40 protein-coding genes are annotated in these 45,047 nt (G+C 68.5%); 26 read left to right on the forward strand and 14 right to left on the reverse strand.

Annotated elements, in window-relative coordinates:
* Positions 1-54: 54 nt before the first annotated feature.
* Entirely contained in the window at positions 55-1,020 is a 966-nt protein-coding gene (locus tag ACFUC1_RS06785) for a DUF1996 domain-containing protein (RefSeq protein ID WP_379117956.1), read from the reverse strand.
* 1 nt (position 1,021) lies between these two features.
* On the opposite strand from ACFUC1_RS06785, the gene ACFUC1_RS06790 reads away from it, so the two are divergent.
* On the forward strand, positions 1,022-1,471 hold the full coding sequence (locus ACFUC1_RS06790) for a hypothetical protein (RefSeq protein ID WP_379117958.1): 450 nt from the start codon (positions 1,022-1,024) through the stop codon (positions 1,469-1,471).
* A 41-nt stretch (positions 1,472-1,512) separates the two neighbouring features.
* On the opposite strand, the gene ACFUC1_RS06795 is transcribed toward ACFUC1_RS06790, so the two are convergent.
* Positions 1,513-2,547, reverse strand: a complete 1,035-nt coding sequence (locus ACFUC1_RS06795; protein ID WP_379117960.1) for a hemolysin family protein — start codon at positions 2,545-2,547, stop codon at positions 1,513-1,515.
* Positions 2,544-3,908, reverse strand: a complete 1,365-nt coding sequence (locus ACFUC1_RS06800; protein WP_379117962.1) for a hemolysin family protein — start codon at positions 3,906-3,908, stop codon at positions 2,544-2,546. The genes ACFUC1_RS06795 and ACFUC1_RS06800 overlap by 4 nt, the downstream gene beginning before the upstream one ends.
* A 122-nt stretch (positions 3,909-4,030) precedes the next feature.
* Between ACFUC1_RS06800 and ACFUC1_RS06805 the strand changes: the two genes are divergently transcribed.
* The 5 genes from ACFUC1_RS06805 to ACFUC1_RS06825 all read left to right on the forward strand — a co-directional run bounded on the left by ACFUC1_RS06805 (position 4,031) and on the right by ACFUC1_RS06825 (position 11,138).
* Positions 4,031-5,014 carry an ABC transporter ATP-binding protein gene (locus tag ACFUC1_RS06805; protein WP_379117964.1) on the forward strand — a complete coding sequence of 328 codons (984 nt, stop codon included), beginning with the start codon at positions 4,031-4,033 and terminating at the stop codon, positions 5,012-5,014.
* Positions 5,011-5,820: an ABC transporter permease gene (locus ACFUC1_RS06810; protein ID WP_379117966.1), complete on the forward strand. Its 810-nt coding sequence runs from the start codon at positions 5,011-5,013 to the stop codon at positions 5,818-5,820. Before ACFUC1_RS06805 ends, ACFUC1_RS06810 begins: the two co-directional genes overlap by 4 nt.
* A gap of 287 nt (positions 5,821-6,107) precedes the next feature.
* Positions 6,108-10,070 (forward strand): multifunctional oxoglutarate decarboxylase/oxoglutarate dehydrogenase thiamine pyrophosphate-binding subunit/dihydrolipoyllysine-residue succinyltransferase subunit, encoded by a 3,963-nt coding sequence (locus tag ACFUC1_RS06815; RefSeq protein ID WP_379117968.1) that lies wholly within the window; start codon positions 6,108-6,110, stop codon positions 10,068-10,070.
* 237 nt (positions 10,071-10,307) lie between these two features.
* Positions 10,308-10,484 (forward strand): DUF6104 family protein, encoded by a 177-nt coding sequence (locus tag ACFUC1_RS06820; RefSeq protein WP_310154928.1) that lies wholly within the window; start codon positions 10,308-10,310, stop codon positions 10,482-10,484.
* A gap of 3 nt (positions 10,485-10,487) precedes the next feature.
* The gene (locus ACFUC1_RS06825) at positions 10,488-11,138 is read left to right on the forward strand and encodes a GDSL-type esterase/lipase family protein (RefSeq protein ID WP_379117971.1); all 651 of its coding nucleotides are present in this window, start codon (positions 10,488-10,490) and stop codon (positions 11,136-11,138) included.
* Positions 11,139-11,187: 49 nt separating this feature from the next.
* Here ACFUC1_RS06825 and ACFUC1_RS06830 read toward each other — a convergent pair whose 3' ends face one another.
* Positions 11,188-11,349 carry a hypothetical protein gene (locus ACFUC1_RS06830; protein WP_379117973.1) on the reverse strand — a complete coding sequence of 54 codons (162 nt, stop codon included), beginning with the start codon at positions 11,347-11,349 and terminating at the stop codon, positions 11,188-11,190.
* 167 nt (positions 11,350-11,516) lie between these two features.
* A complete protein-coding gene (locus ACFUC1_RS06835; RefSeq protein WP_379117975.1) occupies positions 11,517-12,488 on the reverse strand; it encodes a zinc-binding dehydrogenase in 972 nt (323 codons plus the stop codon).
* Positions 12,489-12,547: 59 nt separating this feature from the next.
* Here ACFUC1_RS06835 and ACFUC1_RS06840 point away from each other — a divergent pair, with 59 nt between their 5' ends.
* Positions 12,548-13,477 carry a nucleotidyltransferase family protein gene (locus ACFUC1_RS06840; protein WP_379117977.1) on the forward strand — a complete coding sequence of 310 codons (930 nt, stop codon included), beginning with the start codon at positions 12,548-12,550 and terminating at the stop codon, positions 13,475-13,477.
* A 169-nt stretch (positions 13,478-13,646) separates the two neighbouring features.
* Here the strand turns inward: ACFUC1_RS06840 and ACFUC1_RS06845 are convergent, their stop codons facing one another.
* From ACFUC1_RS06845 to rfbB, 3 genes are read right to left on the reverse strand one after another with little or no spacing between them, the layout of a single operon-like run.
* The gene (locus ACFUC1_RS06845; RefSeq protein ID WP_379117979.1) at positions 13,647-15,128 is read right to left on the reverse strand and encodes a DUF222 domain-containing protein; all 1,482 of its coding nucleotides are present in this window, start codon (positions 15,126-15,128) and stop codon (positions 13,647-13,649) included.
* A gap of 56 nt (positions 15,129-15,184) precedes the next feature.
* Positions 15,185-16,051, reverse strand: coding sequence for a dTDP-4-dehydrorhamnose reductase (rfbD, locus tag ACFUC1_RS06850; RefSeq protein ID WP_379117981.1), 867 nt, complete (start codon positions 16,049-16,051; stop codon positions 15,185-15,187).
* On the reverse strand, positions 16,052-17,047 hold the full coding sequence (rfbB, locus tag ACFUC1_RS06855; RefSeq protein ID WP_379117983.1) for a dTDP-glucose 4,6-dehydratase: 996 nt from the start codon (positions 17,045-17,047) through the stop codon (positions 16,052-16,054).
* Between the two features lie 42 nt (positions 17,048-17,089).
* Here rfbB and rfbA point away from each other — a divergent pair, with 42 nt between their 5' ends.
* The 10 genes from rfbA to ACFUC1_RS06905 all read left to right on the forward strand — a co-directional run bounded on the left by rfbA (position 17,090) and on the right by ACFUC1_RS06905 (position 27,591).
* Positions 17,090-17,974 carry a glucose-1-phosphate thymidylyltransferase RfbA gene (gene rfbA, locus ACFUC1_RS06860; RefSeq protein ID WP_379117985.1) on the forward strand — a complete coding sequence of 295 codons (885 nt, stop codon included), beginning with the start codon at positions 17,090-17,092 and terminating at the stop codon, positions 17,972-17,974.
* Complete coding sequence (locus ACFUC1_RS06865; protein WP_379117987.1) at positions 17,974-18,600, forward strand: dTDP-4-dehydrorhamnose 3,5-epimerase family protein; 627 nt, start codon at positions 17,974-17,976, stop codon at positions 18,598-18,600. Before rfbA ends, ACFUC1_RS06865 begins: the two co-directional genes overlap by 1 nt.
* Before the next feature lie 227 nt (positions 18,601-18,827).
* Positions 18,828-20,561 carry a polysaccharide biosynthesis protein gene (locus ACFUC1_RS06870; protein ID WP_379117989.1) on the forward strand — a complete coding sequence of 578 codons (1,734 nt, stop codon included), beginning with the start codon at positions 18,828-18,830 and terminating at the stop codon, positions 20,559-20,561.
* Positions 20,562-20,764: 203 nt separating this feature from the next.
* Positions 20,765-21,538 (forward strand): hypothetical protein, encoded by a 774-nt coding sequence (locus ACFUC1_RS06875; protein ID WP_379118030.1) that lies wholly within the window; start codon positions 20,765-20,767, stop codon positions 21,536-21,538.
* On the forward strand, positions 21,535-22,776 hold the full coding sequence (locus ACFUC1_RS06880) for a glycosyltransferase family 4 protein (RefSeq protein ID WP_379117991.1): 1,242 nt from the start codon (positions 21,535-21,537) through the stop codon (positions 22,774-22,776). Before ACFUC1_RS06875 ends, ACFUC1_RS06880 begins: the two co-directional genes overlap by 4 nt.
* 20 nt (positions 22,777-22,796) lie before the next feature.
* Positions 22,797-23,729: an NAD-dependent epimerase/dehydratase family protein gene (locus ACFUC1_RS06885; protein ID WP_379118032.1), complete on the forward strand. Its 933-nt coding sequence runs from the start codon at positions 22,797-22,799 to the stop codon at positions 23,727-23,729.
* A gap of 5 nt (positions 23,730-23,734) precedes the next feature.
* On the forward strand, positions 23,735-24,754 hold the full coding sequence (locus ACFUC1_RS06890; protein ID WP_379118034.1) for a polysaccharide biosynthesis protein: 1,020 nt from the start codon (positions 23,735-23,737) through the stop codon (positions 24,752-24,754).
* Entirely contained in the window at positions 24,751-25,857 is a 1,107-nt protein-coding gene (locus ACFUC1_RS06895) for an NAD-dependent epimerase/dehydratase family protein (RefSeq protein ID WP_379117993.1), read from the forward strand. The genes ACFUC1_RS06890 and ACFUC1_RS06895 overlap by 4 nt, the downstream gene beginning before the upstream one ends.
* Positions 25,854-26,969, forward strand: coding sequence for a non-hydrolyzing UDP-N-acetylglucosamine 2-epimerase (gene wecB, locus ACFUC1_RS06900; RefSeq protein ID WP_379117995.1), 1,116 nt, complete (start codon positions 25,854-25,856; stop codon positions 26,967-26,969). The genes ACFUC1_RS06895 and wecB overlap by 4 nt, the downstream gene beginning before the upstream one ends.
* A gap of 100 nt (positions 26,970-27,069) precedes the next feature.
* On the forward strand, positions 27,070-27,591 hold the full coding sequence (locus ACFUC1_RS06905; protein WP_379117997.1) for an acyltransferase: 522 nt from the start codon (positions 27,070-27,072) through the stop codon (positions 27,589-27,591).
* Between the two features lie 32 nt (positions 27,592-27,623).
* On the opposite strand, the gene ACFUC1_RS06910 is transcribed toward ACFUC1_RS06905, so the two are convergent.
* Positions 27,624-28,781, reverse strand: coding sequence for a glycosyltransferase family 4 protein (locus ACFUC1_RS06910; protein ID WP_379117999.1), 1,158 nt, complete (start codon positions 28,779-28,781; stop codon positions 27,624-27,626).
* Positions 28,782-28,850: 69 nt separating this feature from the next.
* Here ACFUC1_RS06910 and ACFUC1_RS06915 point away from each other — a divergent pair, with 69 nt between their 5' ends.
* Positions 28,851-29,537 (forward strand): class I SAM-dependent methyltransferase, encoded by a 687-nt coding sequence (locus ACFUC1_RS06915; protein WP_379118002.1) that lies wholly within the window; start codon positions 28,851-28,853, stop codon positions 29,535-29,537.
* A 76-nt stretch (positions 29,538-29,613) separates the two neighbouring features.
* Here the strand turns inward: ACFUC1_RS06915 and ACFUC1_RS06920 are convergent, their stop codons facing one another.
* The 5 genes from ACFUC1_RS06920 to ACFUC1_RS06940 all read right to left on the reverse strand — a co-directional run bounded on the left by ACFUC1_RS06920 (position 29,614) and on the right by ACFUC1_RS06940 (position 37,324).
* Positions 29,614-30,813, reverse strand: coding sequence for a hypothetical protein (locus tag ACFUC1_RS06920; protein ID WP_379118004.1), 1,200 nt, complete (start codon positions 30,811-30,813; stop codon positions 29,614-29,616).
* Between the two features lie 1,069 nt (positions 30,814-31,882).
* On the reverse strand, positions 31,883-32,704 hold the full coding sequence (locus ACFUC1_RS06925; protein ID WP_379118006.1) for a lipopolysaccharide biosynthesis protein: 822 nt from the start codon (positions 32,702-32,704) through the stop codon (positions 31,883-31,885).
* A 431-nt stretch (positions 32,705-33,135) separates the two neighbouring features.
* Positions 33,136-34,494 (reverse strand): glycosyltransferase family 4 protein, encoded by a 1,359-nt coding sequence (locus tag ACFUC1_RS06930; RefSeq protein ID WP_379118008.1) that lies wholly within the window; start codon positions 34,492-34,494, stop codon positions 33,136-33,138.
* Positions 34,424-35,509 carry a glycosyltransferase family 4 protein gene (locus ACFUC1_RS06935; RefSeq protein ID WP_379118010.1) on the reverse strand — a complete coding sequence of 362 codons (1,086 nt, stop codon included), beginning with the start codon at positions 35,507-35,509 and terminating at the stop codon, positions 34,424-34,426. The genes ACFUC1_RS06930 and ACFUC1_RS06935 overlap by 71 nt, the downstream gene beginning before the upstream one ends.
* 651 nt (positions 35,510-36,160) lie before the next feature.
* The gene (locus ACFUC1_RS06940; RefSeq protein WP_379118012.1) at positions 36,161-37,324 is read right to left on the reverse strand and encodes an NADP-dependent malic enzyme; all 1,164 of its coding nucleotides are present in this window, start codon (positions 37,322-37,324) and stop codon (positions 36,161-36,163) included.
* A 423-nt stretch (positions 37,325-37,747) separates the two neighbouring features.
* On the opposite strand from ACFUC1_RS06940, the gene ACFUC1_RS06945 reads away from it, so the two are divergent.
* The 8 genes from ACFUC1_RS06945 to mctP all read left to right on the forward strand — a co-directional run bounded on the left by ACFUC1_RS06945 (position 37,748) and on the right by mctP (position 45,006).
* Positions 37,748-38,686 carry an ABC transporter substrate-binding protein gene (locus ACFUC1_RS06945; RefSeq protein WP_379118014.1) on the forward strand — a complete coding sequence of 313 codons (939 nt, stop codon included), beginning with the start codon at positions 37,748-37,750 and terminating at the stop codon, positions 38,684-38,686.
* Between the two features lie 20 nt (positions 38,687-38,706).
* Positions 38,707-39,687, forward strand: coding sequence for an amino acid ABC transporter permease (locus ACFUC1_RS06950; RefSeq protein WP_379118016.1), 981 nt, complete (start codon positions 38,707-38,709; stop codon positions 39,685-39,687).
* An 11-nt stretch (positions 39,688-39,698) separates the two neighbouring features.
* Complete coding sequence (locus ACFUC1_RS06955; protein ID WP_379118018.1) at positions 39,699-40,523, forward strand: amino acid ABC transporter ATP-binding protein; 825 nt, start codon at positions 39,699-39,701, stop codon at positions 40,521-40,523.
* Complete coding sequence (locus ACFUC1_RS06960) at positions 40,523-40,909, forward strand: S24/S26 family peptidase (RefSeq protein ID WP_379118020.1); 387 nt, start codon at positions 40,523-40,525, stop codon at positions 40,907-40,909. Before ACFUC1_RS06955 ends, ACFUC1_RS06960 begins: the two co-directional genes overlap by 1 nt.
* 43 nt (positions 40,910-40,952) lie before the next feature.
* Positions 40,953-41,351, forward strand: coding sequence for a superoxide dismutase, Ni (gene sodN / locus ACFUC1_RS06965; protein ID WP_379118022.1), 399 nt, complete (start codon positions 40,953-40,955; stop codon positions 41,349-41,351).
* A 344-nt stretch (positions 41,352-41,695) separates the two neighbouring features.
* On the forward strand, positions 41,696-42,640 hold the full coding sequence (locus ACFUC1_RS06970) for a hypothetical protein (RefSeq protein ID WP_379118024.1): 945 nt from the start codon (positions 41,696-41,698) through the stop codon (positions 42,638-42,640).
* A gap of 402 nt (positions 42,641-43,042) precedes the next feature.
* Positions 43,043-43,336 (forward strand): DUF3311 domain-containing protein, encoded by a 294-nt coding sequence (locus ACFUC1_RS06975; protein WP_379118026.1) that lies wholly within the window; start codon positions 43,043-43,045, stop codon positions 43,334-43,336.
* Positions 43,333-45,006, forward strand: a complete 1,674-nt coding sequence (mctP, locus tag ACFUC1_RS06980; protein ID WP_379118028.1) for a monocarboxylate uptake permease MctP — start codon at positions 43,333-43,335, stop codon at positions 45,004-45,006. Before ACFUC1_RS06975 ends, mctP begins: the two co-directional genes overlap by 4 nt.
* Positions 45,007-45,047 lie beyond the last annotated feature (41 nt).

Consider the following 45,047-nt stretch of genomic DNA (forward strand, 5'->3'; position numbering starts at 1 on the left):
GTGGCCGGGAGCGGCAGGGCCGTCCCCGCGCCGGGGGGTGCCGGTCCCCCGGCGTCAGTGCCCCATCCCCGACATCACCATCGTCGTCGAAGACGACGTCGGGGTGGGCTGCTGGAGGTTGCTGCCGTCCCACGGCGAGGTGGTGGGGTACTTCGTCATGTCGATCGTGATGGGCTCCGGGTCGTATTCCGGCCGGAACAGGGTCGTGCCGTCACGGTTCATGTCGCCGCACTCGTGCGGGTTGTTGAGGCAGGCCGAGACGAGCGCGTTCTGAACCTGGTTGTCCCAGTCGGCGAAGAAGTCGCCGTGCAGCGAGTAGATGCCGCCGCTGGCCAGGGACCAGTCCGATCCACCGTAGACACCCGGGAAGTCGACCTCGAAGGTGATCTCGGGCAGCGACACGGGGTGGTCGGCCGGGCACGTGCCGTCCGCCGCGGCATACGCCATGTGCGACTTGTGGTCCGCACTGTCGAGGTGCACGCCGTCCCAACAGCTCGGGAAGACCAGCGACGCGTGGATCTCGTGCGAGGGGTCGGCCGGGCACTGGTACATGTGCGGGCTCTCGAGCCCGCCGCTCCCGCAGTCCCACTGGACGATCGACAGCGACTGGTCCGAGGTGGCCTTGGCGTTGCCCGCGACCATCCGCAGGCCCTTCGGGAACGGCAGGACTCCCGGGCCGCGACCGCCACCGGCGCGGCGGTAGTATACGACGTTGACCTGGTCTCCCTGGTACACGGAGGTCGTGCCGTCGGCGTTCTTCCTCATGAGGGACGGCACCCAGTACGCAGAGAGGTCGCTGGTGCCCATTCCCCGGCCACAGCTCGACGGCGAGCTCGCGGAGAGGCTGGCGAGGGTGGTGTACGCGTTCGTGGACCGGTTCGCGTAGAAGGTGTGCATGTGTGAGGCGCCCGGCGCGCCGGGGAAGACGATCGGGTCGTCCTTGGCGAAGTGGTCGGCGGTGCACAGCACGTTCCACTGGGCGATGTGGTCGGAGTACACGACGCCGGTCGGGGTCGGCATCGTGCCGACCGGTGTCGTGGTCGACGACGTCGTCGACGTGGTGGTCGAGCTCGTCGACGACGTCGAGGTGGGTAAGGTGCTCGAGGACGTCGAGCTGGTGCTCGAGGTCGACGAGCTCGAGCTCGTCGACGAGGTCGTGCTCGACGTCGACGAGGTGGTGGTGGTCGGGTGGTGGTGCCTGCGCGGCGGTGGCGTGGTCCGGCGCGCGTGCGCCGCGGACCGGTCCTTCGGGTGGGCGACCGCCGCCGCGACGCCGAGGGTGGGTACGGTCAGCGCCGCGATGACGCCGAGCACGATGCCGTACCTGGGGACAGAAACTGTTCTCATGGAGAAGCCTCACGATCTCCCTGCGCGTCGGAGGCTAGCCCCTCGACCGGGCCGGCGGGCCGAAGAGGCGAGAGATTCCCCGACGTTGGGGGAGGTTCGTCCCGAGTTGTCCTCCGCCAGGTGATGGTGCCGCCCACGATGCGGACCTGCTAGCAACGGGTGCGGTCAGCGCTGGGAGGCGTCGGCGACCTCGCCGACGAGCTCCTCGATGACGTCCTCGAGGAACACGACGCCCACGTCCGAGCCCTCCGGGTCGACGACCCTGGCCAGGTGCGCCCCGGTGCGCTGCATCGTGCGCAGCACCTCCTCGACCTCGTCCGACTCCTGCACCGTCGCGAGCTTGCGCACGCGCTTGACCGGCACGGCGATGTCGCGCTCGGACTCGTCGGCATACAGGACGTCCTTGAGGTGGAGGTAACCCGCGAGCGCACCGGCCCGGTTGACGAGCGGGTACCGCGAGAAGCCCCGCTTGGCCACGAGCCGCTCGACGTCGTCCGGCGTCGCGGTCAGCGGCAGGGTGACGAGCTCGGAGAGCGGCACCGCCACGTCGACGGCGTCCTTGTCGCTGAACTCGAGGGCCGCGCCGACGAGGAACTGCTGCCCCTCCTCGATCAGCCCCTCGTGGTGGCTCTCGGCGAGGATGCTCTCGACCTCCTCGACGGTGAACGTGGAGGCGATCTCGTCCTTGGGCTCGACCCGGAAGAGCCGGACCAGCGACTTGGCGATCCGTTCCATGACGGTGATGACCGGTCGCAGGACCCGGGTGACCGACATGAGCACGGGCACGAGCAGGAGTGCCGCCCGCTCGGGGCCGGCGATGGCGAGGTTCTTGGGGATCATCTCGCCGACGACGACGTGCAGGTAGACGACGACGAGCAGGGCGAGGGCCAGGGCGAGCCCGTCCGCGACACCGGTGGGCAGGCCGAGGAGCCTGACGACCGGCTCGAGGGCGTGGTGGAGCGCGGCCTCGGAGATCGCACCGAGCAGCACCGAGCAGACGGTGATGCCGAGCTGGGCGCACGCGAGCATGGAGCCCATCTGCTCCAGCGCGTCGAGGCAGGTCCGCGCCCGCCGCGAGCCCGCCGCCGCGAGCGGCTCGAGCTGCGAGCGCCGGGCCGCCATCGCCGCGAACTCGGCGCCCACGAAGAAGGCGTTGAGCAGCAGGAGGAGCACCGTGACGACCACGGCCCAGGCGCTCATCGCCCCTCCCCCTGCCGGGTGGTGTCACCGGCAGCGGCGGCGTCGCCGTCGACGGCCGGCTCGTCCCCGCGCACCGGCACGAAGCGCAGCCGGTCGGCGCGCATGCCGTCCATCGCCACGACCGAGACCTCCCACCCGGGGATGGACACGGTGTCGCCCACCACCGGGATGCGGCCCAGCTCCGCCATGACGAAGCCGCCCGTGGTCTCGTATGCCGGCCCGTCCGGGACGTCCGCCCCGAGCCGCTCGCGGACCTCGTCCGGGCGCCACAGGCCGGGGACCGTCCAGGACCCGTCGGTGAGCTCGCGGCCGGTGGTGCGGAAGACGTCGTGCTCGTCGGACACCTCGCCGACGATCTCCTCGACGACGTCCTCGAGCGTCACGATGCCCGCGGTCCCGCCGTACTCGTCCACGACGATGGCCAGCTGCAGCCCCTGCCCGCGCAGCATGAGCAGGAGCGGGTCCAGGCGGATCGTCTCGGGGACCAGCAGCGGGGGCACCATGAGCGCCGACACCGGCACGTCGGGGCGGCGCTCGTGCGGGACGGCGATGGCCTTCTTCACGTGGACCACGCCGTCGATGTCGTCCCAGTCCTCGCCGGTGACGGGGAAGCGCGAGTGCCCGGTGCGCCGCGCGAGCCGGACGACGTCCTCGGCGGTGGCCGTGCGCTCGATCGAGGTGGCGCGGGCGCGGGGGCTCATCACGTCCGCGGCGGTCTGCTCGCCGAAGCCGAGGGACTTGGTCACGAGGCGCGCGGTGCCGGCGTCGAGGGTGCCCGCCTCGGCGGAGTGCCGGACGAGCGAGGCCAGCTCCTGCGGGGTGCGCGCCCCGGAGAGCTCCTCCTGCGGGGTGACGCCGAGGGAGCGCAGGAACAGGTTCGCCGAGCCGTTGAGCACCGCGATGAGGGGCCGGGCCACGACGGCGAACACCCGCACCGGGCCGGCGACGACCTTGGCGGTGGGCAGCGGCGCGGAGATGCCGAGGAACTGCGGCAGGAGCTCGCCGAACACCATCGAGAACAGGGTGGCGACGGTGAGGGCCAGGACCGCGGCGACGGAGTCGAGGGTGCTGCCCCGCAGCCCGAGGGCTCGCAGCGGCGTCTCCAGCAGCACGCCCAGCGACGGGGTGGCGATGAAGCCGAGGACCAGAGTCGTCAGGGTGATCCCGACCTGCGCCGCGGACAGCTGCGTCGACAGCCGCCGCAGCGAGCCCAGCACCACCGTCGCGCGCGCGTCCCCGGCGTCCGACGCCTTCTGCACCGCGGGCCGGTCGAGGGCGACGAGGCTGAACTCGGTGGCCACGAAGACCGCCGTGCCCACGGTCAGCCCGACCCCGGCGAGGACCCCCAACCACTCGGTCATAGTGCGGCCATCCTAGGGTCGCCGGCCCGGCCCGGTCGCGCCACGCCGGGGCCACAACCGGGTTGACCCTCCCCCTGCGTGAGTTGGGAGGATGCCGGCATGGCATCTGGACCGGGGGACACATGACGACCACGACGACCACGACGAGCACGGGGACCGGCGCACGCATCGACGTGCAGGACCTGACCAAGCGGTTCGGCGACTTCACCGCCGTCGACCACCTCTCCTTCTCCGTGGAGCCCGGGCGGATCACCGGCTTCCTCGGACCGAACGGCGCGGGCAAGACCACGACCCTGCGCATGCTGCTGGGCCTGATCCGCCCGTCCGGCGGCTCCGCGACCATCGACGGGCACCGCTACCAGGACATCGAGACGCCGATGTCCGTCGTCGGCTCGGCGCTGGAGGCGACGAACTTCCACCCCGGCCGCACCGGTCGCGACCACCTGCGGGTCCTGGCCGACACCGCGGGCGTCAGCACTGCGCGCGTCGACGAGATGCTCGAGCTGGTCGGCATACCGGCCGCCGCCCGCAAGCGCGCCGGCGGCTACTCGATGGGCATGCGCCAGCGCCTCGGCCTGGCCGCCGCCCTCCTCGGCGACCCCCGGGTGCTCATCCTCGACGAGCCCGCGAACGGCCTCGACCCCGAGGGCATCCGCTGGCTGCGCGGCTTCCTGCGACACCTCGCCGGCCAGGGCAAGACGATCCTGATCTCCAGCCACATGCTGCAGGAGGTCGAGCAGACCGTCGACGACGTCGTCATCATCAGCAACGGCCGCCTGGTCAAGCAGGGGGCCATGGCCGACCTGCACGGTGACAGCCAGGTCGTCGTGCGCACCTCGGACAACGACGCCCTCGCCGGTGCCCTGCGCGTCGCCGACGTCACGACCCACGTCGAGGACGGCGCCCTCATGGCCGCCACCGACGACATGCGGCTCATCGGCGACGTCGCCCTGCGCGCCGGCCTGCCGCTGTACGAGCTGCGCCAGGCCCACACCGACCTCGAGGCGCTGTTCTTCCAGCTGACCGAGGGCACCAACCGCAACCTCGGATCGGCGGCCGCTCCCGAGCGGGGCGCCCTCGCCGGGCAGGAAGGAGGCACCGAGTGAGCGCCGCCATCCGCTCGGAGTTCCGCAAGTTCTTCACGACCCGCATGTGGTGGGGCATGGCCATCGCCATGTTCGTCGCCGGCGCGGGCCTCGCCGTGGCCTTCGGCTTCCTGCTGACCACCAAGGGCGCGACCGGGGGCGGTCCCGGCGGGGGTGCGCCGACCGGCAACCCGGTGCAGGTCGCCAACAGCGTCTACACCGGCTACCTCAGCATCGGCTACCTGCTCACCCTGGTCATCGGCGTCATGCAGATCGGCTCGGAGTACCGGCACAAGACCATCACGAGCACCTTCCTCGGCACGCCCCGGCGCGGTCGGGTCATGGGCGCCAAGGTGGTCGCGCTGCTCGGCATCGGCGCCCTCTATGGGCTGCTCTCGCTCGTGGGCTCCGTCGTCGCGGGTGCGATCGTGCTCAACGCCCGCGGGGCCGACGCGTTCCCGGGCACCGAGATCCTGCGCTCGCTGGCCCTGAGCCTGCTGGTCCTCGGGCTCTGGGCCCTCATCGGCCTCGGCGCCGGGATCCTCATCCCCAACCAGGTGGCTGCGCTGCTCATCTCGGTGGGCGTGGCGTGGATCCTCGAGCCGATCGCCGGCGTGCTGCTGGGCCTGTGGCAGTTCGGGCGCGAGCACATCGTCCCGTACCTGCCGACCCAGGCCACGAACGCGATCGTCAGCGGCGTCACGCAGACGGGCGCGAACGCGGTGAAGCCGCTGTCCTGGTGGGTGGCCGCCCTCGTCCTCGCCGCGTATGCCGTGGTGCTGGCCGGCTTCGGCTCGTGGCGGACCGCGCGCAGCGACATCAGCTGAGCCTGGGTCACCCCTCTTCGGCGCCTCTTCGGCCGCACTTCGGGCCACTCGGCCCCCGTCCCACACCAGGGATCGGGGGCTCGGTGGCCCGAAGTCGTGTCCCACGGCAGGCGCGACGTCGTGTCCCCCCGGCAGACCCGTCGTGAGCCCTGGGCACACCCGGACGAACGTGTCCGACGCCGCACGAAACGGGTCCATCCCACCGCAGCGGTGAGCAGGCGGCAGGGCTAGGCTGGGACGTATCCATGTGAGCGTCCGTGCCTACCCGTGAAAGAGGCGTATCCGCCGTGCCCGACCAGTCCCCGACCAACGACCCCCTGGCGGCCTTCGGGCCGAACGAGTGGCTCGTGGACGAGCTGTATGAGCAGTACAAGCAGGACCGCAACCAGGTCGACAAGGCGTGGTGGTCCTTCTTCGAGGGCTACGAGCCGGGTTCGGGCAGCGAGGGGAACGGCGCGGGGTCCAACGGCTCCGCCAACGGCCGGTCCGCCGGCACCTCCGCTCCCGCGGCCGCCACCCCGGCCCAGCCGGCAGCTGCCGCGCCGGCCGCTCCCGCACCTGCAGCCGCACCCGCTGCCCAGCCGGCCGCGGCGCCCCGGTCCGCACCCGCCGCCGCGCAGCCCGCCCCCGCCGCGCAGCCCGCCGCCAGGGAGGCCGCCGTGAGCAGCACCGGCCTGCGCCCCGCCAGCCTCGCCCCGGCGTCCGACAAGCCCGCCGCCGACCAGGCAGCTGCCGACAAGGCTCCTGCCGCCCGCAGCGAGGAGAAGGGCGAGGCCCCGGTCAAGGAGACGCCCAAGCCGCGCGACCCCGAGCGCCCCAAGGAGACCGGCACCGTCCACCAGGACGAGGTCAAGCCGCTGCGCGGCGCCAGCGCCCGGGTCGTCACCAACATGGAGACCTCGCTGAGCGTCCCGACGGCCACGAGCGTGCGCGCCGTCCCGGCCAAGCTGCTCATCGACAACCGCGTCGTCATCAACAACCACCTCGCCCGCTCGCGCGGCGGCAAGGTGTCGTTCACGCACATCATCGGCTACGCCCTGGTCAAGGCACTGGGCCACATGCCCGAGATGAACAACGGGTACACCGAGGAGAACGGCAAGCCCGCGCTCGTCGTCCCGGGCCACGTCAACCTCGGCCTCGCGATCGACCTCGCCAAGCCGGACGGCACCCGCCAGCTGCTCGTGCCGAGCATCAAGGCCGCCGAGACGATGGACTTCGCCCACTTCTGGTCGGCCTACGAGGACGTCGTCCGCAAGGCCCGCAGCGGCAAGCTCACGGTCGAGGACTTCCAGGGCACGACCATCTCGCTGACCAACCCCGGCACCATCGGCACCGTGCACTCCGTGCCGCGGCTCATGTCCGGCCAGGGCGCGATCATCGGCGTCGGCGCGCTGGAGTACCCCGCCGAGTGGCAGGGCGCGAGCCAGGAGACGATCAACCGCAACGCCGTCAGCAAGATCCTCACGCTGACGAGCACCTACGACCACCGCATCATCCAGGGCGCGCAGTCCGGCGACTTCCTGCGGATCGTGCACCAGCTGCTGCTCGGCGAGAACGGCTTCTACGACGAGATCTTCGAGTCGCTGCGCCTGCCGTACGAGCCGGTCCGCTGGGTCCAGGACATCTCGGCCCACCACGACGACGACGTCAACAAGACGGCGCGCGTGCAGGAGCTGATCCACGCCTACCGCGTGCGCGGCCACCTCATGGCCGACACCGACCCGCTGGAGTACCGCCAGCGCCGCCACCCCGACCTCGACGTCACCAGCCACGGGCTGACCCTGTGGGACCTCGAGCGCGACTTCGCGACCGGGGGCTTCGGCGGTGCGCCGATGCTGCGGCTGCGCAAGATCCTCGGCATCCTGCGCGACTCCTACTGCCGCACCATCGGCACCGAGTACATGCACATCCAAGACCCGGAGCAGCGCCGCTGGCTCCAGTCCAAGATCGAGGTCGGCTACGCCAAGCCCGGCCCCGACGAGCAGCTGCGGATCCTGCGCCGCCTCAACGCCGCCGAGGCGTTCGAGACCTTCCTGCAGACCAAGTTCGTGGGACAGAAGCGGTTCAGCCTCGAGGGCGGCGAGTCCGTCATCGCGCTGCTCGACCGCATCCTGTGCCGCGCGGCCGCGGACCGCATGGACGAGGTCTGCATCGGCATGCCGCACCGCGGTCGGCTCAACGTGCTGGCCAACATCGCGGGCAAGTCCTATGGGCAGATCTTCCGTGAGTTCGAGGGTCGGCAGGACCCCAAGTCGGTCCAGGGCTCCGGTGACGTCAAGTACCACCTCGGCACCGAGGGCGAGTTCGTCGCGGAGGACGGCAGCAAGACCAAGGTCTACCTCGCCGCGAACCCCTCCCACCTCGAGGCCGTCAACCCGGTGCTCGAGGGGATCGCCCGGGCCAAGCAGGACCGGCTCGACCTCGCGGGCGAGGACTTCACCGTGCTGCCGCTGCTGCTGCACGGTGACGCGGCGTTCGCCGGGCAGGGTGTCGTCGCCGAGACCCTGAACCTGTCGCAGCTGCGCGGCTACCGCACCGGCGGGACGATCCACATCGTCATCAACAACCAGGTCGGGTTCACGACCTCGCCGTCGGCCTCGCGGTCCTCGACCTACTCCACCGATGTCGCCCGGATGATCCAGGCGCCGATCTTCCACGTGAACGGCGACGACCCCGAGGCCTGCGTCCGGGTCGCCGAGCTCGCGTACGAGTTCCGGCAGGAGTTCAACAAGGACGTCGTCATCGACATGGTGTGCTACCGCCGTCGTGGCCACAACGAGGGCGACGACCCGTCGATGACCCAGCCGCTCATGTACAACCTCATCGAGGCCAAGCGCTCGGTCCGCAAGCTGTACACCGAGGCCCTCATCGGCCGCGGCGACATCAGCCAGGAGGACGCCGAGGCGGCGCTGCGCGACTACCAGCAGCAGCTCGAGCGGGTGTTCGTCGAGACCAAGGAGGCGCTCAAGGCGCCGGCCGAGCCCGCGCAGGACGCGACGAAGGCCGGCACCGACGCCGAGGGCCACTCGGGCCTCGAGCCGCCGAGCGCGCAGTCGGCCGACACCACCACCCGGTCCGCGACCGACACCGCCATCCCGGTCGACCAGCTCCAGCACATCGGTGACGCGTTCGTGAACCCGCCGGCCGGCTTCACGATCCACCCGAAGCTGGCGCAGGCCATGGAGAAGCGCGCCGAGTCGGTCCGCAAGGGCGGCATCGACTGGGCGACCGGTGAGCTCCTGGCCTTCGGCTCGCTGCTCATGGAGGGCACCCCGGTCCGCCTCGCCGGCCAGGACAGCCGCCGCGGCACGTTCGTCCAGCGCCACGCCGTGCTCATCGACAAGACCACGGCCGAGGAGTGGACGCCGCTGCTCTACCTCGGCGAGGGCCAGGCCCGGTTCTGGGTCTACGACTCGCTGCTGTCCGAGTTCGCGGCCATGGGCTTCGAGTACGGCTACTCGGTCGAGCGGCCCGACGCCCTCGTGCTGTGGGAGGCGCAGTTCGGCGACTTCTTCAACGGCGCCCAGACGATCGTCGACGAGTTCGTGTCGTCCTCGGAGCAGAAGTGGGGCCAGCGCTCGTCCGTCGTCCTGCTGCTCCCCCACGGCTACGAGGGCCAGGGCCCGGACCACTCCTCCGCGCGCATCGAGCGGTTCCTGCAGATGTTCGCCGAGGACAACATGACAATCGCCTACCCGTCGACGCCGGCGAGCTACTTCCACCTGCTGCGTCGCCAGGCGTACGCCCGCCCGCGCCGCCCGCTCATCGTCTTCACCCCGAAGTCGATGCTGCGGCTCAAGGCCGCTGCGAGCATGCCGGAGGACTTCACCTCGGGGACGTTCCGCCCGGTCCTGCCCGACCGTGCGCAGCTCGACGCGTCGGCCGTGACCCGGGTTCTGCTCGCCAGTGGCAAGGTGGTCTACGACCTCGAGGCCGCCCGCGACAAGGCCGGCGACACCGCCACGGCGATCGTCCGGGTGGAGCAGCTCGCCCCGCTGCCGGCCGCCGAGATCGCCGCCGAGCTCGCGAAGTACCCGAACGCCGAGATCGTCTGGGTGCAGGACGAGCCGCGCAACCAGGGTGCGTGGCCGTTCATGGCGCTCAACCTGCCGCAGGCCCTCGCCGAGCTCGGCGAGACCCGCCCGCTCAGCGTGGTGTCGCGCAAGGCCTCGGCCTCGCCGGCGACCGGCTCGAGCAAGCGGCACGCCGAGCAGCAGGCCGAGCTCGTGGCGGCGGCCTTCGCCCGCTGACCCGAGGCTCCTCACGGAGGGAGGCGACCCGGTCCGCCGGCGTCGCCTCCCTGCGCAAAACGGCAGTTGCTGACGTGAAACGGCGGGTTGTCTCCCCCGTTTCACGCCAGCAACTGCCGTTTTGCGTTTCGGGTGGGTGGGCGCGTGGCCGCAGGGACCGCGACGCCGCGCACAGCGTGGGCGGTATGCCGCGTGCCTGACGCAAGTGCGCAGGTCACCTCCCGTAGCCTTGCAGCCGTGTACTTCACCGACCGTGGCATCGAGGAGCTGGCTGCTCGCCGTGGCGAGGAGGAGGTCACCTTCGAGTGGCTCGCCGACCAGCTGCGCACGTTCGTGGACCTCAACCCCGAATTCGAGACCCCCGTCGAGCGGCTGGCCACCTGGCTGGCCCGACTCGACGACGACGAGGACTGACGCGTGAGCGAACCGACCTTCACCCCGAGCGCCGAGTTCCAGGTGTCCACCGAGGGGCAGCGCGACGTCGCCCTGGTGTTCCTCGGCGCATCCATGGTGGCGGGGGTCGGCGACCCCAAGGGCCAGGGCTGGGTGACCAGGGTCGTCGGGCGCACGCAGCACCCGGACCTGGCCCTCACGGCATACAACCTCGGGGTCCGTGGTGACACCACGGCGGACCTGCTCGGGCGCTGGAAGGCCGAGTGCGCACCGCGCTGGGCCGGCCGGTCCGAGAAGCGGCTGGTCGTCTCGATCGGCGGCAACGACGCGGCAGCCGGCGTCTCGCTGGCCCGGCACCGCCTCAACCTGGCCAACATCCTCGACGACGCGGCGAGCGCGGGCATCGGGACCTTCGTGGTCAGCCCGGCACCCACCGACGACGCGGAGGTCAACGAGAAGCTCGACGTCCTGGTCGAGGCGCAGGGCGACGTGTGCTCGCGGCGGGGGGTGCCGTTCGTCGACTGCTTCAGCCCGCTCCTGGGGCACGAGCAGTGGCAGAGCGACCTCGCGGCCAGCTCCGTGCCGCACCACCCGGGGCAGGCCGGATACGGCCTCATCGCGTGGCTCGTGCTGCACAACGGCTGGTACGACTGGCTGCAGATCAGCCCCCGCTGAGGGCGTTGTACGGCTCAGAGGGGTCGTCCGGTCAGAGCGCGTCGTCCGGTCAGAGCGCGTCGTCGGCGAGGTCCTTGAGTGCCTTGAGGGTCTCGCGGGTGGTGCGCTGCCCGTCCTCCCACGGCTCGATGATGGCGCGCATCTCGTCGCCGAGGTGGGGGTGGCGCCCGGCGCCGGACGTGGAGGCAGGCGTCGCCGGTTTGGTCCGCATCAAGCGAGTCCACCGGGGGTCGATCACCTCGTCCGGTGAGTGTGGCTGGTGCGGGTGCTCGCTCATGCTCCCTTGATACGCCGGATTCCTGAACGGCGCCTGAACGATTCGGGGGTCGACCCGGGGCAGATCGGACCAAACCGGCGCGCGCGGACGCGCACCTGCGGTCACGAGACGGTGAAGACGACCTTGCCGAAGACGTCGCCGCGCGCCATCCGCTCGAACCCGGTGCGCGCGTCGGCGAGCGGCAGGACGCAGTCGACGACCGGCTCGATCCCCCGCTGCACCACGAACCGCGCCAGCCGCTCCAGCTCGAGCCGGGTGCCCATGGTGGAGCCGACGACCCGCAGCTGCCTGAAGAAGATCTTGGTCAGCTCCGCCTTGGGCGGGGCGTCACCTGAGGTCGCCCCGGAGATGACGATCGTGCCCCCGGGGTTCAGGGAGTTGACCGAGTGCGACCAGGTCGCCGCCCCGACGGTCTCCATGACGGCGTCGACCCGCTCGGGCAGCCGCTCGCCGTTCCCGAACGCCCGGTCCGCGCCGATCTCGAGCGCGCGCTGCCCCTTGGACTCGTCGCGCGAGGTGACCCACATGCGGTAGCCGGCAGCCGCGCCCAGCTGCACCAGGGCGGTGGCCACCCCGCCGCCGGCACCCTGCACGAGGACGGTGGCGCCCGGGGTGAGCCCGGCGTTGGTGAAGAGCATCCGGTATGCCGTGAGCCAGGCCGTGGAGAGGCAGGCGGCGTGCTCCCAGGACAGGCCCTCGGGCTTGGGCACCAGGTTGTGCCGCGGCAGCGCCACCTTCTCGGCCAGGGTCCCGTCGTGCAGCTCGGACAGCAGCGTGCGCCGGGGGTCGAGGGTCTCGTCGCCCTGCCAGCCGTCGCTGGGCACGACGGCGTGGACGATGACCTCGTTGCCGTCCTCGTCGACCCCGGCGCCGTCACAGCCCAGGACCATCGGCAGCCGGTCGGCCGGGAGGCCCACGCCCTTGAGCGACCAGACGTCGTGGTGGTTCAGGCCCGCGGTCCGCAGCGTGACCGTGGTCCATCCCTCCCGCGGCGTGGGGTCGGGACGCTCCCCCACCTCCAGGCCGGACAGCGGGTCGTCGGGTGACTGGGACTTCGCGTAGACGGCGAGCATGGGTCGACCCTAGTGCGACCGGGCACTTGCGCACCGTGGCCGGTGTCATACTCGCGCGGGTGACGCAGGGTGACCTGGAGCAGCACACGGAGCTCCACACGGACGAGGCCGTGCTGCTCGCCCACGCCCTCGTCGCGCGGCTTGCCGAGAAGGCGGCCGCCCGGGCTCTCTTCATCAAGGGACCCACTGCCGTCGCCCTCGGTGTCCGGCCGGCACGCCCCTCAGGTGACGTCGACGTGCTGGTCGAGCCCGCCTCGTTCGAGGCCGTGTGCCGGGCGATGGAGTCGGCCGGCTGGCAGCTCCGATCGTGGCTCGGAGCCCTCCGGTATGCCGGCGAGTTCGCCTTCGACCACTCCGCGCACTACATCCACCCCGAGTGGCCGTGCGACGTCGACGTCCACTACAACTTCCCCGGCTTCCTCGCCGACCCGGCAGCGGTGTTCGACGCCCTGTGGTCGCGCCGCATTGAGGTCGAGATCGCGGGCCGGCAGGTGCAGTCACCGGATCACCTGGGCCAGGCGCTCGTCGTGGCGCTGCACGCCCTCCGCGACCCCGAGAGGCCCCAGAGCAGGGCGGACCTGGCCCACATCGCAGCCGCTGCGGACGACTGGCCTCCGACGGCGTCGAGCGAACTGGCCGACCTCGCGGCAGCGACCGGAGCGGCGGGCTCGGCCGCACCGCTGCTCGCGGCCCTGGGCACGGCGGCCGCCGACGACCCGTCGCTGGCGCCACGGCTGGCCGACTGGCATGCCCGGCAACGTGGCTTCGGCCGCTCGACCATGTGGCTCGTCGAGCTTCGCCGCACGCCGTGGAAGGACAGGCCGGCGACCCTTCGTCGAGCCCTGGTGCCGCCGCCCGAGTACCTCGTCAGCTCGCATGAGGCACGAACCCTCACGCGGAGCCGGCTGTGGTCCCTGCACGCGCGGCGCTGGGCCCGGGGTCTGGTCTCCCTGCCGCGGGCGCTCGCACGTTTCGCCGGACTCCGCTGACCACTGAACGCCTGCCACCCGCCACCCGAGAGCGCCTCACCTGGACGCCGCGGACGCTGGCACGCGTCCTCCGACTCCCCTCACCCCTGACGTTCCGCCCACTCTCGCGCCGCCAGGCGAACCGCGGACATGCCGAGATCCCCACCGTCCGGGGGGGTCCAAGGCGGGGTCATGGTCGGGGCGGCGTCCCGTCGCTCTTGCGGCCCGCGCGGAACTCCTCGAGGTGCGCGTCGTAGGAGTCAGGCCTGAGGTCCCACACCACCCGTGGGCCGTGCGGGCCTGCCTCGACCCGACCGCCGAGGCGTTCCCGGTGGACGACCGTGTGGTGGGCGCGGCACAGCAGCGCGGCGTTGTCGACGTCGCTCGGCCCGTCGTCCGCCCAGTGGATGAGGTGGTGACCGTCCGCCCAGGCTGGCGGCTTCGAGCAGCCAGGAAAGGTGCATCGCTTGTCTCGTTGCCACAGGTGGCGGAGCTGCGGCCGGGTGAACAACCGCACCGCCTGGCCCTGCTCGAGCACCTCACCGTGGCTGCCCAGCACCGCAGGGACGACGTGGGCGTCACAGGCCAGTCGCCTCACCGTGTCGACCGTGACGTGCGAGCCGTCCGGCAGGACACCGGCGCCTCGACATCGCCTCTGGAGGACCTCCAACGGCACGGTGACGGTCAGCATCGTCTTGGGCTGCTTGGGCTGGCCGTCCGGCGCGGAGACAGCGCGTCGGACGAGGTCGACCAGGGCGTCGGCCCGCCGGGCGGCCGGCGTGCGCGGGTCGTGCTCCCCTGTGTCGGCGTCAGGCTTGGGCTTGGCCAGGACGTCCACTGCCGCGTCGACGACCGCGGCCGCTTCCTCGTCGAGCAGCAGGGTGTACCTGGAGAGCCCGCACGGACCCTTGCTCTTCACCAGGGACTGATGGGCCCGACGCACGTCTGCCTCGTGCTCGACGAGCCGGTCGGGGCGCAGAAGGTCCGCGGTGCGCCGGACGGCGATGCCGACGTCCTTCTCCGACAGGCCGTGCGGCCCGCACGAGTCCTGCAGCAGGAGCCGGGTGGCGCCTTCGAGCTGGGCCGGGTCGGCGAGCCCGCGCACCCCCGTGTTGAAGCGAACGAGCTGCGCGGCCTTGCCCACGGGAAGGACCGCGTCAGAGCCCCAACATGCCGCCTCACCCTCTTCGCGATCACGCGACGTGGCATCCGCGCCAGAGCCGTCAGTGCCCGAGCCGTCGATGCACGAGCCGCCCACGGCCGCGCCGTCCTCGCCCGGGTCGTCGGGCCGCGCCCCTGCACGCACCGCCTCGACCACTGCCTCCAGCCGCAGGTCGCCCACCGCGCTCGCCACGGCGTGCGCGTCCAGCAACGTGCGCGTCGGCAGCATCGGCGCGTGCGCACGCGCCCAGTCGAGCAGGTCCCACCCCTGGCTGGACCCCAGGCTGCGTTGCCTGGCCTCGGCCAGCACGGTGACGAGGAGGGCCGAGGTCGCCGTGGCCAGGTCGGCCAGGCTGGTCAGCGAGTCGCAGACCTCCTCGTCGGACAGCGCCCAGATGCGCTCCGGCACCGATCCACGCACCGCCGCGAGTCCAGCCCGCACGCCGCCCAGCACGGGCCGACCCGCCGGGGCCAGCTCCCGGTGCGGGAGGACGTGCGGGGTGATCGCCATGAACCAACGCTACGGCCGACCACTGACAGTCCTGGCCGCGTGCGGAGGGCTGCTGCTCACGCCTCCGGAGCCACCACCTCGGGCAGCGCCCTGACGAGGCTCTCGCGCCAGGGGGGCAGCAGCGGCAGCCGCGCCATCCGCCACGCGTCGTGGCCGAGCACTGAGTAGGCCGGACGCGGCGCCGGGAGGGGGTAGCCGGCGGTGCTGATGGGCAGCACCCGGTCCGGGTCGTGCCCCAGCCCCTCGAAGACCGCCCGCGCGAACCCGCACCACGTCGTCTCCCCCTGGCTGGTGGCGTGCCACACGCCGCGCGGCGCCCCCTCGGCCACCAGCCTCAGGATGGCCTCGGCGACGTCCATGGTCCAGGTGGGCTGGCCACGCTGGTCGTCGACGACCGAGACGGTCTGGCGCTCGCCTGCCAACCGGGCCATGGTCTTGACGAAGTTGGGGCCGCCGCCTCCGTAGAGCCACGCGGTCCGCACGATCCAGGACTGGGGGTCGTGCGCCTGGACGGCCCACTCCCCGGCAGCCTTGGTACGGCCGTAGGCCGACCTGGGGGCGAGCGGCGCGTCCTCGGCATAGGGCTCCTGGGCGTCACCGGCGAACACGTAGTCGGTCGACACGTGCACCAGCTTCGCGCCGACGTCCCGGCAGGCGATCGCCACGTTGGCCGCGCCGATGGCGTTGACGGCGAAGGCGTCAGCCTCGTGCGTCTCGGCGGCGTCGACCTTCGTGTACGCCGCGCAGTTGACGACGACGTCGTGCCCGCGGAGCGCCTCGCGCACCGCGTCGCGGTCGGTGACGTCGAGGGCATCGCGGGTGAGCGCGGTGACGGACTTGTCGTCGACGCCGGACAGCGCGAGCGCGACCTGCAGGTCCAGTCCGAGCTGCCCACCCGCGCCGGTGACGGCCCAGCGGGTCATCTAGCGCCCCAGCTTCTGGTACCGGGTCTCCGCCACGACCTTGGCTGTACGCCACCAGTCCTCGTTGGCCTCGTACCAGGCGATCGTGTCGGCCAACCCGGACCGGACGTCGGGGTGGGCCGGGCGCCAGTCCGTCTCCGCGCGCAGCTTGCTGGAGTCGATGGCGTAGCGCAGGTCGTGGCCCGGGCGGTCGGGCACGTGCTCGAACCAGTCGGCCGGCTTGCCCATGAGCTCGAGGATGAGGGCGACGACGTCCCGGTTGTTCATCTCGCCGTCGGCCCCGATGAGGTAGGTCTCCCCCACCCGGCCCTGCTCGACGATCGCGATCACCGCGTCGTTGTGGTCGTCGACGTGGATCCAGTCCCGCACGTTGAGCCCCTCGCCGTAGAGCTTCGGCTTCATGCCGTCGATGATCCCGGTGACCTGGCGCGGGATGAGCTTCTCGGGGTGCTGCCGGGGACCGTAGTTGTTCGAGCAGTTGGACAGGGTCGCCTTGAGCCCGAACGAGCGGATCCATGCCCGCACCAGCAGGTCGGCGCTGGCCTTGCTCGCCGAGTACGGGCTCGACGGGTTGAGCGGGGTCGACTCGGTGAACCGCGCCGGGTCGTCGAGCTCCAGCTCCCCGTAGACCTCGTCGGTGGAGACGTGGTGGATCCGCTTGTCGTGCCGGCGCACCGCCTGGATGAGCTGGTACGTGCCGATGATGTTCGTGTCGATGAAGGGCCAGGGGTCGTCGAGGCTGTTGTCGTTGTGCGAGTCGGCCGCGAAGTGCACCACCAGGTCGTGGGCAGCGACGAGCTCGTCGACGAGGTCGGGGTCGGTCACGGAACCCTTGACCACGCGGACCTCCTCGGCGACCGGGTCGAGCGAGGCGGGGTTCGCGGCATACGTCATCGCGTCGAGGACGGTGAGCTCCCAGTCGGGGCGCACCCCGCGGGCGCGGATGACGAAGTTGGAGCCGATGAACCCGGCGCCCCCGGTGACCAGAACCTTCATGCGATGAGGTTATCGGAGGCTGTTGTCGGTACCGTGCGTCCCATGAAGGGCATCATCCTCGCCGGCGGCACGGGCAGTCGCCTGCACCCCATCACCCTCGGCATCAGCAAGCAGCTCATGCCGATCTACGACAAGCCGATGGTGTACTACCCGCTGTCGACGCTGATGATGGCGGGGATCCGCGAAGTCCTGGTGATCACCACGCCCGAGGACGCGGCCCAGTTCGAGCGCCTCCTGGGCGACGGCTCACAGTGGGGGATCGAGCTCTCGTATGCCGTGCAGCCGCGCCCCGAGGGCCTCGCCCAGGCCTTCGTCATCGGGGCCGACTTCATCGGGGCCGACTCGGTGGCCCTGGTGCTGGGCGACAACATCTTCTACGGCGCCGGGCTCGGCACTTCCCTCCGGGCCAACACCGACGTGTCGGGCGGCCACATCTTCGCCTACCACGTCCAGGAGCCGTCGGCCTACGGCGTCGTCGAGTTCGCAGCCGACGGGCGCGTGCTCTCGATCGAGGAGAAGCCCGCCGAGCCGAAGAGCTCCTACGCGGTGCCGGGCCTGTACTTCTACGACAACGACGTCGTGCAGATCGCCCGGGAACTCGAGCCCAGCCCCCGGGGCGAGCTCGAGATCACCAGCGTGAACAACGCCTACCTGGAGCGCGGCACCCTGCGAGTCACGGTGCTCGAGCGGGGCACCGCGTGGCTCGACACGGGCACGTTCGAGGGGCTGATGGACGCCTCGCAGTTCGTGAGCGTCGTCCAGCAGCGTCAGGGCCACAAGATCGGCTGCGTCGAGGAGATCGCCTGGCGCAACGGCTGGCTGGGCGACGACGAGCTCGAGCACCTCGGGGACGCGCTGGCAAAGAGCGGCTACGGCAGTTATCTGCACGGCGTTTTGGCCGAGGGACGTTTCCGGGTCACGGCCTGATGCAGATCCGCCCCCTCGCCGTCGCGGACGCCTACGAGGTGACCCCGCGCCAGATCGCCGACGACCGCGGGCGGTTCCTGGAGTCCTTCCGCGGGGACCTGCTGGCAGAGCACATCGGCCACGTCCCCGACATCGTGCAGACCAACATCTCGGTCTCCTCACGGGGCACCGTGCGCGGCGTCCACTTCGCCGACGTCCCCCCGTCCCAGGCCAAGTACGTCACCGCCCTCACTGGGTCAATCATCGACTTCGTCGTCGACATCCGGGTCGGCTCCCCCACCTTCGGCCAGTGGGACTCGGTGCTGCTCGACACCCGCGACCGCCGCGCGGTCTACCTGCCCGAAGGCATGGGCCACGCGTTCGTGGCCCTCGAGGACCACACCACGGCCATGTACCTCGTCACCGCGCCCTACAACCCGGGCCGCGAGCACGGCATCCACCCGCTCGACCCCGAGGTCGGGCTCACCCTGCCCGAGGGCATGGAGTCGCCGCTGCTCTCCCCCAAGGACGCCTCCGCCCCGACGTTGGCTGAGGCCCTGGAGGCCGGCCTGCTGCCTTCGTATGCCGCGTGCCAGGACTGGTACCGCGAGCTGGCCCTTAGGTGGACACGCCCGGGTGACCTCTGATCGGGGGGGTCTCGCAGGTCAGCAGCGGCGGGAAATCTGAAGACGACCCGAACGGACCACCCGAGATGCACGGGTGTGCCGCGTTTCACCTGTAAACTTCCGACGGTTTTGCCGGGGAGACAGAGGGAGGTCGAGCGATGCCGCCAAGCAGACGTCAGCATCGCGAGCGCCTGACCCGTTGGACCTGGGCTCTCATCGACTCCGCCGGCTGGGCAGTGGCGGTCTTCTTGGCCGCATGGTTCCGGTTCGACCTCCGACTGGAGCAGACGATCAACCCGGCCATGCTGTGGTTCGCGGCCGCCGCGATCGTGGCCCAGATCGTCTTCGGCACGCTCTTCGGTCCGTACGCAGTGGGGCACGAGCGTGGTTCGTTCGAGGAGACCTACGACGTGGGCCGCACTGTCGCGCTGACCACGCTGGTGCTGTTGACGCTCGTCTTCGCCCTACACGTGGGTCCCATTCCCCGCAGCGTCCCCTTCACAGCGCCGGCGTTCGCGATGCTCGGCATGTTCGCTGCGCGCTTCATCATCCGGTCGTGGCGCGCGCGGCGGGCGCTCCTCGGCAAGGAGGAGCAGCGCGCCGTCATCTTCGGGGCGGGCGAAGCGGGCCGCCGCCTCACTCGGAGCCTCATCCGCGACGAGGGCAGCGGCTACGCCCCGGTCGCCCTGCTCGACGACGACCGCGCCAAGGCGCGTCTGCGGTTCGAGGGCGTCCGGGTCCGCGGCACCCGCAACGACATGGCGAAGGTGGCTGCGAAGTACGACGCCCAGGTGCTCATCATCGCCCTCCCGCTCGCGTCGGCTCCCACGATCCGCGAGCTGACCCAGCTCGGCGAGGACGCCGGCCTGCAGGTCCTCACGCTGCCGCCCATCAAGGACATCATCGGGGGGCGGCCCACCGCGGGCGACCTGCGCAACGTCGACGTCGCCGACCTCCTTGGCCGTCGTCCGGTCGACCTGGACACCGCTGTCATCGCCGACCAGATCGCACGCAAGAGCATCCTCGTGACCGGCGCGGGCGGCTCGATCGGCTCGGAGCTCTGCCGCCAGATCGCTGCCTTCGGTCCGGGGCGGCTGTACATGCTCGACCGCGACGAGTCGGGCCTGCAATCCACGCAGTTGAGCCTCGACGGCCATGGCTTGCTCAACACCGACAACGTCGTCCTCGCCGACATCCGCGACGTCGCCCGGATGCGCGAGGTCTTCACCCAGACCCGCCCCGACATCGTCTTCCATGCAGCCGCCCTCAAGCATCTGCCGCTGCTCGAGGCCAACCCGATGGAGGCGTGGAAGAGCAATGTCATCGGGACCCACAACGTTCTCCAGGCGGCCGCCGAGGTCGGCGTCGGCACGTTCGTCAACATCTCAACCGACAAGGCCGCCAACCCGACCTGCGTCCTGGGCTACAGCAAGCGCGTGGCCGAGCGGCTCACCGCCGACTTCGCCCGGCGTGAGCCCGGCCGCTACGTCTCGGTGCGGTTCGGCAACGTGCTTGGCTCCCGCGGCTCGGTGGTGCATGCCTTCACTGCGCAGATCGAGCGCGGCGGCCCCATCACCGTCACGCACCCGGACGTCGAGCGTTACTTCATGCTCATCCCCGAGGCCTGCCAGCTCGTGCTCGAGGCAGCGTCCATCGGATCCGACGGCGAGGTCATGGTCCTCGACATGGGCGAGCAGGTGAAGATCGTCGAGGTTGCCCAGACCCTCATCCGGATGAGTGGCCGCCGCGACATCGAGATCACCTACACGGGTCTGCGCCCTGGGGAGAAGCTGGGCGAGGAGCTCTTCTCCCCCCACGAGGCGCGGCGCGGCACCGCCCACCCCCTCGTCAGCAGCGTCGACGTCCCCGCCATCGACGCCGCCCAGGTGGCCCTGACCACCCACGCAGAGCCGGCGCACGCCGCCCAGTGGATGCGACGCGAGGCCACGAGCGCCGCAGCCCTTGGCGCGACCAGCCGATGAGCCGAGGCGACTGAACTGTGCTCGAGCTGATCACAGGCCTGCTGGTGACGGCGGCCTTGGTTCCCCTTGTCCGGGCGCAGGTCGTGCATCACGGCATCCTTGACATCCCCAACCACCGCTCCTCGCACGCGGAGCCCACCCCCAGGGCAGGCGGCGTCGCCTGCCTCGTCGGCGTCCTTGCCGCTGCGGGAGTGGGACAGCTCGTGGGACACGACCCGTCGTGGTGGTCGATAGTCGGTGCCTGTGTCCTGGCGGTCGTCGGCTTGGCCGACGACCGGGCAAGTCTCCCGGCGGTAGCCCGGCTGGGTGCACAGGTCGCGGTGGGGACCGTGGCGGGCTTTGCCCTCGGCGGGTTCTGGGCGGCCGCCGCCGGCATGCTCCTCGTGCCCGCGGTGGTCAACGCAGTCAACTTCATGGACGGCATCAACGGGATCACGTCACTGACCATGACCGTCTGGGGCGTCTCAGCCCTGGCTGTGGGCGTCGCCTCCGGAGTGGGCAGCCTGATCGTGATCGGCGCAGCGGCTGCCGGGGGATCGCTGGGGTTTCTCCCGTACAACGCACCACGCGCGCGCATGTTCCTCGGAGACGTCGGGAGCTACCTGTTCGGTGGGCTGGCGGCAACGGGGGTCCTTCTCGCCGGCACCCGCACCACCTCCGTTGCGGTGGTGCTTGCGCCTCTCGCGCTGTATGCCGCGGACACCGGTTTCGCTCTCGTGCGGCGGGCGGTCCGGAGGGAGAGCCTGACCCAGGCCCATCGTGAGCACGTCTACCAGCAGCTCACCAGCGGTCTTGGTTTTGCTCATCTGCCCGTGGCGGCCGCAGTCGCATTCCTGTCCGCCTTCATCACGGTCGTGGCGTGGGCGCTGCCATCGACGGCCGGCGCGGCGGTAATCGCCCTGCTGCTGGTCCTCTACCTGCTCAGTCCTACGATGCTGCGAGCCAAGTCCGCGAGAGTCCGAGGGTCCAAGTCGTGAGAATCGGCATGGTGTCGCAGTGGTACGACCCCGAGGGGTCCTCCGCCGCCCTTCCCGGAGTCATTTCGCGCGCTCTCGCTGCGCGGGGACACGAGGTCCACGTTCTCACCGGCTTTCCCAATTACCCGACGGGCCGTCTGGCCGAGGGGTACAGAGTGCGGCCATACCTGCGCGAGGACATCCGCGGGGTCACTGTTCACCGGGCGCCGCTCTACCCCAGCCACGACTCTCGAGCTGCCAGGCGCGCTCTCAACTACCTGAGCTTCGCCACCGCTGCCGCAGGAGTGGGCGTTGCTCGCCTGCCCCGGCTTGACGCCGTCCTCGTCCACGGCACCCCGGCCACGGCAGCTGTTCCCGCGCTGGCACTCAAGTCACTTCGCGGGACACCCTTCGTCTTCCACGTCCAGGACCTCTGGCCACACACTGTGCTCAACTCGGGCTTCCTGGAGGGTGGATCGTCACGGCTCGAGAGAGCACTCCATGCCTACTGCGACAGTGTGTACCGCGCTGCGTCGACCGTGGCGGTGATCTCGCCCGGCATGATGGCGAGCATCGCCGAGCGCGGGGTTCCGGCGGACAAGATCGAGCTCCTGCCCAACTGGGCCGACGAAAGCGCATTCCGCCCTGCTCCGCGGCGGCCGGACCTTGCCGCGGCGTTCGGGCTCACCCGTCCCTTCACGGTCATGTACGCCGGCATCTTCGGCCGGTACCAACAGCTGGGCGTGCTGCTGGACGCTGCGCAGCGTCTCAGGCACCGTCAGGACATCGGCTTTGCGCTGGTGGGCGGCGGCGTCGACGAGGCAGAGCTCCGGCGGCAGGCGGATCGCCACGGTCTCGACAACGTCTCCTTCGTGCCGCTCCAACCCTTCGGCGCCATGGCTGACGTGCTTGCGTTGGGCGACCTCCAGCTCATCAGCCTCCAAGATCTCCCGCTCTTCCGCGCCACGCTGCCGAGCAAGGTGCAGGCGACCCTGGCGGCCGGGCGACCCATCCTCGGAGCGGTCGTCGGGGATGCTGCCCAGGTTGTGAGGCAGTCCGGCGCCGGCGTCGTCATCACTCCTGGTTCCGGGGCGGAGATGGCGGACGCCATCGTCCGCATGGCCGACACCTCGAAGGAGGAGCGCGAGGCGATGGGACTGCGTGGACGCGACTACTACCTCCGAGAGTTCAGCCAATCGGTCGTGAGCGGCAAGCTCGAGACGCTGCTCGCTTTTGCGGCTGGAGGCCGGTCCCGGTGACGAGCGCACGCAGGATCGCTGTGGTCGGGGCGTCCGGCTTCGTAGGGAGCGCCGTCGTCGACGCTCTGAGGTCAGCTGGTCACGAGGTGGTGGCACTCAAGGCACCCAGACTGCCTTCCGCAGCGAGCAGGGAGTCCGCCCGCGAGTTCTCCGCGCCGTTGGTGGCGGAACTGCAGCGGGCGATCGAAGGGTGCGATGCGGTGGTCAACGCCGCGGGAAACCCGGACGCATCCTTGACTGATGAGGCCGCATTGGCCGCCGCAAACGGCGTGCTCGTCGGACTTCTTGCCACCGTGGCTCGCATGACAGAGGGTTGCAGGTTCGTCCACGTGAGCAGCGCTGTGGTGCAAGGACGTGCACGCGTCCTGGACGACGCCCCAGCCGAGGACGGGTTCTCCGCCTACGCGCGGTCCAAGGTCCTCGGAGAGGAGCTTGCCCTCGAACTCGGTCCGTCGGAGACCGTCGCGTACCGCCCACCCAGCGTGCACGCCCCCGATCGCCGGGTGACCCGGATGATCGCCCGGATCGCCCGCTCGCCCTTGTCTCTGGTGGCCGCTCCAGGCACGCAACCCACTCCTCAAGCTCTCATCGAGAACGTGGCCTCCGCGATCGCGTTCCTCGCGACCGTGGATCAACCGCCTCCCCGCATTGTCAGCCATCCCTCTGAGGACCTGACCACCGCCGGCCTGCTGGAACTGCTCGGTGACAGGCAGCCTCGAAGGTTGCCAGCACATCTGGCGCGGATGGGCACCGGCACGCTTGCTGTGCTGGGGCGGTTCCTCCCTCCACTAGCCGCCAACGCCAGGCGAGTGGAGATGATCTTGTTCGGTCAGGAACAGGCACGGAGTTGGCTCAGCGACGCTGGCTGGGAACGACCTGCTGGCGTCGAGGGGTGGCGCGCCCTCGCTGCCGCTCTTCAGACACGACCCGAAGGACGAGGAACTAGGACGTGAGCACGATGAACGGCGCCACGGTCGCCATCACGGGAGGGACCGGCTCCTTCGGTTCCACGATGGCCGCGCACCTGCTCGACCAGGGCGTGGAGACTATTCACATCCTTAGTCGAGACGAGGCGAAGCAGGACGAGATGCGTAAGCGCTTCTCGGACTCCCGGCTGCGCTTCTTCCTGGGCGACGTGCGCGACTACGAGAGCGTCCGGTCCGCCTTCGTCGACACCGACTTCGTGTTTCACGCTGCGGCCCTCAAACAGGTGCCCTCCTGTGAGTTCTTCCCCGAGCAGGCGGTGAAGACCAACGTCACCGGCAGCCACAACGTCATCGAGGCGGCGGCTCGCGTCGGCGTGCGCTCGGTCGTGTGCCTGAGCACGGACAAGGCGGTCTACCCGGTCAACGCCATGGGCATGAGCAAGGCGCTCATGGAGAAGACCGCGCAGGCGTTCGCCCGCAACAACCCGCACTCCAAGACGACGGTCTCGGTGACGCGGTACGGGAACGTCATGTACTCGCGCGGCTCCGTCATCCCGCTCTTCGTGCAGCAGATCCAGCAGGGCAAGCCGCTGACGATCACCGAGCGCACCATGACCCGCTTCCTCATGTCGCTGCAGGAGTCGGTCGACCTCGTGGAGCACGCCTTCACCCACGCGGAGCCCGGCGACCTGTTCGTCCGCAAGGCCCCCGCCTCCACAGTCGACGTGCTTGCGCGCGCTGTGGCGTCGCTGCTGGGCGTCGACGACCCGGAGATCCGCGTCATCGGCACCCGGCACGGCGAGAAGCTGCACGAGACGCTCCTCAGCCGCGAGGAGATGCTCAAGTCCAGCGACCAGGGCGACTACTACCGCGTCCCGCTCGACGCGCGTTCGCTCGAGTACGAGCTGTACTTCGAGGAAGGCGAGCGCGACGCCGTGGCCGTCGAGGACTACACCTCCGAGAACACCGAGCGGATGGACGTCGAGCAGACCAAGCAGCTGCTGCTCAAGCTGCCCGAGATCCAGACCCTGCTCGCCGGGGTCCGCTCGTGAAGGTCCTCGTCACGGGCGCCGGCGGCTTCCTCGGCTGGCACACCATGGCCCGCCTGCGCGCCCTCACGGACCACGAGGTCCTCCCAGTGACCAGGGACAGCTGGGGGTCGTTGGCGGACCAGGTGCGTTCCGCCGAGGCCGTTATCCACATCGCCGGCGTCAACCGCGCGGACGACCCCGAGCAGGTCCGGCTGGGCAACGTCCGGCTCGCCGAGGACCTGGCGACCGCCCTTCGCGGAGCCGGCCGACCCGTGCAGGTCGTCAACGCCGACTCCATCCAGAGCGGCAACGGCACCCCGTACGGCAGCGGCAAGGAGCAGGCTTCCGAAGTCCTGGCCGCGGCCTGCGCCGACACCGGCAGCACGTTCGTCGACGTGATGCTGCCCAATCTCTTCGGCGAGCACGGCCGCCCTTCCTACAACTCGTTCGTCGCGACCTTCGTCCAGGCGGCCATCGACGGGAACGAGCCGTCCATCCAGGACCGGCCTGTCGACCTCCTGCACGCCCAGCGGGCCGCAGAGTCGCTGATCGACGGCCTCACCGCGCCGGCCGGCCGGATAGAGCCGCAGGGCACGCCCACCAGCGTCCTCGAGGTCTGGGAGCTCCTGCGCGAGTTCCACAGCCTGTATGCCACAGGTGACATCCCCGCGCTCGACAACGCCCTGCGGGTGGACCTGTTCAACACCTACCGCGCCGCGCTCTTCCCCGGGCACTACCCCATCGCCCTCACCGCGCACTCGGACAACCGCGGACGCCTCGTGGAGACCGTTCGTGCGCATGGCGGGCAGGGGCAGACCTTCGTCTCTACGACGAAGCCCGGCATCACGCGCGGCGAGCACTTCCACCTCGGGAAGGTCGAGCGCTTCGTCGTCCTCAGCGGCCAGGCACGCATCTCCCTGCGCCGTGTGTGCACGGACGAGGTCGTGTCCTTCGACGTCAGCGGCGAGAGCCCGGCGGTGGTCGACATGCCGACCATGTGGGTGCACAACATCACCAACACCGGCGACACCGAGCTCACGACCCTGTTCTGGACGCACTCGCTCTTCGATCCTGATAACCCGGACACGTTCTGGGAGCCTGTAGCCGTGGAGGCCACCGCATGACCAAGGTGATGACCATCGTCGGGACGCGACCGGAGATCATCCGGCTCTCCCGGGTGATGTCCCGACTCGACGAGACCGTCGACCATGTGCTCGTCCACACCGGGCAGAACTACGACTACGAGCTCAACGGCATCTTCTTCGACGAGCTGGGCATCCGGAAGCCCGACCACTTTCTCGAGGTCGACACCAGCAGCCTCGGGCGCGTCCTCGGCGAGACGCTCATCAAGGCGGAGGAGGTCCTGCTGGCTGAGCAGCCGGACGCCGTGCTCGTCCTGGGGGACACGAACAGCTGCATCGCGGCCGTCATGGCCAAGCGGATGCGGATCCCCGTGTACCACATGGAGGCCGGCAACCGGTGCTACGACGAGAACGTCCCGGAGGAGACGAACCGTCGCCTCGTCGACCACGTCGCCGACTTCAACCTGGTGTACACCGAGCACGCGCGTCGCAACCTGCTCGCCGAGGGCCTACACCCGCGCCGGATCCTGCTGACGGGTTCGCCAATGAAGGAGGTGCTGCTGCACCACCTCGACCAGTTCGATGGCAGCACGGTGCTCGACACGCTGGGGCTGTCGCCGCAGCAGTACCTGCTCGTGTCGGCACACCGTGAGGAGAACGTCGACCGGCCCGAGCGACTGGACCAGTTGCTCGACTGCCTTGTCGCGGCCCACGAGCGGTTTGAGGTCCCTGTCCTCGTCTCGACGCACCCGCGCACGCACAAGCGCCTTGAACAGCTCGGTCGCGACCTGCCCGAGGGCATCCGCTTCCACAAGCCTCTCGGCTTCATCGACTACGTCCGGCTGCAGCAGGACGCCCTGTGTGTGCTGTCCGACAGCGGCACGGTCAGCGAGGAGTCATCGGTCCTGGGGTTTCCCGCAGTTACCCTGCGCGACTCCATCGAGCGGCCCGAGGCCCTCGACACCGGGTCGATCATCATGACCGGCTTGGACCCGCAGAACGTCGTCGAGGGCATCGAGGTCGTCGTCCGTGACGGCAGCGCCGGCCAGCACGTGCCGGCCGACTACGCGATCGACAACTGCTCCGAGCGCGCCGTGCGGTTCATTCTCTCGACGCATCGTAGGCTTGAGCAATGGACGGGACGGCGGCCATAGCGTTCGCCACACGGAAGTAGTTCTCGGACGCTCACGCCGCGAGCGTGGAGATTTTCCCGAATTCGAGCAGACAACCTCTTCGATAGAGAGAAGGTGCGCGATGACCCCTCACCTACCGCTTAGACACGGTCTTTTATACGTGGCTAACACCATTTCTGGATTATTGCCTCAAACGCGATTCTTTCGCTTGAGGAATGCTCTGTACCGAAGTGCGGGCGGGCACATCGAACCGGGTGTTCGGATAAGTGGCACGGCGCGGATCCCCCATCCCAATGTATCCATCGGCGCAGAGACTTGGGTGGGCGCGGGGTGTGAGTTGATCTCAACCGAGGACTGCGGCATTGCGGTTGGGACGCGGTGCGACCTGGGTCCAGGGGTTATGCTCGTCGCGGGAAGCCATGAGATCGGGAACCATTACCGGCGCGGAAGTGACAGAGGTAATAGCAGCCCGGTAACGGTGGGCGCAGGGTCGTGGGTGGGAGCACGATCGGTACTACTCGCCGGCACCATCGTCGGGGCAGGATCCGTTGTTGCCGCGGGGGCGGTCGTCCGCGGTCAGCACCCTCCGGATTCGCTGCTTGCGGGGGTTCCGGCGACGGTGGTTCGACGATTGCCCCATTAGCCGTGGACTGCCTTTCCCCACTGTGGCAACTCCTAAGGCGCGACTGCGCTCACGGCGTCGATGTACTGTTGGGCAGTTTGTTCTATTGAATACTGTTTGATGAATGCCTGGACGTGCTCGCCGAACGCTTCCCCATCAGTGGCCAGTGCCCGGCTCACCGCTGCTGCAAGGGCATGCACGTCAGCCACAGGGTAGATCTGTCCCCGGCCTTCCACTATCTCTGGGCCACAGCCCACCATGTCCGATACTACCGGCACCACGCCGCAACTGAGCGCCTCGTGGACGATCAGACCCCACGGTTCGTAGTCGGAAGGAAGCACCAGCACATCCAGCGCCGCTAGCACCGCGGGCATACTTAGCTGATTCTGGAAGCCCAGAATCGTGATCCCCTCCTCTCCGTCTGCGCGCTGCTCAAGTGATCCCCTAAGTGGACCATCGCCAGCGAAAAGAAGATGCGGACGGGGGTGCATCAGATGCACGGCCTCAACAAGATCCATGATGCGCTTGTGGGCGACAAACTTGCCCACGTAGCCCACCACTGGTCCATCCGGCAGTCCCAACCGCCGCCGCGCCTCCAATCGCGTCACGCTCCGCGCCTCCCGCGCGAACCGTGAAACGTCCACGGTGAGCGGCACGAGAGGCGTATACGTGCTCCCCAGCTCCCGCTGGAGCGCAGCGTTGCGTTCACTCGAGGCGAGCGCTCCGTTGGACCTTCGGGCGAACCACTTCGCAAGCAGCGTCCGGGGATCCCAATGAGGCCGCACTGTCCGCTGGGTCGCGTCGGAACGCGTGAGATAGGGAACCTTGCATAGCCAAGCGGCGACGGCGGCGGCCCAGGCAAGGAGGCTGGCGTGCCCATGGATCACGACAACGTCTGCCTCCCTTACCGACGACAGAAGGCGAGGTAGCGACCGCAACGGAACGCGCCCGCGGGAATCGGAGCTGTCGTCGAGGAACACGTGAGGGTGACCGTCTACGAGGGGCACGTCCCAAGCGACCTCTCGGCCAAAGCCGGCATCGAACATGGGCCGCAGACCGGCTTTGCTTGCATACACAACCTGCAGTGCGATCCGCGGATCCTTGGCCAAGGCGTCGAACAGCGGCGAGAAGTACTGGGCAACGTGGGGGAGAACCACGCAAAGCCTGATCTGCGCCTTCTCGGTGAGAGGCCCCCCGCGAGTCTCCGCCATTGCCCTCACTCCTCCGTTCACGACCACTCCGAGCGGATGCGACGATACAGGAATCGATATGGTGGCCAGATGGACGTAACCACCGCCTCCGCACCGGCCCTGCGGTATCGCAACGAGGGGAATCTACGGCTACTTGACCTCATCTCTCGCCCCCCTGGCCGAGTCCTCGATGTCGGCTGCGGCCCCGGGGACAACGCAGCGATCATGGCTGGGCGTGGATGGCGCGTCGAGGGCGTCACGATCGACCCCGAGGAGGCCAGAGCCGCCCGCTCCGTGTGCGCCCGTGTGCACGTCGGCGACCTAGAGAAGGGGCTCCCGGACAGCATCGAGGGTACATTCGACGTCGCAATCTTCTCTCATGTGCTGGAACACATCCGTCAGCCGGAGTCCACTCTTCGACAGGTCGCTCCGCTCCTGGGTGCCGACGGGGTCGTGGCCGTGGCTCTCCCGAACGTGCTTCACTACCGCCAGCGGCTCGCGTTTTTCCGCGGCCGATTCGACTACACCGACACGGGCATCCTTGACCGCACACACCTTCGGTTCTACACGTATGCGTCGGCTCGCATGATGATCGAGAGTGCTGGATACAGGGTCCTCGATTCGGTGCCAGACGGCCCCCTTCCCGTGGGCCGACTAACCACGCGCCTCCCCGACCGGATGCGGAATTCGCTAAGGACACTGGCCCTGAGCCAGCTGCCGGGCCTTCTTGCGTACCAGTCTCTATTCGTGGCTCGCCCTTCCCAATTGACTGATTAAGAGGTGCGGCGGGCGTCGCGCTATCTGACAATAGCGAGTGATCAAAAAATGCATTGGTGTCGACAGGGGCGGCCGCCTAGAGCTTGGCGGCGATGTTCTTCTTTAGCGCCTTCAGGCTTGCGTCCCTCCGTCTTGAGCCTGCGCCGCCGGTGATCCAACCGGTCGCGTAGTAGACCACGACTATTGTCAACGTCGTTCGCAAGACACTGACGACATTCAAGACGAACGTGCCCTCAATGCTCATCATCGAAAGAGCCAAATTCACGGCGATAATCAACCCTAGCACCGAGGTACGAGACCGCAGGAATCGGAATAGGCTATCAAAGGCTGCCGTGTATGCCACTGCAATGAGGAATGCTGCGCCCAACCCTGCAGCCAGAATCGCGTCACCGAATGCGGTAACGGTCTCCGAGCTCCGGGTATCCGCCGGAAGACCGTACAACAATACAGCGAGCCTCTGCCCGTAGTCTATAACTGGCTTTTCGGGGTAGAGAACTCTGGGAATCACCGCGATCACTTGCTGCGGGATGCCCACAGCCTCACGCGCGGACTCATCTGACCGATGTTGCCAAGCCACCGACAATGGGACCGTGGAGTCGAATCGCGAGATGACACTGCGCAGGCTTTGCGGTGCGGCGCTCGTCCCAGACGCGGCGACTACCTGGCTGCGCACTGCCGCGCCCGCCAGAAAGAAGCCTGCAATTATCACACCGACGAACCCCAGGGTGACGAGGCGTCTCGCTGCTGTCTGAGAGGTTGCTCTCCGGAAGCGGTCACGGATCTCGCTGCCAGTGATCACGATTGCTATCAAGTAGAACGGCGCCGCGCCGCGAAATCCGCTCAGTGTTAGCAATATACAATGACACCCCACGAGGCCGAGGGAAAAATATCGCCCGACCTTCGGCCTGGACGCCTTAGCGCCGCTGAATGCACTGATCAGGGCACCCGCCGCAAACGCCGGCCCCACCGCCGACAGAAGTCCGATCACTCCCCCACTCGACTGGCCGGCAAGTTGTCCAGTTAGCCCATATGTGCCGGCGCGGATCAAGACGATGGTCGCAAAGAGGCTTACTGAAGACACAATAAGCGCGGGGGTGAGCGCCACTGCCTCACCATCGTCGGCCACTGGGGCCTTGGGTCGCGCAGAGGCGACACCTCCCATGCATGACGCTATGACCCAAAGAGCCGATAGGCCCCAGACCTCACTGCTCAGCGCGGCGGCTTTCGAATCATTGAGCAGGGGCGCGCACCCTAGGCAGAAGAGCAGGTACAGCACCAGAACCAGCACAAGAGGCGACAACTGACGTCGACTCACGAAGAAACTGACGAGCGCTGCACTCGCCGCCAGCCAGGAGAGGTGGGCGCCGATGGATAGGTAAGCAACGATCGCCGAAAGCCCACATAGATAAAAGGCTACGAATCTCCCACTTGGTTTTGACCTCATTCCCACCGCATCCAACGATCAGGCCTCGGCTCGTCTTCCGGCACTACGGACCCGTCCGGCATCATCCTAAGTCCATCCACTACGCCACGGACAAACATGCGAGCTCGCGCCAAGCTGTGTCGCAGAATGACATCTGTCGCCGCCGTGCGGACGGCTAATACAGCCATGAGCGCAGTCAGCACGCCTACTCGGCCTCTGGAGCGCCACCGACGGGCGAACCAAAGGCGATTGCGGGTAGTGTAGTAATAAGAACCGAGCGTAGGAACGGTAGCGCCCCCCCGGTGCCAGGCCTGGGCGGCACCTACAACCACCACACGCCACCCCGCGGCGCGGGCGCGAAAGCACAGATCAGTGTCTTCCCAGTATAGAAAGTATGACAAGTCGAAAGGCGCGTCGGAGTAACAGCGCCCCTTGATGAACATCATGGCGCCGGTTACCCATTCGGCGTTCACAGGCTGCCTCACCGCGGGGGAATTCATCTTGTCTCGGCACAGAACCCCGCTCACAGTCCCGACACCGCCTTGAAATCCGTTGTCGTTAACGGTCACTGGCGCAGCAATGCCCACCTCATCCTGAGCGAGAGTCGCGAGACACTGAGCAACGCACTCCTGAGTGAAGAACAAATCATTGTTGAGCAGGAGGAAATCCGAACTGACTCCGACTTCTCTCACCACGTAATCGAAGCCGCCGGCAAAGCCGAGATTCCTCGTCGGCACGGTCCACCTCACCCGCATGTCCAGTTCCACCGGGGCCCGCGTCAGATCGTTAGCTAGAACCGTTACGCCCTCTATCTGGGGGAACGACACGAGACGCGTGCTGAGCTCGACGGTGTCGGCCGGGTCACCCCAGTGCACGACGACAGCATGAACTGAGCGGGTGGGGTCGGCACTCGGTCCCGGCATCAGGATCTTTCTGGTTGGGCGATGCTCGATCGCATGACAAGACGGAAGAGAAGGGCCGCGGAAAGTATATAGGCAACCACGGAGACAGCCGAAACTAGAGCAAGATTGTCGAGACTGGTCGCAACCCCCAGAAGTCCCACAGTCAAAAGTCCAGCCAAGAGTTGGATGCGAGCGGCCCCGCGAGCTACGCCGACACTGAGCGCAGCGTGGACAAGGAGGAAGTCCGCTGCCAAGGGAACAGACGATACTAAAAGGATCCGCGTAGCCGTCGAAGCAGGTAAAAATTCTGGCCCGTAAAAATATCGGATCAATGTAGGAGTCACCACGACTAGAACGAGACTCAGGCAGCCCGTGATGATCAAAGCGGTGACGACACCCCGTCGGATCAAACGAGCACGGCTTACCGCGCTTCCTGTTTCACGTAGCATACTAAAAGTCACCATGCCCACGGATTGCCCAAAAAGGGCGCACGCGCCGGCAGCTGCGGTGCTCACCGCGTAGTAGCCCACACTTCGACTGTCCATACGGCTCGCAACGACTACTCTGTCCAGCTGATAGATGACCTGCGACCCCACTACCAGGACGAATGCCCCACGCGCCCCCACGACAAGTTCGCGCGGCGGCAGCCACCGGGGCGAAGCGCGGATCCTCCGGGTCCTGAATATGTAGACCAACGACAGGATTGAAGAGATGGCTATGGCCAGCCCAAGCATGAGAAGCCAGTGCCCTGGATTGACATCGTCGCGAATCCAAAGAAGTGCAATGGCACCGGCCGCCAAAGCTTGAGGAGCCAGACGCACGATTTGAAACAGTCCGGTCATGCGACGGTACCGCTGAGCCAGACCTGCATTGTGCGAAGTCAATAGGCCCCCGAGAACGAGAAGCGCGCCTCCAAGAACCGCCGACCACGTTGACACGGCGACGTGTCCCAACGAGTGAATCATGCTGAACATGCCCAGGCCTATAAATGAGGCCACCAGTGCTTGAAGGATGAGCGGCCTGGGCAGATCCTCATCGCCGCCCCGATAAGTTACAACGGCTTGCGTCACCCCGGCGGTAAGCAAGACGGCAGCAGTTCCGGCCCACGTTTGTACAGCGACCACCTCGCCGCGAAGGGTTGGCCCGAGAATGCGAGAGGTTGCTACTCCTGTTGCTAGCCCAAGAACCAACCCTGCAATACTGCCACCACCGACGGCGGCGTGGACCAGAAGCCCTCGGCACCGTGCGACGAAACCCTGTCGCACGCAGGAGGTCACGTTCGCCATTCGGCCCCACTGTCCGATCCACGTCCGATCGCCGCTTCGTAGGCGTCTAGATAAGGTCTAATCGCTACATCCGTGTCAAATCTGGAAACTGCACGCGCGCGAGCTGCGGTACGCAGTCTAGCGCCTGCCGCAAGAACCTCTGCCGTTGCCGTAGCGAACTCCAGTGGGATAAACGGATTTTGATCAACCAAGGCGCCAACGTCACTCGTGACGACGACCCTCGTTCCGGCGGTGTCCGTTGCGACGACTGGCACCCCGCAGGCCATCGCTTCTACTGCCGACAGCCCAAGGCCTTCTTCGAAAGACGTCATCCAAAAGGCCGCTGCGCCCTGTATTAGAGTGACGAGGTCCCCGCTTGGGATGTCACCTCTGACCTGGACGTGGGGGTGTAGTTTCAGTTCCGTTATTAGCCGTACCACGGACGGCGAAAGTGCGCCCTTTCCCGCCAAGAGCAGGGGCGGCGCTGTTGGCATTATTCTCCTGAGTTCTGCATAAGAGGCCAACATCCGCTCGTATCCCTTACGGGATTCCGATAGGCGCCCAACGGACAGGATGTACTCTCGACGCGCGGGGCCCTGACCGGGGATAAAATGATTCGTATCGATCCCAGGAGGTGCATGAATTCCGCGAATACCCCGCGAATCCAGTTCAATGCGAACCTCATCATTCTCTATGAATACCGCCCTCGCAGCATGTAACGCCCGCCCCTCCACCCAAGTGGCCGGTGGTGTATTCACCCGCGACCAGGCCCGCCGCACGCCGCGGAGATGGCGAGTGGCGCTGGGTCGTTCCCAAGCGATGAAGGTGGCCATTTGCAGGAATAGCGGCGCTGTTGAGCGTGAGGCAGCGTATCCAAGGGCGGGAGAACCCCCGACCACCTGCACGACATCGCACTGATCAAGAGCGCCAGTAAGTTGCCGTCGCGGAAGGTAGCGCATGAACTCCAGTTCGGCAGCCCAAGCTCCGACGTGATATAGCCCGGCCGCTTCATCCCACCGCATCATCGGCGCCTTGAGGGAGCTAGGACGAATCAACGACTTAGCTCCGACGTCGCTACTGTGCTCGGCCAGCTGAAAGACTCGAACTGTCCATCCCGCAGCGGAAAGCGTCGACGCGAGCCAACGTGATACGGTGCCCACGCCACCTGCACGCGTGAAGTCTTGCGTCACAAGCCCCACAACCCGCGACTCGGTCACAACGGCACCGTCTCTCTTCGATTCACGGGCTTCAACGTAGCGGAGAGCCCGATCGTCCAGAAATGCAGAGTGTTCGGACTCACCCACTGCCCGAACCGCCGGGCTGAGAATCCCCCGCCATCTCCACCAGCGTGATCCAATCCTCCGCATACGACGCCCATTCGTATAGACGGCCCACGGGTGGCGGCGGCTCGGAGCCGAGAGCGGCAATGATCTGACGGACGAAACTGTCCGCCGTGGGTGCCGCAGGCCAAACGCCTTGGTCGGTTTCGAGCATCTCATCCATTGCCGTGCCGGCCACCACGACGACCCTGGCGCCCGCACTCCTCGCCTCGAAGGCAGGAAGCCCGAAAGATTCGAGCTCCGAAGTAATGGCAACCACTTCGGCCTCGCCAAACAAACTCGCGAGGACATCAGGCTCTAGCGTTTCATGGCACTCCCAGTGAGCCCGCCGGTCGACGGGAAGACCAACCACGACAGTGCGTAAACCATTGTCGTGTTCCCACAGTCGATGAGCCACCTCTGCGGCAAGGTCAGGTCGTTTGTACTGGTGGGGTCCCGTCACCAGTACAATGAGGTTGGACTTCTTGGGAGTTGCCGCGAGGCGAAATCTTGGGTCAACACCCTGATGAGCCACCTCCGCAATTCGACCAGTGCTTTCACGCCAGCGCGCCGCAGCGAAATCTGATACCGCCACTGTCGTTGACGCGAGTGGTGCAGTTAGGCGCGTCACGCCGAACATGAGAAGTGCCTTTGCCCATCCCCGCTGCAATCTGGGGGGCTTTAAAAAGTAGACATTCTGCACTACATTCACCAGGTTTACCCCACGGAGAGGAAGACCCCACTCGTGCGGCAGTACCACGACGTCAGCAGAGCAGTTGGTCGCCCACCGTTGCGCCATAAGGAAATCCCGAATAATGCGTCGAAAGCCGGATAATGGCCTGACTTCTAGCATGCGCACGTCGCCAATGGAAGCAGGAAGGTAAGCATCCGAAGGGCGCGGAAGGACCACCGTAAGTCTCGTCCCAGCGGCCAATGACTGAGCGAGCCCTGTTGCGAAACTGATTCCGCCGCCACTGCTGCGGGCCAGTGAAGTCAAAATCAGCAGAACGTTGGTGCGCGAAGGCCGTGCCGCCTTGTCAGCCATCCCGCGCTCACGGTTCATGCTGCGGACCCAATCGTTTGCACGTGAACATCCACACAGCCTATGCGTCTTCTGTCGAAGGCACGAACGACTCAACGTGCGTGAGGGCGACTGCCGGCCCGACTTCTTGATCCAATGCGCGGGGCGGCCCGACTACCCGACCCGCTCCCGGCCCCTCTCTATGCGGGCCAGAGGCCAGGCAAGCGACCACCAGGCCGTCGGTACTGCGTCCCCCGACACCAAACGAACTTGGGGACCGCGGCCGACAGGTGTTGACAGTCATGACGCCGACCATGACTCGCGACCTGCCTGCAAGCTGCTCGAGCTTCTTCCACGGAAGCCCTGGATTCCCCAGCTCAGCGACAGTGTCCGGCTGGTTATTTAGGTGGGGCCGGCACGGCGGCTCGTCAGGTCCATGCGTGGTCCGGCTGGATGCCGAAGAGCGGGTTGATCTAACAGAGCATCTCGTCGTGCGGCGCGTGACGGCCACGCCGGGCTTGCGCCCCTCGCGACGGTGCACAGCCCTGACGGGAGGCGGCATCTTGATGGCCTCGGGGAGGTCCCGAAGACCACCAGCACGTTCTTCACCCGCTGACCCCAACCCAACACCACTCACGCCACCGGGACAAGCTACCCGGCGCGCCGAGCTGGCGAAGGGAACCTTCGGCGGGGTCAGCGGCGGGACGCCACAGCTGCGGCCACGGCGTCGGCGACGCCCTGCTCGAAGACGCTCGGCACCACCTGGTCCGCTGTCGGCTCGGGCACCAGGTCGGCGATGGCGCGCGCTGCGGCGAGCTTCATCGCCTCGGTCACGCGCGGCGCCCCCGAGTCAAGAGCGCCCCGGAAGATGCCGGGGAACGCGAGCACGTTGTTGATCTGGTTCGGGTAGTCCGACCGCCCCGTGGCCACCACCGCGGCATACCGCGCAGCCACCTCGGGGTGGACCTCGGGCGTGGGGTTCGCGAGCGCGAAGATGATGCAGTCGGGCGCCATCCGCGCCACCTCCGCCTCCGGCACCTGCCCACCGGAGACGCCGACGTAGACGTCGGCACCGACGAGCGCGTCACCGAGCGAACCGCTGAGCGCACGCGGGTTGGTGGTCGCCGCGAGCCGGCGCTTGTGCGGCTGCTCGGCGAGGTCGGTGCGCGTCGGGGCGATGATGCCGCGCGAGTCGCAGACGACGATGTCCTCGACCCCCGCCCTGGCCAGCAGCCGGGTGACCGCCACGCCCGCTGCACCGGCGCCGGACACGACGACACGCAGCGAGGACAGCTCGCGGCCGACGACCTTCGCGGCGTTGATCAGGCCGGCGAGGACCACGATCGCGGTGCCGTGCTGGTCGTCGTGGAAGACCGGGATGTCGAGCCGCTCCTGCAGGCGACGCTCGATCTCGAAGCACCGGGGTGCGGAGATGTCCTCGAGGTTGATGCCGCCGTACGTCGGCGCGATCCGGGCGATGGCGTCGACCAGCTCGTCGACCGTGCCCGTCTCCATGCACACCGGGACGGCGTCGACGCCACCGAAGTGCTTGAACAGGACCGCCTTGCCCTCCATGACCGGCATCGCCGCGAGCGGACCGATGTCGCCCAGGCCGAGGACCGCCGTCCCGTCGGAGACCACCGCCACCGTGTTGGACCGCGAGGTGTACCGCGCGGCGAGCGACGGGTCGGCCGCGATGGCGCGCGACACGTCCGCCACACCCGGGGTGTAGAGCAGCGACAGGTCGGCCCGGTCACGCAGCTGCTGCGTGGCGTGTACGCCGAGCTTGCCGCCCTCGTGCGCCCGGAAGACCGGGGCGGACGGGTCGAACAACGGGTACGACGGGGACGCGGACACGGGAGGTCACCTCAGAAAAGGGAGGGGGCGTTGGGGCACACCGCGCACGGGTCGAACCGCGCGGTCTCGAGACGGAGCCGGGTGTGGCCACACAGAAACGCGAAGGGCGGGGGTTACCCGCGGGTTCATCGTGGCACAGGCCCGTGGGCGCCGACCACCCCCGTGACGAGAGTGTGACCCGCGTCGCTCCGTCCGAGCGGGTATGCCGGGCGGCCGGCCACCGCCGCCCCCTGACCTCCGGCGCTGGGGTGCGGTGGCCCCACCTGCCCGCTCTCGTCCTGATTCTCGGATGCGAGACGGAAACGATCTGGGCAGGACTGGCGCCGTTCGCAGGTGGGGCTGGCAGGATGCCCCTATCCCCACAGCCGTGGTGGGGCGCACCGTCCCAGCCACGCGGCATACCCGAGGAAGGACCTCACCAGCATGACCTCACGCCTTCGCCCCGCCGCCGCCATGGTCGCGGGCCTGGCCACGGCCGGACTCGCCCTGAGCGCTTGCGGCTCCAGCTCCCTCGACACGGGTTCGTCGTCGTCCTCGAGCAGCTCGAGCTCTTCCTCCTCCTCGTCCTCCTCGTCGTCCGGCTCCGGCGCGGTCGACCCGGCTCTGGCCGCCAAGGTTCCCGCCAAGATCAAGGCCAAGGGCACCATCGTCGTCGGGTCCGACGCCTCCTACGCCCCCAACGAGTTCCTCGGCAGCGACGGCAAGACCGTCCAGGGCATGGACGTCGACCTCTTCAACGCGGTCGCCGCCAAGCTCGGGCTCAAGGCCGAGTTCCAGAACGCCGGCTTCGACACGATCATCCTCGGTGTCAGCAGCGGCAAGTACGACATCGGCGTCTCCTCCTTCACCATCAACGACCAGCGCAAGAAGCAGGTCAACATGGTCAGCTACTTCAACGCCGGCACCCAGTGGGCCGTCAAGAAGGGCAACCCGAAGAAGGTCGACCCGGCCAACGCCTGCGGCCTGTCGATCGGCGTGCAGAAGGGCACCACGCAGCTCGACGACCTGACCGCCCGCTCCAAGAAGTGCACCGATGCCGGCAAGCCCGCCATCAAGCAGATCGTCGAGCAGGACCAGTCCAAGGTCACCGCCGACCTCATCTCGGGCAAGGCCGACGCGATGCTCGCCGACTCTCCGGTCTGCCTCTACGCCGTCAAGCAGACCAACGGCCAGCTCGAGGCCCTCGGTGACATCTACGACTCGGCCCCCTACGGGATCGTCGTGCCCAAGGCCGAGACCGACTTCGCCCAGGCCATCGCCGACGCCCTCAAGGCGACGGCGACCGACGGCAGCTACAAGGCCGCGCTCAGCAAGTGGGGTAACGACAGCGGCGCGGTCACCGACTTCGCCGTCAACCCCTGACCCGCCGAGAGGCAGGCAGCATGACCGAGGCAACGCAACAGATGCCCGGCTCGACCGGGGCGGGCGCCGGCGACGGCGCCCGCCCGGGGGCGATCCACGCCCGACCCGTCCGGCACCCGTGGCGGTGGGTCGCACTCGCCGTCATCGCGATCCTCGTCGCGATGATGGTCAGCTCCTGGGTGACCAACGCGAAGTGGGACTTCGGGTTCGCCCTCAAGGTGATGAACTACAACCCGGTGCTCAGCGGGCTGATCCAGGGCACGATCCTGACGACGATCCTCTCGATGGTCCTCGGCGTCGTCGGGGGCGTGCTCATCGCCATCATGCGGCTGTCGAGCAACCCCGTGCTGCGGGGCGTCTCGTTCGTCTACACCTGGTTCTTCCGGGCCATCCCCCGGTACGTCCTGCTCGCCGTCCTCGGCGTCGGCGTGCTGTACCTCTACCCGACGCTCGACTTCGGCATCCCGTTCGGCAAGGAGATCGCCAAGGCGTTCGGCTTCGGCGACCCCACGTTCTACACCCTGGACGTCCGCACGATCAGCAGCGGCATCATCGTCGGCGTCATCGGCCTCGGCCTGTCCGAGGCCGCGTACATGGCCGAGATCGCCCGCGCCGGCATCCTGTCGGTCGACCGGGGGCAGACCGAGGCCGCCCAGGCCCTCGGCATGTCCTCGAGCAAGACGATGCGCCGGATCGTGCTCCCCCAGGCGATGCGGGTCATCGTGCCCCCGACGGGCAACGAGACCATCGCCATGGTGAAGGACACCTCGCTGCTGGCCGCGGTCCCCGTCACGACCGAGCTGTTCTTCCAGATCCAGCAGGTCGCCAACCAGACCTACCGGATCATGGGCTGCTACGTCGCCGCGGTGGCCTGGTACCTCATCATCTGCTCGGTCCTCATGGTCGGGCAGTCCTGGCTGGAGAAGCGGTTCGGCCGCGGCTTCGGCCAGCCCAGCGCGACCAACCGGGCCCGCTTCCTCAAGATCGGGGCAGACCACTGATGGCGACCGACATGACCAGCACCGGCCGCGCCCCGGCCGCGGCCGCGCAGTCGCACCCTGAGTTCCCCCTCGTCCACGCCGTCAACGTCACCAAGGCGTTCCACGGCAACGAGGTCCTCAAGGGCATCGACATGGACGTCGCGCAGCGCGAGGTCGTCTGCCTGCTCGGCCCGTCCGGCTCCGGCAAGACCACGTTCCTGCGCTGCATCAACCAGCTCGAGTCCATCGACGGCGGGCGCATCTGGGTCGACGGCGAGCTCATGGGCTTCTCCGACAGGGGCGGCACGCTGCACCACCTCACCGACAAGCAGGTCGCCGCCCAGCGCCGCGACATCGGCATGGTGTTCCAGCGGTTCAACCTGTTCCCGCACATGACGGCGCTCGAGAACATCATGGAGGCGCCGATCCAGGTCAAGGGCGAGCGAAAGCAGGACGTCCGCGACCGCGCCCAGGCCCTGCTCGAGCAGGTCGGCCTCGCCGACCGCCACGCGGCATACCCCTCCCAGCTCTCGGGTGGGCAGCAGCAGCGCATCGCCATCGCGCGGGCCCTGGCCATGCAGCCCAAGCTCATGCTCTTCGACGAGCCCACCTCGGCCCTCGACCCCGAGCTCGTCGGGGACGTCCTCCAGGTCATGCGCAAGCTGGCCCAGGACGGCATGACCATGATCGTCGTGACGCACGAGATGGGCTTCGCCCGTGACGTCGCCGACCGCGTGGTCTTCATGGACGGCGGGGTCGTGGTCGAGCAGGGCAAGCCGTCCGAGGTCATCAGCAACCCGCAGCACGACCGCACCCGGACGTTCCTGCGGCGGATGCACCAGGAGCGCGACGAGTAGTGCTCACGCTCGGCCTCGTCGTCGTCAAGGGCCGCTCGATGGAGCCGACCCTGCACACCGGTGACCGGATGGTGGTGCTGCGCGGCGCTCCCCCGAAGCTGGGGCGGCTCGCGATCGTCCGCCTGCCTCCCGACGAGACGGGCACGCCCCGGCCGCTGGCGGTCAAGCGGGTCACCATGCGCGACCCCGAGGACCCCAAGCGGTACTGGGTGGAGAGCGACAACCAGTCGATGCCGGGCGTCGCCGACTCGTGGACCTACGGCGTCGGGTCGCTCGGGCGGGACCAGATCCGCGGGCTGGTCCTGTTCCGCCTCCCCCACCGGCTGCGGCTCCCCCGTTTCCGCCTGCCGAGGGGGCCCCGTGCGACGGGTGGGGGCGCGGGGTAGGTTGGTCGAGCACGTGATCGTCCGTCTCGCAGAAGGGATTCGCATGCTCTCCCGTTTCTTCCGCACCACTGAGGTCAGCGCCCACTGCGACCTGCCCTGTGGTGTCTACGACCCCGCCCAGGCCCGCATCGAGGCCGAGTCGATCAAGGCGATCATCGCCAAGGTCGCCGACAACAACGACCCCGACTTCCGCACCCGCGCGGTCGTCATCAAGGAGCAGCGCTCCGAGCTGGTCAAGCACCACCTGTGGGTGCTGTGGACCGACTACTTCAAGGCGCCGCACTTCGAGAAGTACCCGCAGCTGCACACCCTCTTCAACGAGGCCACCAAGCTCGCGGGTGCGTCCGGCACCAAGGGCGAGTTCGACGCCGCCAAGGCCGACGAGCTGCTCGCCAAGATCGACGAGATCGACAAGATCTTCAAGGAGACCAAGGCCGCCTGAGGCGTCCCACTCCCGACCCGAGGGCCGGTCCGCACCCCGCGGACCGGCCCTCGGTCGTCTCTGGCCCTCCCCCTCCCCCTCCCCCGTGGTGCCCGCTCGTCTGGTGGCTCTCCCCTCCCCCCGTGGTGCCCGCTCGGGTGGCTCTCCGCCTCCCCCCGTGGTGCCCGCTCGTCTGCTCACAGACCTCGGTACCACTGCGCGCGGATCTGCTCTCTGCGCAGGCACACGGACCTCTGCGCAGTCGGTCAGCGTGCCCGTCCACAGGTCGGCCCCTCACGCGGCCCCATCCACAGACGCCGCCACCGAACCGGCGCCCGCCTCCCGCGTCGAGGAGGGTCGAGGGCATGTCCGAGGTCCTGCTGGCCCGTGCCCGCGCCCAGGGCGGTGTCTTCGCATCCTGCGACGCCACCGCCCAGGGCGTCACCCGCAACGTCGTCAGGGCGATGGTCCGGGACGGGACGATCACGCGGGTGGCTGCCCGCGCATACGTGCTCTCTGACACGCTCCGCGCAGCCCGGACCCCGGAGGCCGTCCACCGGCTGCACACCCTGGCCATCCTGAGGTCGTTCGACGGCCGGGTGGCCGCCAGCCACCACTCCGCGCTCGCGCTCCACGGGTTGCCGTTCTGGCGGGTGCCCGAGGACACCTTCCACGTATGCCGTGTGGCCGGCACCTCGAGCCGGGTGCGGGGCTTCCTGCACATCCACGAGTCGACGACGGCCGACCCGGTCGTGCGGCTCGGGCCTGCACGCGCGCTCGCGGTCACACCAGGCCTCGCCGCGGTCGGGACCGCCATGGTCGACGGGCTGGAGGCCGGAGTGGTCGCGATGGACGCGGCGTTGCACGCCGAGCTCGTCACGCGGGCCGACCTGCAGCGCCTCGTGGATGCCAACGCCCTCACGCCTGGCGTCTCGCGGGCCCGCGACGCCGTGGCCCTGGCGGACGGTTCCGCCGAGTCCCCCGGTGAGAGCCGCACCCGGATGGTGCTGCGGCACCTGCCGTCCACGGTCACCGTCGAGCCCCAGGCGGTCATCCTCGACAGGGACCACGGGTTCGTGGGCCGCAGCGACTTCCTGGTGGACGGGCTGGTCGTGGTCGAGTTCGACGGTCGCGCCAAGTACGGCCTCACGGGGACCGCCCCAGAGGACCTGTGGGCCGAGAAACGTCGCGAGGACCGGTTGCGCGCCCTCGGGTACGCCGTCGTCCGCCTCACGTGGGCGGACCTCGCAAACCCCGGCGCCGTGTGCCAGCGGGTGCTCGAGGCCCTGCGCCTCGCCCGCGTGGCCTGACTCCGCCTCGCGCCGCTGGCGTTCTCCGGCGCTGCCGCCGCACGTGCCAGTCTCCTGCCCGATTGACGCTCGTCTGCTCGCAGACGTCCGTGTCACTGCGCTCGGATCCGCTCTCTGCGCACAGGTACGCGGGTCTGTGCGCAGACGTCCGCGCCACCCTTGGCCGACGCTTGTCTGCTCGCAGACGTCCGTGTCACTGCGCTCGGATCCGCTCTCTGCGCACTGGTACCCGGGTCTGTGCGCAGACGAGCGGGCACGGGGGCGCGCGGGTCACGACGACCGGTCGGAAAGGCGCTGGTCAGATGGTGTGCGCGGCATCCCCCCACTGGGGTCCGACGAGGAATACGGTGCGGGGCGGATGGCGAACGCGATCCGCCCTTTTCGCATGTGGAGGTACGAGAGGTGAGCACCGACAACGCTGTCGACCACGACACCGTTCCACCCGCCAACAAGGGGATGCTGGCCGCGGCCGGGATCCTGCTGGCGATCCCCGTCATCGCCCTGTTGTGGGTGAGCAGCTACGCCAAGGTCGAGCCGAAGCTCGGCGGGTTCCCCTTCTTCATCTGGTACCAGTTCCTGTGGGTCTTCCTGTGCTCGGGGATGACCTACACGGCATACCGGCTCGTCCTCAGGGCGCGCCCCCACCGCCCCATGACGGACGCGACTCCCCGTGACGACGTGGAGGGTGGCCGATGAGCGCGATGGTCCCCGCCGCCGCGCACACCGGCGTCAACACCACGGCCCTCGTGGTGCTCGTCCTGCTGTTCCTGCTCGTCACCGGCATGGGCTTCTGGGCCACCCGCTGGCGCAAGGCCGACAGCATGGAGTCGCTCGACGAGTGGGGCCTCGGCGGTCGCCGGTTCGGCACCTGGGTGACCTGGTTCCTCCTCGGTGGCGACCTCTACACGGCCTACACGTTCGTGGCGGTGCCGGCGGCGATGTTCGCCCTCGGTGCGGTCAGCGGCTTCTTCGCCGTCCCGTACACGATCGTGCTCTACCCGATCATCTTCGTGTTCATGTCGCGCCTGTGGTCGGTGAGCCACCGGCACGGGTACGTCACCCCGGCCGACTTCGTGAAGGGCCGCTACGGCTCCCGCGGGCTGGCGCTGGCGATCTCGCTGACGGGCATCCTGGCGACGATGCCGTACATCGCACTCCAGCTCGTCGGCATCCAGGCCGTGCTCGAGGTCGCCGGCCTCGGTGGCAGCAACGCCCTCGCCAAGGACCTGCCGCTGTTCATCGCCTTCGCGCTGCTGGCGGCGTACACCTACTCCAGCGGCCTGCGGGCACCGGCCGTCATCGCGTTCGTCAAGGACGCGCTGATCTACCTCGTCATCATCGTCGCGGTCATCTACCTGCCGTCCAAGGTCGGCGGCTGGGACGCCGTGTTCGGCGCGGCCGAGGCGAAGATGGCCAAGCCCAACCCGGTGACGAACAAGCCCACGGGTGCCTTCATCCCGAACAGCCAGCAGTACTGGGCCTACGCGTCGCTGGCGCTGGGCTCGGCCATGGCGCTGTTCATGTACCCGCACTCGATCACGGCGACGCTCTCGAGCCAGAACCGCAACACCATCCGCCGCAACGCCTCGATCCTGCCGGCCTACAGCTTCGTGCTCGGCCTGCTGGCGCTGCTCGGCTGGGTCGCGATCAAGGCCGGCACCAAGCCGATCGGCCTCGACGGCAAGCCCAACGCACAGCTGGTCATCCCCCAGCTGTTCGAGGACATGTTCCCGAGCTGGTTCGCCGGCGTCGCGTTCGCAGCCGTCGCCATCGGTGCGCTCGTGCCGGCGGCGATCATGTCGATCGCGGCCGCCAACACCTTCACCCGCAACATCTACAAGGACTGGCTCAAGCCGGACGCCACCCACGCCCAGGAGGCCAAGGTCGGCAAGCTGGTGTCGCTGCTCGTGAAGGCGTTCGCGCTGGTGTTCGTCCTCACCCTCGACAAGCAGAACGCCATCAACTTCCAGCTCCTGGGTGGCATCTGGATCCTGCAGACGTTCCCCGCGATCGTCTTCGGCCTCTACACCCGCTGGTTCCACCGGTGGGCGCTGCTGGTTGGCTGGGCGGTCGGCATGGTCTACGGCACCATCACCGCCTACAACGTCATCAACCCCGCCACCAAGGGCCACTTCGGCGGCTCGCTGGCGCTGATCCCGAGCATCGGCAAGATGGGCTACATCGCGATGACGGCGTTCGTCTTCAACCTGGTCGTCGCCGCGGTCCTGACCCTGGTGCTCAACGCCCTCAAGGTCGACCGGGGCCACGACGAGACGATCAAGGGCGACTACTTCGCCGACGCGGGCGACCCCCGCGTGGAGAAGCACCTCGAGACCGACGTCCACCTCACCACCGGGTCTCCGTGACGCCGGCAGAGGTCTGACGAAGGGGTGGTGCCGGACGCGGT

The organism is Pedococcus sp. NPDC057267 (genome assembly GCF_042668795.1).
In the GTDB taxonomy this organism is placed as follows: Bacteria; Actinomycetota; Actinomycetes; order Actinomycetales; family Dermatophilaceae; genus Pedococcus.

What these genes read in the sequence shown, in the direction of transcription:
- ACFUC1_RS06785 (WP_379117956.1), bottom strand. Translation starts at nt 1,020, where the DNA reads ATGCCGACCCCGACCGGCGTCGTGTACTCCGACCACATCGCCCAGTGG.
- ACFUC1_RS06795 (WP_379117960.1), bottom strand. Translation starts at nt 2,547, where the DNA reads ATGAGCGCCTGGGCCGTGGTCGTCACGGTGCTCCTCCTGCTGCTCAAC.
- ACFUC1_RS06800 (WP_379117962.1), bottom strand. Translation starts at nt 3,908, where the DNA reads ATGACCGAGTGGTTGGGGGTCCTCGCCGGGGTCGGGCTGACCGTGGGC.
- ACFUC1_RS06805 (WP_379117964.1), top strand. Translation starts at nt 4,031, where the DNA reads ATGACGACCACGACGACCACGACGAGCACGGGGACCGGCGCACGCATC.
- ACFUC1_RS06830 (WP_379117973.1), bottom strand. Translation starts at nt 11,349, where the DNA reads ATGCGGACCAAACCGGCGACGCCTGCCTCCACGTCCGGCGCCGGGCGC.
- ACFUC1_RS06835 (WP_379117975.1), bottom strand. Translation starts at nt 12,488, where the DNA reads ATGCTCGCCGTCTACGCGAAGTCCCAGTCACCCGACGACCCGCTGTCC.
- ACFUC1_RS06845 (WP_379117979.1), bottom strand. Translation starts at nt 15,128, where the DNA reads ATGGCGATCACCCCGCACGTCCTCCCGCACCGGGAGCTGGCCCCGGCG.
- rfbD (WP_379117981.1), bottom strand. Translation starts at nt 16,051, where the DNA reads ATGACCCGCTGGGCCGTCACCGGCGCGGGTGGGCAGCTCGGACTGGAC.
- rfbB (WP_379117983.1), bottom strand. Translation starts at nt 17,047, where the DNA reads ATGAAGGTTCTGGTCACCGGGGGCGCCGGGTTCATCGGCTCCAACTTC.
- rfbA (WP_379117985.1), top strand. Translation starts at nt 17,090, where the DNA reads ATGAAGGGCATCATCCTCGCCGGCGGCACGGGCAGTCGCCTGCACCCC.
- ACFUC1_RS06865 (WP_379117987.1), top strand. Translation starts at nt 17,974, where the DNA reads ATGCAGATCCGCCCCCTCGCCGTCGCGGACGCCTACGAGGTGACCCCG.
- ACFUC1_RS06890 (WP_379118034.1), top strand. Translation starts at nt 23,735, where the DNA reads ATGAACGGCGCCACGGTCGCCATCACGGGAGGGACCGGCTCCTTCGGT.
- wecB (WP_379117995.1), top strand. Translation starts at nt 25,854, where the DNA reads ATGACCAAGGTGATGACCATCGTCGGGACGCGACCGGAGATCATCCGG.
- ACFUC1_RS06905 (WP_379117997.1), top strand. Translation starts at nt 27,070, where the DNA reads ATGACCCCTCACCTACCGCTTAGACACGGTCTTTTATACGTGGCTAAC.
- ACFUC1_RS06910 (WP_379117999.1), bottom strand. Translation starts at nt 28,781, where the DNA reads ATGGCGGAGACTCGCGGGGGGCCTCTCACCGAGAAGGCGCAGATCAGG.
- ACFUC1_RS06915 (WP_379118002.1), top strand. Translation starts at nt 28,851, where the DNA reads ATGGACGTAACCACCGCCTCCGCACCGGCCCTGCGGTATCGCAACGAG.
- ACFUC1_RS06925 (WP_379118006.1), bottom strand. Translation starts at nt 32,704, where the DNA reads ATGACCGGACTGTTTCAAATCGTGCGTCTGGCTCCTCAAGCTTTGGCG.
- ACFUC1_RS06930 (WP_379118008.1), bottom strand. Translation starts at nt 34,494, where the DNA reads ATGCGGAGGATTGGATCACGCTGGTGGAGATGGCGGGGGATTCTCAGC.
- ACFUC1_RS06935 (WP_379118010.1), bottom strand. Translation starts at nt 35,509, where the DNA reads ATGAACCGTGAGCGCGGGATGGCTGACAAGGCGGCACGGCCTTCGCGC.
- ACFUC1_RS06945 (WP_379118014.1), top strand. Translation starts at nt 37,748, where the DNA reads ATGACCTCACGCCTTCGCCCCGCCGCCGCCATGGTCGCGGGCCTGGCC.
- ACFUC1_RS06950 (WP_379118016.1), top strand. Translation starts at nt 38,707, where the DNA reads ATGACCGAGGCAACGCAACAGATGCCCGGCTCGACCGGGGCGGGCGCC.
- ACFUC1_RS06955 (WP_379118018.1), top strand. Translation starts at nt 39,699, where the DNA reads ATGACCAGCACCGGCCGCGCCCCGGCCGCGGCCGCGCAGTCGCACCCT.
- sodN (WP_379118022.1), top strand. Translation starts at nt 40,953, where the DNA reads ATGCTCTCCCGTTTCTTCCGCACCACTGAGGTCAGCGCCCACTGCGAC.
- ACFUC1_RS06970 (WP_379118024.1), top strand. Translation starts at nt 41,696, where the DNA reads ATGTCCGAGGTCCTGCTGGCCCGTGCCCGCGCCCAGGGCGGTGTCTTC.
- mctP (WP_379118028.1), top strand. Translation starts at nt 43,333, where the DNA reads ATGAGCGCGATGGTCCCCGCCGCCGCGCACACCGGCGTCAACACCACG.